Origin of the sequence: Rhizorhabdus dicambivorans, assembly GCF_002355275.1 — a bacterium.
Taxonomy (GTDB): domain Bacteria; phylum Pseudomonadota; class Alphaproteobacteria; order Sphingomonadales; family Sphingomonadaceae; genus Rhizorhabdus; species Rhizorhabdus dicambivorans.
Map to the genome: position 1 here is coordinate 2,778,802 of NZ_CP023449.1, position 56,774 is coordinate 2,835,575.

Consider the following 56,774-nt stretch of genomic DNA (forward strand, 5'->3'; position numbering starts at 1 on the left):
CACTCGGTCCGGCGGTGCGCATGCCCGGTGGCCCGGTCGGAGCCTTCATGGTGCATATCGGCGCTGATACGCCCGTGCGTCTCGGCTGGACCGGCACCTATGTTGATCAGGCCCGGGAGATGGCGGCATGAGCGCGCTGGCCGATCGCCATGCGGCGCAGCTTTATCGTGAGGGCTGGTGTGCCATTGAGGGTGCGCTCGGTGGCGACGTGATCCGGGCGCTGGAAGCGGATCTCGAACCGGCATTCGCGGCGACGCCGCTTTGCCAGGGTGCATTCTATGGCGCCCGGACCCGCCGCTTCGGCGGATTGCTGGCGCGGTCGCCGTATGCGGCGCAACTTGTCATGCATCCGCTGATTCTTGAGGTGGTTGAGCGCATGCTGCTGCCTTGGTGCGAGCGGATCGCCCTCAACCTCACCCAGGCGATCGAGATCCATCACGGCGCATTGCCGCAACTGCCACATCGCGATCAGGATATGTGGCAGGGGCCGAAAGGATCGGTCGAATATCTGGTCAATGTCATGTGGCCGCTGACGGCTTTCACTGACGACAATGGCGGCACCCGCCTCTGGCAGGGCAGCCATCTCGATCAGGATGTCGCACTGCTTCCCGAAGAGGAGGCGATCGTGCCTTCGGTGTCGCCGGGCGACGCGCTGATCTTTCTCGGATCGACGCTGCATGGCGGCGGCGGCAACAGGAGCAGCGCTCCCCGGCGCGGTATCATCATCAGCTACTGCCTCGGCTGGCTGAAGCCGTTCGAACTGCAATGGCTGGTCTATCCGCCCGCCATGGCACGGCACTTCTCGCCGGAACTGGCCAGTCTTGTCGGCTATGCCCAGCACCGGCCCAATCTGGGCAATGTCGAGGGCCAATGCCCGTCGATTCTCCTGCGAGATGATGTTCCGACCTTCATCCCGGCGATCGATGCACTGCGGCCCGACCAGATCGAGGCCGCCGCGGTCTTTGTCAGGGCGCAGATGGGCGAGATGGGCTGAGGCACGGTAGAACGGGCCATTTGCGATGGCGGGTGTCCCGCATCGCATCCGGCCCGACGCCAGTGATTATGAACATCTGGCATCGGTCGATGTGTCCGGTCTGGCATGGGAATGGCTGCGCCGCGATCCGGCCTATTGCCAGATGGAGCCTGCTCGACGCTGGTCCACGCCCGAGGGCGTGACGGTCATCGAAGCAGCACCGCTTGCCGTCGTCGCAAGATGGGGATGCCTTCATATCGGCGATCCCCATCTGCGGTCTTCTGACTGTTCGATGCTTTGGGGTGCGCGGATGGATCCGTCCGTGCTCAGGGTCGATGCCGTTCCATTGCATGCATCCGATGAGGCCACATCATTCGCTCTGCGACGATGGTCATCGCGGGCGACGGTCGTGAAGCAGCCGACAGGCGGGGAGAACCTGTTGCTGCGCGATGGGCTGCATTCTCTCCGTCTGGACATCATGTCAGGCTCATTGCTTGATGGGCCAGTCGCCCTGCGGTTCGATATCCATCGCGCAGATTCAGTCGATCCGATGATCGATACGTTGCGGCGGTTCCTGCATTTTCAGCGTACCGGGGCCATCCCACCGCAACGCCGTTCGCGCGTTCGGCATCATCAGCGCGCGATTCTGGCGCTGCGCGTCCATGACGCGCTGGTGCAAGGGGCCAGTATCCGGGATGTCGGGATCACGCTTTTCGGCATCGGCAGGGTTGAGGCCGAGTGGGAGGCATCCGGCGAATCCCTCAAATCGGCCTGTCGGCGGCTTATTGCCCTAGCCCGATCCATGGTATCAGGGGGCTATTTATCTTTACTTACTCGTCGCTCTGCGATGTTGGCGAGGCCCGAATAGGCTTGGGCGGACGACCTTCTTGAAACAGCGAAGCTGGTCCGACTTCGAGCGCCTTATATAGCCGGTCGAAGGTTCCAAATGTCAGATTTTGACGCCCATTTTCGATTGCGCTGTAATGGGAGTGGCTGACACCCATGCGCGCCGCGACCTCTTCCTGCGTGAGGCCAGCCTCACGGCGTATCCAATAGCAGTTGGTGCCGACAAGCTCGAACAGGTTCATCTGAACCGTAGAGCCTTTCGTCTATTTTGATAGTACGCATTATAATGTACGAAGGATGGCGAGACTGAAATTGGATCTGGTCATGCCGAGCCCTTCAACATTTGCCCCGGTGGATGCTTCCGCCACCGAATATGACCGGGATAATCTCGCACTCTACGCGGCTCTGCTCGATGCGGCGGATGCCGGAAAAGACTGGCAGGTCGCGGCGTCCAGCCTGATGGGCATCGACATCACCGACCCCAGGGCAGAGGCTTGCTGGCGATCCCATCTGGACCGGGCGCGCTGGATCATCAATGAGGGCCTTGGGTCCGCCATATCCACCTTCGGCGTGAAGTGACCATGGCATAAGGCACTGGCGCCTCGCGGCATGCCGCGACCGCGCTCTATGCTCCTGCCTGTCGGCCTTCGCACCCAGCCCCTGCGGGTCTCCGTAGGGTCGACGCGGAACGCCTCTTTCGAGGACGTTCCAGCGCCTCCCCCCGAACCGTGCTTGCACCTTTCAATGCACACGGCTCTCCATTCCGCTGGTCAACCGGCCGCCGTGGAGGTGGACGTGGCATGAGCGACACAGAACGACAGTTACGCGCCGCCGAGCCGATTGTTTCCACGCCGTCATCGGGCCGCGCCGCTTGTCCTTCAGTCTGTTGGGATGATGCGCTTCGAACGGGCCATCAACATCGCCGCAGCTCTCGCATTCGCGGGCGCTGAGGCGTGTGATGATGTCGTTCGTGCTCAACGCAAGGCGTGAGCCGACAGTGGTGTTATCCACGACCGACTGTTGCCAAGGCCGAGCGTTCAAGTGCTTCAACCGCCAGAGCATCTGGACCCGCAGTTCACCCCGTACCATGGTTTTCACGCCATAGTCCGTCCCCAGTTTCAGATTTGCCATGGCTCGCGCCCGCGTTATGCGCTGCCGCGACGCGATGGTCGCCAGTAGGCTCCTGAACATGACGAGTTCAAGGCCGTTGAGCGAGCTTTTCACGCCGTCGGCGATCGCATAATAATTGGCGAGGCCACGTAGCTCTGAGTTGTAGGCAATGACCATTTCCGCGACACTGGAGTCGAGGAACTGCGGACGTACCCGGCCATTCCTCAAGTCGAGGTTGCCGAGTTTCTTACGCCTGCAGAACCCATAGACCCGCGACCTCGGCACCCACAGCTTGATATTGCCCCGCGTTGGTCGGCGACGGACACGACGTGATCCGCCACCGACCTTCGGACGCCCTGCCATTGATCCGGCAGACCGCAACGTGAAGGCGCAAACGTGGAAGCCAAGGAACGGCGATCCCTTCGATGCATCACTGACCCGTGTTTTTTCCGGTGACACCTCAAGGTTGAGCCGATCACGAAGGAACGCTTCGATTTCAGCCCTGATCCTTTTTGCATCAGCCTTGCTGCCGATTACACCGACGAGGAAGTCGTCGGCGTAGCGACAATAGCGCAGGCGCCGGAAGTTGGGGTCCATTGGATCGACAGACGAACATGCCTGCCTTTCCTTCGTGACTGCCTTGATCCGCTTCAACAGATTGCGGACCTCGGCATCGTCCGCGCCACCGGCGCGGAGGGCATCGATCTCGGCACGATAATCGGCGATCTGGCGAGATAGACGCGTATAGGCAGGATTTGCCCTACGCGTTTTTCCCTGATCGAAGCCGACCCGCATTTCCTCCATGAACTCATCAAGCTCATGGAGATATATGTTGGCCAGCAAGGGCGAGATTACGCCGCCCTGAGGGGTGCCGCTATAGGTCCGCTCGAACATCCAGTCGTCCATGACGCCCGCCTTCAACATCCGTTCTATCAGACCGATGAACCGAGGATCATCGATGCGTTTCGAGAGAAGCCTGAGCAGGATGTCATGATCGATGTTGTCGAAGAACCCGCGAACATCCACCTCGATCAGCCATTTCATGCCTGTCCAGGTATTACGGATCTCTTCGAGCGCCGTGTGACACGAGCGTCCCGTGCGGAACCCATGGCTATGTTTTGAGAACACAGGATCATAGATTTGCGCGAGGACGATTCGAGCCGCTTCCTGAACAATGCGATCATCGACCGTAGGGATGCCCAATGGGCGCATTTTGCCATTGCCCTTGGGGATATAGACCCGTCTGACCGGTCGGGGGCGGTATGTGCCATCGGCCACCTGCCGGGCGAGATTGGCTAACCTCTCAAGCGTCATGCCGTCGAAGCTTTGCCCGTCAACGCCCGGTGTCGCGGCACCCCGGTTCCGGGATACTTTGACATAGGCCCGTTCATAGAGATGCGACGATCTCAACAGACGGTGAAGACCATTGACCCGCTTTCCCGCCCGCGACAGGGCCGGAAGAGTTTCGAGCCTTCTCAGGATAATAGCGGTCTGCATCAGCAGTTCCTTTCCATCGATTGGTCGAGTTACGCAGAACTGCCGTCCTTCCCCCGTACCGGGCGAATTTTACGGGCGATCACTCGCCGCTTGTACCGCTGGTCCGTCCACCTCGCGGTGGCTGTCCCGGCCATTACACCGGGCATTTGAGTACTATGACGGCTCCGTCGCCATGCAGGTCCGATACGCTGGCCTGTTTAGGCGATCCCGTAGTTGCACGAGGAGGAGTCGCGATGCGTTTAGGTGCCCCGTTCGTTTCCTTGATCCCCTGACCGGGGCCGCGCCGTGCAGACTGGCGGCGATTCGCTAGGCCGCGCTCCTCGCCCTGCACGAAATGGCGTGTCATCCGCGTTCGCCATCGCTCACCTATTAACCGCTGGAAACTGGGATTCAGACAATCCAGTCTTCACCATGCGCACCTTGCCCGGAGGTCAACCGCCCGACTGCGGAGTCAGGCTTCGATCCCTTCACCGACATGCTATGGTCCCGTTTCCCTTTCGGAATCTCAGCCGGCTCATCACCGGCACCGGTAAGTCGGTCAGGCAGAAACTGTGCCAGTAAGTTTCGTTCGGTAGAACACTCCTTTCTTCTCGCGCCACAACGGCGCACGCCTTACGGTCACGATCACTGGCGCATGTCCCGGACCTGCTGTCCGGAACGCTTATGGTCGCCGCTGTTCGCGGCGGCGCTGGTCTTGCCTCTCCCGGTAAAGCGGGAATGGGCAGCGCTCCCTCCTGGACCCGACGCGGTTGCCAGCAACCCTCTGCGAGGGTGCTCCATTTCATTACGCCCTGACGGTGCAGGCCCCCGCCTGTTCGTGTCCTTCCAGTCGCATCTCGCCGCCCACCCCCGCTTCCGGGGAGGCTTTGTTTTTGGGCGGGATGGAGGATCGATATGTCCTGTAAGACTGACCGTAGTGCCCGTGGAAAGGGTGGTGCAGCCAAAGACGCGCCCGAGCGCGCCAATCTCTATGACGAGGTGACGGCCCGGATCATCAGTGAACTTGAGGGCGGACGCCTGCCATGGGTTCAGCCATGGAGTGCCGCCGCCTGTCCCGTGCCCGGCCTGCCGCGCAATGTCCTGACCGGGCGCTGCTATTCTGGCGTGAATGTCCTGATCCTGTGGATGGAAGTCATCGCGCGCGGCTATGCCTCGCAGGGCTGGCTCACCTTCCGGCAGGCGCAGGAGGCCGGCGGATGCGTCCGTAAGGGCGAGCGGGGAACAACCGTGGTCTATGCCGACCGCTTCACCCCCGAGGCGGAAAAGGCCCGCGCCCGCGAGAGCGGTGAGGATGCCAGGACGGTTCCGTTTTTGAAGCGGTTCACCGTCTTCAATGTCGGCCAGTGCGAGGGGTTGCGTCCCGATCTTGCCCCGGAGCCCGTTGCGCTGCCCGAACGAGAGATCGTGCCCGTCGCCGAGGAAGTGATCGCCGCCAGCGGGGTGGATTTCCGGGTCGGGGGCGACAAGGCCTTCTATGTCCCCAGCCTCGACTATGTGCAGGTGCCGCCGCAGCCCGCCTTTTTCGAGCAGGTCAATTACTACCGGACCTGCCTGCATGAACTGACCCACGCAACCGGGCATCCCTCCCGTCTCAATCGCGACATGACCAATGGCTTTGGCAGCAAGGACTATGCCCGCGAGGAACTGATCGCCTTATCTGGACAGTCTGCGCCGCTCGCAACTTTGCAGTAAGGTCGGCGATGGACGCCCACGGTAGGCAGTAATCAGGCTGGCCGTAGCGCTGACCCAAGAGCTGGCGGAGGCCAGCCTGATTGCTGCCGGGTCATAGTGCGCAACGGTGTGAAGGTCAGCTTCCCGGTGGGGGGGCCGGGGGGAGGGCTTCGCGCCGGTGTCGATCATTACTGTTTGCGAGCGCCGCGAGGCCAGGGGCCTCGATGCGCATGTGCCGCTGATCCTGCGCGGCGACGCGCTCTATGATCCCGATCTGGATCGCTTCTTTCTCGACCTGCCGTTGTCGGGCGTCCGCTCGCGGCACTCGCTTCGCGCCTATGCCTATGATGTCGTTGTCTGGCTTCGCTTTCTCGATGCCTGCGGCAAGACCGTGTGGGCTGCGACCCGCGACGATGTCGACGCCTATCATCGTGAGCGACGCCGCGACGAGGCCGATCACCGGATAACGGCCGCAAGCTGGAACCGCGCCGTCGCCAGTCTCGATCGCCTTTACCGATGGGGTGAGCAGCACGGGCTGATCACCGACGCGCCGTTCAGCCGCCGCGCCGTGTGGCGACCGGCGCATGGTGGCCGTCGCGGCATGATCGCGGCGCGCAATGACGCCTATGAACGTGTTGCCAGGCGATCAGATGTGCGGTTCGTCACGATGGACGACTACCGTATTTTCCGCGAGGTCGGCCTGCGCGGCCTTACCCCTGACGGCACCGAGCGCCCCGGCGCGCGCGACCGGAACGGGCTGCGCAACGCGCTGTTTGCCGATCTTCTCGTCACCACCGGCCTGCGCCTCGAAGAGGCGTCGGGCCTGCTCGCCGCCGAGCTCGCGGCGATCGACCGCGAGGACGGCGATGCCCAACAACTTTGGCTGCCTCTCCCGCCACCGCTGACCAAGGGCGACCGGGGACGCAGCGTCCTGCTCCCGCGTCGGCTGCTTCGTCAGATTGCCGCTTACGTCGCCGTCGAGCGCGCAGCGGGCGTGGCCAAGTTCGCCGCGCGAGACGGCGCGACCAAGCTCGAACGATCGATCCCTGTCACCCGCGCCGGTCTCGACCGCATGCGCGATATCTGCACCCCGGAGGAACGATGCCGCCTGATCCTGTACGACGAGGATGGATCGCCCCGCGAGCCGGCGGCGCTGTGGCTGACCGAGGTAGGGCAGCCTGTTCGGCCCAACTCGTGGGAGGTGATCTTCACCCGCGCCTGCAACCGGTGCGCGGAGAACGGCTTCCCGCTGTCGATCAACCCGCACCAGCTTCGCCACACATTCGCAGTCCATATGCTCGCCTTGCTGATCCAGCAGCGGTTGCGCGAAGCGGCATTGCCGGTCGGACCGCTGGAGAGCTATCGGCTGATCCTCGGCGACCCGCTGCAGCAGGTGCAACGCCTGCTTGGCCACGCCAGCCTCACCACCACCTATATCTACCTCGACCATATCGCGACGCGCGCCGATACGGTGGACGCGGCCGTCGAGGAGCTGCTTGCGCTGCTGCCGGGACCGCAGGGCGCATGAGCGGCCATCCCCGCAAGGGCCGGCCTGTCGCCTTCGCGCCGATCACGCCGGAGCCACAGAAGCCCGATCCGGTGCTCGGCCTCAAGTTCACCATCGAGGCGCGGCATGGCGGAACGGTCCTGGTCGATATGGCCGCACTCGATCCCCGTCCGCTCGCTATCGCCTTCGCCGGCGCGCTGCGTCGATCGGCTGCGCTCGGGGGACCGATTGGTGCGGCCAGCGTCATCAAGCAGTATGTGCAGGTCTATCGTCACTTCTTCGCCTGGCTTGGTGATGGTGCGCCGGGGGTGACCGGCGTCAACGACCTGCGTGCAGTCCATATCGATGGGTTCGCCTCCGCGCTCGAACAGCGCGGGATGGGCGCGATCCACCGGCACATATCGGTCGGCAAGATCGTCAACACATTGCGCGCGATCGAGGCAGACCGGCCCGATCGGATCGCGCCCGACCTGCATGAGCGGCTGCGCTACACGCTGGCCACATCGGCGGGCCGCTCGACCCCACGCGATGCTTATAGCCCCTTCGTCGCCCGCGCGTTGCGCGACGCCGCGAGGACCGACGTCGAAGCGATGTTCCGCCGTCTCGGTGCCGACGACCGCACCGATGAGGGCGACCCGGTCATCGCCAGAGCGCGGGCCGACGTCGAAGCGATCATCGCGCGGCAGGGCTTTATCGTTGCAGACCACCCGGCGCTGAAGAGCCTCTATTTCATGCGCATGCGGCGCGGATTGCCGATCAGCACGCTCATCGATGATCTGCATGGCCGCCATCACCCGCTTGCGCGCGATCTGCCGGCGCTGCTCGTGCTGCTCACGCTCGATACCGGCCTCGAGCCCGAGTGCCTGAAGACGCTGACCACAGATTGTCTCACCAACCCCCATGCCGGCACGGTGGAGCTGCGCTATCTCAAGCGCCGCGCCTGCGGCGCCGAGCACAAGAGCATGCGCGTGCGAGATGGCGGTGGGGGCACGCCTGGTGGTCTGATTCGTCGCCTGATTGAGGTCACGGCGATTGCCCGCAAGCATCTGAACGACGATCGTCTTTGGGTTTATCACAACGCTGGCGGCCTGCGGGTAGGCATCCGCCACCCGACGGAACGGATCGATGCCTGGGTAGCTCAGCACGCTATTGTCGATGACGACGGCGAGCCGCTCCACTTGCTGCTCTCGCGGCTCCGCAAGACCCACAAGGCGCTGTGGTACACCAAGACCGAGGGGCACATGACCCGCTTCGCGGTCGGCCACTCGCGCGAGGTGGCGGCGCGCCACTATGCCGATCTGCCGTCGCTCCGGCCCGTGCACGAGACGGCCGTCGCCGACGCCTTCCGCGCGGCGGTCGCCGCCGCGATGCCGACCGTGCTTCCGCCCACCGCCGAGCAGACGTTGCGCGAAGCACCCGAACAGGCCGCGCCGCTGATGCCGCCCGATACCGTGGGTCCGTTGCTCGACGGCGAACAGGATGTCTGGCTCGCAGCCTGCGCGGGCTTCCACAACAGTCCCTTCGCCGAGGCCGGATCACCCTGCGCGCAGCCCTTCTGGGGCTGCCTTGATTGCCCCAACGCCGTCATCACCGTGCGCAAGCTCCCCGCGATCCTCGCCTTCCTCGCCTTCGTCGAAGAGCAGCGGCTGAGCCTGCCCGCGACCGACTGGGCGGCCAAGTTCGGCCGCGTCCATGCCCGCATCACCGCCCAGGTCCTGCCGGCCTTCTCCGATGCCGTCATCACCGATGCGCGCCGGCAGATGGAGGGCGAACGGCTTTATCTGCCGCCGGAGGTCCGCGCATGACCATGCCCGTTCATGCCCAGGCGCCCGCTTTCGACGATCGCCCCGTGCTGGCGAGCGCGCCACTCAAGGAAGGCCATACCCGCGAGGCGCTATCGCGCGTCGGCGACCCGAGCTGGGATCTCGGTCCCGCCGTCTTCCGCGAGAACGCCCGGCGCTGCCACGTCACCGTGCATTTCCACGTGCTCGAACATGCCGATGTGCAGGCGGCGATGCGCGCCTATCTCTACGCCCGCCTCAACGCCGATCTCCCCGGCTATCGGACGAAGTTACCACCCGCCTGTATCCGCCAGGCATTCAACCGTGCCCGCCGGTTCTTCGCCTTCGCCCGCGAGCGGCTCGGACGGCTCGACGTTTCCCGTATCGATCAGCCATTGCTCGATGCCTATGCCCGTCATCTCCGTGACGATCCTGCCCGACGACCCGTCATCGTCGGCCACCTCCTCGAAGTGGTCTCAGATCTCTATTACTATCGCGACCACCTCGATAGCGGAGGCCTTGCATTCGAGCCTTGGGCCGGACAGGCGCCCGCCCGCGTTGCGGGCTACCGCCATGTCCGGGAGAACCGCACGCCGCGCTTCCCGGAAGAGGTCATCGCCGCGCTACTCGCCTGGTCGTTGCGCTACGTCACCATATTCGCGGACGATATCCTCGCCGCCCGCCGCGAGCTTGCGCGGCTCGAAGTGCGCCGGGATCGCCTTGCCGCCGCCGATGCCGGCCTTCCAGACCCTGATCGCCGGCAACGTCGCCGCACCCGCCTGAAGGCCTATTTCGGCCGCCGACGCCGCGAGGGGCGCGGCGCGCCGATCTGGGGCACCGCTCATAACGGCAAGCTGCGCGTCGACCCCAACACCGGCGCAGTGACCCCACCGATCAACGCACATCTCCTGCATCTCCATGTCGGGATCGACGTGCAGGCCGAGCCTGGCGCGCATCTTCTGCTGACAGGCGGTGAAGCGAGGTTGATCGACGCAGTGGCGGCCGAGCTGGGGGTAGAGGTCGGCGGCATGGACACGCCGATCACGATCGATCCTGACAGCGGTCGGCCGTGGCGCGAGCGCTTCGATGCGAAGACTCTCGCACACGAGGAACGGATGCTTCAAGCCGCTGCCTATATCGTGTGCGCCTACCTGACCGGCATGCGCGACTGCGAGGTGCAGGCGATGCGGCGCGGGTGTCTCTCTATCGCGCGCAGCGAGGACGGCCTGATCGAGCGCCATCGCATCCGGTCGACCATCTACAAGCGCCGGGCGGCGGTGGGCGAGGCGGCGAGCTGGGTGACGATCGAGCCGGTCGCCGCCGCGATCATGGTGCTCGAACGCCTGTCGGCAGGGCCGGCGCGCGCCAGCGGCAGCGATACGCTCTGGCCGGTGCTGCGCGCGAGCGCCGTCTCCAAGACGCATCTGTCGAGCGAGGTGGTCCGCCAGCTCAACACCTTCCGCGACCACCTCAACAGCGCCTTCGGCACCCCCGATGAGCCGGTCATCCCGCCCGGACCCGATGGCAAGCCGTGGCGCATCACGACGCGGCAGTTCCGGCGCACGATCGCGTGGCACATCGCCAACCGTCCGTTCGGCACCATCGCCGGCATGATCCAGTACAAGCACGCCTCGGTCGCCGCGTTCGAAGGCTATGCCGGGACCAGCGCATCAGGGTTTCGCGCCGAGGTCGAGGCGCAGCGTCGGCTCGGTCAGATTGACGATCTGCTGGACTATTTCGACCGGCGTCAGGGCGGCGCATCGCTCGGTGGACCGGCGGGACCGCGCATCGCGCGGACGCTCGACGATGCCGCCGTCAGACAAGGGCCTTTGCCCGCCATGATCGCCGATCGCGCCCGCCTGCGCGTCATGCTCGCCAGCGTCGCGCGCACCTTCCATGTCGGCCCGCTCGCGGATTGCTTCTTCGATCCCGCGACCGCGCTCTGCCTCAAGCGCGTGACGACCCCCGATCCGGCAGGGCCGCTCACTGCCCTGTGCGAGCCGACCCGCTGTCCCAACGCCTGCATCACCGCCCGCCACAGGCCGGCCTGGGAACGCGCGGCGGCCGATGCCAGGGCGCACTTACGCGAACGGCGCATCTCCGATCTCCAGCGTCAGGCTCTCCAGCGCGAGCTGGATCGCCTGAGCGTGGTGATTGCCGGGATCGACCCTCCCGCGCCGTAGACCACCCCGGTTGTTGGCGGAGTCCTGCGCCGGTCGGCGCGCCCGCGCAACGGCTTCGCCGTCCTTCGCTTCGCTGCGGCCCTGACGGGTGCGCGAGCCCCCCTGTGCCCGGCGCGAACGGGCCTCCGCCGCCGGGGATGGTCCCCGGCGCGAGAACGGAGAACAGATCATGTCAGCCTCACAACGCTCAGACGTCTATGCTCGCGTCACGCAAGCGATCGTCGACGCCATCGAAGCCGGCACCGGCACCTGGCGCATGCCATGGCATCATTCCGGCGCCGACGTCACCCGCCCGACCAACGTCGCCAGCGGCAAGCCCTATCGCGGCATAAATACGGTCTCGCTCTGGGCGGCCGCCTATGGCAGCGGCTATGCGAGCGGGGTCTGGGGCACCTATCGCCAGTGGCAGGCGCTCGGCGCGCAGGTCCGCAAGGGTGAGCACGCCAGCCTCGGTGTCCTCTGGAAGGAGTTTCACGCGAAGGGCGACGACGCCAGCGACGATGACGACCATCGACGGCTTTTCGCCAAGGCGTTCGGCCTGTTCAACGCCGATCAGGTCGATGGCTATGCGCCCAAACCGGGGCCGGACCTGCCCGAGAGCGAACGCCTCGCCGCCGCCGAAGCCTTCATCGCCGCCCTCGGCATCGATACTGTCTACGGCTCGGCCAGCGCCTATTATCACATCGCCGAAGACCGCATCCACATGCCGGATTTCAGCGCCTTCCACGACGCTCACGGCTTCTATGCCACCCGTATTCACGAGGCCGCTCATGCCAGTGGCGCAGCCCATCGGCTCGACCGGGATTTCAGCGCCAAGTGGACCAGGCACGCGCTCGCGATGGAGGAAGCGACCGCCGAGCTGACCGCCTCGTTCCTGCTCGCCGATCTCGGGATCGCCCACGAGCCGCGGCCCGACCACGCCGCCTATATCGCTTCCTGGCTCCAACTCCTGAAGGATGAGCCGCGGGCGATCTTCACCGCAGCCAGCAAGGCGCAGGCCGCCGCTGACTGGATGCACGCCCAGCAGCCATGAGCGTCGTGCTCATTGACTCGATGATATTACGGATATACTCGTAGTGTCATCGAGTCGTTATCAGGAGCCATTCCATGAAGCGCATCCATCTGCACGTCAGCGTGCCCGATCTCGGCGCGTCGATCCAGTTCTACGAGACGCTGTTCGGCGCCGCGCCCGTCGTCGTGAAGGACGACTACGCCAAGTGGATGCTCGACGATCCCAAGGTCAACTTCGCGATCTCCGAGCGCGCGCGCGCGGCCGGCATCGACCATATCGGCATCCAGGTCGACAGCGCCGATGAGCTCGGCGCGCTCGCCGGTCGCCTCAAGGCCGCCGGGGCGGAGACGTTCGATCAGGAAGCGACCACCTGCTGCTACGCGCAGTCGGACAAGAGCTGGGTCCGCGATCCCGCCGGCGTGCGCTGGGAGACCTTCTTCACCTTCGGTGAGGCGACCAGCTACGGCGAGGACGAGGTGCTGCCCGAGCCCGCCGCGGCCTGCTGCGGCCCCGCCGATGCGCCCGCGCCAAAGCAGGCGTGCTGCTGATGGACGCGAACGCTGCCGTCGCCTCGCTCTCGGCGCTCGCGCATCCGGGCCGCCTCGAGGTCTTTCGCCTGCTGGTCCGCGCCGGCGCCGAGGGCATGGCCTCGGGCGATATCGCGCGCGCGACGGGCCATGTCCCGCAGACGCTCTCGGGCAACCTCAACATCCTCGGCCACGCCGGGCTCGTGTCGTCGCGGCGCGAGGGCCGGTCGATCATCTACACCGCTGATTATGCCCGCATGACCGACCTGCTCGGCTTCCTGATGGAGGATTGCTGCGGCGGCGCCCCGGAGATCTGTGCTCCGCTCGCCGACGTGGTCACCAGGGCCGCCTGCTGCCAACCCGGAGCCGTTCAATGACCGACCGTGTTTTCAATGTCCTGTTCCTCTGCACGGGTAACTCGGCCCGCTCGATCCTCGCCGAGAGCGCACTGAACAAGCTCGGCGAAGGCCGGTTCCGCGGCTATTCCGCAGGCAGCTTCCCCAAGGGCGCGGTCAACCCCGACGCGCTGAGGCTGCTGGAGCGCATCGGTTACCCGACCGAAGGCCTTCACTCGAAGAGCTGGGAAGAGTTCTCCGTGCCGGACGCGCCGGTGATGGATTTCGTGTTCACCGTTTGCGACGATGCGGCGGGCGAGACGTGTCCGGTCTGGCCCGGCCATCCGATGACCGCCCATTGGGGCATCGAAGATCCGAGCCATGTCGAGGGCAACGACATCGAGCGCGAGCGCGCCTTCGTGACAGCGCTGCGCTATCTCGAGAACCGCATCAAGCTGTTCATGGCGCTGCCGTTCGACCAGCTCGACGTGATGGCATTGAGGGCACATGTCCGCGAGATCGGTCAGGGCGAAGGCGCGAGCAACCGGCGCGGGGACGCCGCGTGAGCGATGCCGCCGCGGCGGCGAAGCCCGCGATCGGCACCTTCGAACGCTATCTCAGCCTCTGGGTCGCGGCCTGCATCGTCGTCGGCATCGCGCTCGGCTATGCGCTGCCCGGCTTGTTCGCGCGCGTCGCCGCGGCCGAGATCGCGAACGTCAACATCGTCGTCGCGGTGCTGATATGGCTGATGATCGTGCCGATGCTGCTCAAGATCGACCTGGGCGCGCTGGGATCAGTCAGGCGGCACTGGAAGGGCGTCGGTGTCACGCTTTTCATCAACTGGGCGGTGAAGCCCTTCTCGATGGCGCTGCTCGGCACCTTCTTCCTCGGCTATCTGTTCCGCCCCTGGCTGCCCGAGGCCGAGATCGGCTCCTATATTGCCGGCCTCATCCTGCTCGCCGCCGCGCCTTGCACGGCGATGGTGTTCGTCTGGTCCAACCTGTGCGAGGGCGAGCCTAATTACACGCTGAGCCAGGTCGCCTTGAACGACGTCATCATGGTGTTCGCCTTCGCGCCGATCGTCGCGCTGCTGCTCGGGGTCGCGTCGATCACGGTGCCGTGGGACACTTTGCTCATCTCGGTGCTGCTCTACATCGTCGTGCCGGTAATCGCCGCGCAGCTTGTCCGTCGCGCGCTGCTGGCCTCTGGCGGACAGCCGGCGCTCGATCGCCTGCTGGCAGCGCTCGGCCCCGTATCGCTGATCGCGCTGCTCACCACGCTGGTGCTGTTGTTCGGTTTCCAGGGCGAGGCGATCATCGCGCATCCGCTGGTCATCGCGCTCATCGCCGTGCCGATCCTCATCCAGGTCTATTTCAATGCCGGGCTCGCTTATTGGCTGAGCCGCCGCTTCGGCGTCGCCTGGTGCGTCGCCGCGCCCGCCGCGCTGATCGGCGCGTCCAACTTCTTCGAACTCGCCGTCGCCGCGGCGATCAGCCTGTTCGGCATCGGATCGGGCGCGGCGCTCGCCACCGTCGTCGGCGTGCTGGTCGAGGTGCCGGTGATGCTCTCGGTCGTCGCGCTCGTGAAGAAGACGCGGCCCTGGTATGAGCGGTCGTTGCCTGCATAATCCTGCGCGGCGCGTTCGCGATCATCAACGATAGAAGACCTGGGCGGCCGCTCTCTCTCGGGATCGGCCGCCCAGTCGCATAGGCGATCGGCACGGGCTTCGCCCGCACCCAGCGGTCGCCGCTGGCGCGGCGGCGCTGTTCGTCGGGCCTCCCTCAAGGCGGGAGTGGTCGGCGCTCCCTTCTAGGCCCGCCACGGCGCGCTGCAAGTCCGGCTGCGCCGGACTGCTCCATTGCATTTCGCCCCTGCGGGTGCAGCCCGCCGCTTCGGCGGGCCTCTCCGGTCGCTCTCGCCGCCCACCCCCGCCTCGGGGGAGGCCATGGGGTTTTGGGCAGTGCTGGAGGCACCGATGGATTTCACCTTCCAACCGCCGTTTTTGGCTGGACTGTCAGGATATGTGGCCGAAATGGCGAGCGCCTTCGTCTGTGCCTTGCTCGGCGTTACGCCGACCGTTCGCCACGCCGATTACCTTGCGAGCTGGATTGAGGTGCTGCGCGCCGACAACCGCGCGATCTTCCGCGCCGCGAGCGCTGCCGCCAAGGCCGCCGACTATCTGCTCGCGTTCCAGACGGGCAGCGACAGTGCCGACGCGCCAGGCTGCGAAGCCGCGCAAGCGACCAGCACCGACGAGCTTCCGCCGATGGGTGGATGACGTAGGCGGCGCGTCCCGCCGCCATCTGAAAGCCGGTCCGCCATCCCCGCGAAAGAACGACGGACCGGCACCTTAGGAAAAGGTGATGATCATGAAACTCGACTTCATCGATCTTGGCAAGCTCAGCGTCAGCAGGGCCAACATGCGCCATCAGAAGCACGCGCCCGACGTGTCCGACATCCTGCCGACCGTCCGCGCACGCGGCGTCCTCGTGCCGCTGATCGTGCGGCCGAGCGCTGGCGCAAGCGGTGCAGCCGGCGCGCCTGCTGACGCGTTCGAGATTGTCGCCGGCAGCCGCCGCTACCATGCCGCGAGGGCCGTCGCGGAGGAACGCGGTGAGGCCGAGCCGCTGCCCTGCGCGATATTGGAGCAAGGCGACGATGCCGCCGCCGTCGAGGCCTCGCTGATCGAAAATATTGCCCGCCTCAGCCCCGACGAGGTTTGCCAGTGGGAGACCTTCGTGCGGCTGGTGAAGGAGGGGCGGACTGTCGAGGGCATCGCCGCGACCTTCGGGCTGGCCGAGCCGGCGGTGCGCCGGGTGCTGGCGCTCGGCAATCTCCTGCCGCGCATCCGGCAGCTCTACCGGGCCGACGAGATCGATGTGGCGACCGTGCGGCACCTGACCATGGCCAGCAAGAGCCAGCAGAAGACATGGCTTGCGCTCCACGATGATCCCGACGCCCGCGCGCCGATGGGTCACCAGCTGAAGGCGTGGCTGCTCGGCGGCCAGTCGATCAACGCCGCGCATGCGCTGTTCGACCTCGCCGGCTATGAGGGCGCAATCGTCTCCGACCTCTTCGGTGAGGAGCGCTATTTCGCAGACGCCGAGAGCTTCTGGGCGGCGCAGAACGCCGCCATTGAGGCGCGCCGCGCCGCTTATCTCGACGCGGGCTGGCGCGAGGTTGTCGTCGTGCCCCCGAGCGAATATCTCCACAGCTGGGAATATGAGAAGGCCCCGAAGCGCAAGGGCGGACGCGTCTATATCGACGTGCGCCCGAGCGGCGAGGTCGTGTTCCATGAGGGCTATGTGACCAGGAAGGAAGCGCGCCGGCAGGAGCGGGGCGAGGCGCTCGATAGCAAGCACAAGCCCGCACGGGCCGAGCTGACCAGCAGCCTCCAGAGCTATGTCGACCTCCACCGCCACGCGGCGGTGCGCGCCGCGCTTCTCGCGCATCCGGCCGTCGCGCTGCGGCTGATGGTGGCGCATGCCATCGTCGGCTCGCCGCTCTGGACGGTGCGGGTCGAGCCGCAGGCGGCACGTGGCGATGCCGTGCGCGAGAGTGTCGAGACGTGCCGGGGCGAGGGCGCATTCGACGCCAAGCGCCGCGCCGTCCTCGACCTGCTCGGCCTGTCGCCCGAGGAGCCGACCGTCGCCGGTGGGAATGGCGACGGCTATCGCTTGGCTGTTCTGTTCCAGAAGCTGCTGAGCCTTTCCGACGAGGCGGTGATGGATGTCGCCGCCGTCGTCATGGGCGAGACGCTCGCCGCCGGCAGCGCCGTCATCGAGCTGCTCGGGCTCCATATCGGCGTCGACATGGCTGCGTGGTGGCAGGCCGACGACGCGTTCTTCGACCTTCTCCGCGACAAGGAGGTGCTGGGGCAGATGCTGGCCGAGGTGGCGGGCGCGCCGGTCGCCAGCGCCAATGCGGGCGAAAAGGCAAAGACACTCAAACGCATCATCCGCGACCATGTGGAGGGCGTGAACGGGCGCGAGAAGATCGAGGGCTGGGTGCCGCGCTGGATGGCGTTCCCGCCGTGTGCCTACACCGCGCGCGGCGGCGTGGGCACGGTCGATACCCATGCACGGATCGCCGGGCTGCTCGTGGAGCAGCCGCCCGCCGCCGATATTCCGGCGCAGGTGGAAGTGGCGACTCTGGAGCCCGACACGCAGCCGCTGACATCCGCAATGGCGGCCTGACCTTCGGCGGGCGGCGCATCCGCGCCGCCCGTATCTCTCCTGAATTTCGGCCGCGCGCCTGTGCCATCAAGGCACAGGCGCGCGGGTCGCTGCCGGGTCCTGCACGCATGGGGGAGCGGGCGTTCCTTCGGCACGTGCAACCCGGACGTTTCTGTTAAGAGCATGTCTGCGCACGAAGCTCGCGGATTGAAGGAATGCCGATCCCATGGGTGAAGATCTGACCATCTGGACCTTGGACTGGGTGCCCGAAGGTCCGCGCGGGTTCGTCCGCGATCTGCGTCTGCGCTGGGCGGCTGAGGAAGCGGGGCTTCGTTACAACGTCGGCGCCGTTGCGTTCGACGATCGGCATGTGAACCACCTCGATCGCCAGCCCTTCGGGCAAGTGCCGTTTCTGACAGATGGCCAGATCAGGATCTTCGAGAGCGGCGCGTGCCTGCTGCACCTGGCCCGCAAGAGCGACATCCTGATGCCAAGGAGCGCGCGCGGCGAGGCTGAGACGGTTCAGTGGGTGATCGCTGCGCTCAACTCGATCGAGATGGTGACCGTGCCCTGGTGGTTCGTGGGGCTCTCGGGCGACACCGAAAATGGCCTGTCCGGCTGGCTGGATAGCCGGCTTCAACACATGGAAGCCGTGCTGAGCGAACGCGAATGGCTGGTGGAAGACCGCTTCACCGTTGCCGATCTGATGATGGCGGATGTTCTGCGCGTTCCCGCAATTCGTGCCCGTGGCAATCGCCCCGCGACCGAGGCCTATGTCGAGCGGCTAGTTGCCAGGCCCGCCTTCAAGAAGGCGCACGCCGATCAGCTGGCGCATTTTGCGGCGGCCGATGAACGTCGAGAGCGCGGTTGACCGATTCCGCCGGCCGCCGAACAGATGTTTGCTTTACCGGGGAAAGCGGCCAGCCGGACGGCTTCGTGGAATGTCGACCTTTCTCGCTGGATCGGGCTCGGCCCGACAGAGGCGCTGGGACAGCAGGCACCCCGCCGTTTTGGGCGAAGATCAGCTTACTGGTATCCGCCTTCCTGTTCGCGTTCCTTCGCAGCTTCTGCCTGCGCCTGCTCCATGCTCTGCTCGGGAGTCTCGGTCGGCTTTTCAGCCTTGGCCGCCGGCGCGTCGTCGGGTTTGCTCTTCTGTTCGGCCATGTCACGGCTCCGCTACGGCGCTGATCCATAGCGCCGACGCCTCAACCGCCCTCGCGTACCCATGTTCCTGTTTGCCCCCTCGCGTCCGGATCGGTGGATTGCACACGTCTGGACGAGCTATTCTAAAAGAGCCTTTGGGGAGAATGACGGCATGGCGAAGCTCGTCTTCGGGATGAACCAGTCGCTCGACGGCTACGTCGATCATATGGCGTTCGGGCCGAGCCCCACGCTCTTCCGCCACTTCATCAAGGAGGCTGAGGCACAGGCGGGCAGTGTCTATGGCCGCCGCATCTATGAGGTCATGCGATACTGGGACGACGATCATCCGGAGTGGGATGCAGACGAACAGGCCTTCGCGGCGGCGTGGCGGAAGCAGCCGAAATGGGTCGTCTCACGCTCGCTGAAATCGGTCGGGCCCAATGCCACGCTCGTTGATGATGATCTTGAGAACACGATCCGTGCGCTGAAGGAGCGCGACGGCGAGATCGAAGTTGCCGGCCCGGACCTGGCGCACAGCCTTACCGAGCTTGGCCTGATCGATGAGTATCGCATCTACCTGCATCCCGTCGTGCTCGGTCGCGGCACGCCCTATTTCGCCGGCCCCCGGCCGCCGCTCCGCCTTGTGGGCCATGACCGGATCGACGGGGACGTGATCAGGCTGACCTACGTTCCAGCCTGATCCTGCGGCACGCGCCAGGGGCCGCGGGGGTGAGCCAAGGTCCGATGGATCGATAACGGAAATGCCGCTGGTGGCTATGGACATCAGCGGACCTTGGCGATCACCTTCCTGGTCTCGCCGCACAGCGCACAGGCATCCAGACGCCGCTCGAATCCGTCCTGGCCGGCGAGCTCGCGCGTCTTGTGATTGGCTTGGCCGGGCACCGAAAGCCCGAGCCGCTCGGTGATACAGTCGTCGCAGACCGGCTCGGGCGACAGCCGCTCGATCAGCGCCCGAACTTGGCTCAGAACCGTCGTCATCTCTCCCCCTTGGATGCCGCTATAGGCAGGTCCGGCGACGCGCGGAAGGCAGCGCCGTGACCCTTGGCTGCGCCTGATCCGGCTCGCTAGGGCGCGATGCGCATCATCGCCACCATCCTTGCCCCGCCGCACCGCGTTCCGGTTCTTGAGGCAGATGCTGGGCCGGCCGCGGCCCCGGCGAAACCATCGCGGACCGGCTGATTTCCCCGCTTGGAGCGGAAGCCCCAAGCTCCTCGCGGCCGCTTCGCTCCAAATCAGCCCGGCCGCTCCGGTCCTCCGCTTGGCGCTCCGGCCGTGCGGTTCGCCGGGCCCTCTGAGGCCGTCCCTGAAGCTCTGCCCATCGCCCGGAAGCGGTTCGGGCGAGCAGATGAAGGAGTGAGACAATGCCCGCAATCGGTCATGTGCAGCGTCAGTCGGACGGCAGCTTCAAGGGTTCGATCCGCACGCTTTCGGTGCGCGCCGACATCGAGATCGTGCCCAACCGCAGCAAGACGGGTGAGCAACCCGACTACCGCATCTTGGCCTCGGGCGTCGAGCTCGGTGGCGGCTGGATTCGCACCGGCGAGGTCTCAGGACGCGAATATATCCGCCTCGCGATGTCGGCACCCGAGCTTGGGAGCCGCACCCTCTACGCCAATCTCGGGCGCGCCGCCGGCCAGGACGATGACGATGTCTTCGCCATCATCTGGAACCCCGGCGAGTGATCCTGGCGTGGCCCCGTACCCGAGCGGTGCGGGGCCAAACGCCTTCGGGTGACCGCCAACCCGGCCGGTCAGCGCCGACAATCCGGGCGCGGAGAAGCTCGGGCCGTCGCGCGAGTCAGGTGCAATCTGCGTCAGGCGGGGAGGGGCTCTGCTCAGCAGGTGCTCATCATCCGAGACGGAGCGGGCCGCCTCAAGGACGACGGGGCCCCACCATTTTTCCGGCGTCTGATCGCTGCGGCGAACGCATCTGCCGGCGTGCCGCGCCGGAAAAATCGTTGCCCCCGTCGCCGCTCGCGCGGTCGCGGGGCCCATGCCCCGCGCTCCTTGACCCGGCCCGCTCCGCCCCGGGCGTCGCCTTGCGTCTTTCGCGAAGAGATGGAGGCGATGATGTGCATCGAGCAACGGATCGAGGAGCTGCGCGCGGAACTGGCGGCATGCACCGACCGTCAGGAAATCAGCCAGATCAGCGCGGAATTGCAGGCCGCATTGGCCGAACGCGCGCGCATCGAGGCCCGGATTGCGACCATGTTTGGGCTGCCGGATTGAGGTTGAAGCAGGCCCGGAGCGGTGCCGCGAAGGCGTGCTCCGGGCCATCTTTCATGTCGAAACTGGTGGCGCGCCGCGCTGCGCTATCCGGCTTTATGGTCGCGCTTTAGGGCGTCCACGATTGCAGTTTGCGGCCCCTGAGCGCTGCTCGAATGAGGCTCGAACAGGCACCGGCTGGCTCTTTCCGGCGGCGCGTCACCAGCGGGGAAGCGGGTGGACTGTGGCAGCGATGGAGACAGATGGAGCGGCCGGGCAGCTGGAATTTGTAAGGCAAGATTGAAAAGCTACGGCACCGCCGCTGACGCCGGCGTGCCGCAAGCAATTGTCTGCACATCATTTTTCCTGTGGGCGTGAACGGTGCCATGAGGGTGGCGACGGTGCCAGTCGCCCAAGAAATGGTTCAGTTATAGGGGCTTGGGTGGCACCGGTTTTCATATGCTCCGCGCCGTCGCATGTTTTCAGCCTTCGTCATACGGAGCCGCAGCATCATGGCGTCACAGGACGAGTTCGAGCCGCATCTTGGCCGCATGCGCGCGAAGCAGGCAAAGCCTCCGCGGAAGTTCCTGCACCGCGTGCTTGCTGCCGCCAATTTGGCGCGCGGTGGGGGACGCTCGGCGGCGAAGACGCGCGGTTTCACCGGCAGCCGGACTGGGCGCGGGGCAGGGGTTGGGCGGGTGCTCTCCGCCCGCGACCGCTTTGCCGCGTTCCGCCGGCGCCGCGTCATCATCAAGTCGCGCATCGTGGGACTCGCGGGCAAGGGGCCGGACGGCGCACGTGCCCATCTCCGCTACGTCCAGCGCGACGGCACGACCCGCGACGGCGAGCGCGGCCAGCTTTATGGCGCCGAGGCCGACAAGGCAGACGGCAAGGCCTACCTCGACCGCTGCCAGGGCGATCGCCATCAGTTCCGCTTCATCGTCTCGCCCGAGGACGGCAGCGAGTATGAAGACCTGAAGCCGCTCACGCGCCGGCTGATGGCACGCATGGAGGAGGATCTCGGCACTAGGCTCGACTGGGTGGCGGTCGACCATTTCAACACCGGGCATCCGCACACCCACATCATCGTGCGTGGCAGGGACGATCAGGGCAGGGATCTGATCATCGCGCGCGACTACATCACGCACGGCATGCGCGAGCGTGCCTGCGAGCTGGTCGATCTCGACTTGGGGCCGCGCAGCGATGCGGCGATCGAGCAGCGCCTGCACGCCGAGGTCGAGCAGGACCGGCTGACCAGCATCGACCGCAGGCTGGTCCGGAGCATAGACGGTGATGGCTTGGTGAGTGGCACCGGACGCGACGCGTTCGAGCAGAGCCTCCGGACCGGACGGCTGAGGAAGCTGGAGCAGCTGGGGCTCGCCGCGCCTGTTGCTCGCATGCAGTGGCGGCTCGCACCCGATCTTGCCGATACGCTACGCCGTCTGGGCGAGCGCGGCGACATCATCCGCACCATGCAGCGCGCCTATGCTGAGCGCGGGACCACGCCACCGCTCGCCGATCTGGCCATCTATGATCCGACCGCAGCCAACGCACGGTCGCTTGTCGGCCGCATCGTGGAGCGGGGCCTGTCGGACGAACTGAACGAGCGCCATTATCTCATTATCGAGGCGACGGATGGGCGCAGCCATTATGTTGATATCGGCAGGGGCGAGCATGTGGACGCTCAGGCTGCCGGTGCGATCGTGCGTACCGCGCCCACGGTGGCCAGTATTCGTGAGGCTGATCGGACGATCGCCAAGGTCGCGGCTGCGAATGGCGGGCGCTACACGATCGACGCGCATCTGCGTCACGACCCGACCGCCGCCGAGGCGTTTGCCGAGACGCACGTGCGCCGGCTCGAGGCGATGCGGCGTCTCATGCGAAGCGTCGCGCGCGAGCCGGATGGCAGCTGGATCATCGCGCCCGATCATCTTGACCGCGTTGCGGCCTATGAGGCAACGCGTGCGAAGGAGCGACCGGTGTCCGTTGATGTCCTGTCCTCCCAACCGCTGGAGAAGCTGATCGACGCCGAGGCCGCGACTTGGCTCGACCGAGAGCTGGCTGCCGGCACTCCCGAGCCGCTACGCGACGCAGGTTTCGGCCATGATGTGCGCAAGGCGCAGGCCCGACGGCGCCAGTGGCTGGTAGTGCAAGGGTTTGCGGAGGAGGTGGGCGGCGAGATTACCGGCCGTCCGGACATGATCGCGGCGCTCCAGCGGCGCGAGCTGCTGCGGATCGGCGCCCAGCTTTCACGCGAGATGGGAATGCCATTCGCCGAACCTGCCTCTGGCGAGCGGGTGGCGGGTGTGTATCGCCGGCCGATCGATGCGATCAGCAGAAGGCTCGCTTTGATTGAAAGGTCTCGCGAATTCACGCTCGTGCCATGGTCACCCGTGCTCGAACGCAATATTGGCAAGAGCGTGTCTGGGATCGTGCGTGAGGGCAGGATTAGCTGGGCCGTCGGGCGTCAGCGGAGCGGGCCCAGCATTTCCTGAGATAGCCGACAGCGGATCAGTCACGTTGTTATATCCACGCCTGGAAGTAGACCCTGGTCACACATGGTGGTTCGACCCGGCCGGCGCACAAGCAGGCGACCGCAGCTTCCGACCTGAAGGGCGCAAGCGCTGGGCGCGAAGTGCCTGCTTGTCCCCAATCTAGCGCTAGAAGCAGACCTTGCTGTGGATTGCGCGCTTGGCACCGGACCCGCTATCCGGTGCGACCGCTAGCCGAGATGGCGGCTCACATTCGGCCAGCGGGGCGTGTCAGGTTCACCGGGCGAAGTCATGCTCCAGCGCGTCTCGGGAAAGGAAACGCCCGAACGCCGCGAGGAGCGAGGCTGCACCAGGATCTCTAATGCGCCCGATTCGCTTTATGGGATAATGGAAGGCGCCGGCCACATAGGAGCCGTGCCCCTTCAAAGCGTTGGACAGACCTACGCGTGGTACTGTGGCTTTAGCAATTAGGTCGGCGACCTCGTCACCGTGCTTCTTGCGCGCGTCCTCGATCTCACCGGCCACTTTGCCAAAGTGTTTAGCAAGCTCAGCGCAACGATCTTCCCATGCGCGCGTCGGAAATCGCTTTGGTTCCTTTTTCAGCTCGGCGGGGGTGATGTCGCAGCGACCATTCTTGTCCAGCACCGTAAGATCCAGCACATTAAGGTTTACGACTGTGCCTCGCTTGAAAAGGACCGCGGCGGTTACGTCGCCCTTGTCACCGAAGTTCGGGATAAAGTGCTTTAGGTGCGGGGGCTCGGCTTCCACTTCCGCAGGATCCAAGGTCAGTGGACAGATCACCGCGACCTTGAAGTTATTCTCCCGCACGCGCTTTCCGCCTGGACGCACCATGATATCGCACGGCTGAGCGATGAGTACGAACAATCCCAAATCGTTGCCTTCGCCGATCTCGAAGACATCGCCGTTGCGGAGCGGATCATTATAACCGTTCACAAGCTCAGGGCCATCATGGAGCTCCTGCGCTCTCAATAGGTTGAGATGGGCCTGTGTCTCGGCCGTGAGCTCTCGCGAGATGTCAGCGACAGCCTTCACGCCTGTCGCGGCGTCTGCGAACTTCAAGAACTCGGCCTCGCGCAGGATCACGCGCTTCGCCTCGTCCTTATGGACGATCGCGTAGAGCCGAAGTAGCGTCTCAAGCTCGGAGACGCCCTCCTCCTCGGAAGAATTGACGATGATGTGCTCGAACGCGAGCGGGTCGATATCGTCGAACCGCTTGAGTGCGGCGTCGAGCGCCTCACGAAGACCGTCCTTCGCGAGAGTCTTCATGGTCTCACAATAGGTGTTGATCAGCGTTCGATAGACCGCGCCGTAGAAGCGATCACCATCGCTAAGTGATTGTTTGGCGATGGGCATGAAGAATTTGAGTGCAATCGCGTTATCTTCGGCGAGCTGGCGCCAGCTCGAGATCTCGTCACCCGAGTTCAGCGTATGCGAGAGCATACCGCAGAACCAGCGCGTGCCGAACCCCACCGGCTCCGATTGCGCTAAGCCCTTGATGATGTCTGCGCCGGTTGCAAAGCCGAGGACCTGCGGATCACCATTTAGCTCTTGATCGAAGAGGAACAGAGTTCGAGCGTCCTCGCGGCATTGCTCGATTATCTCTTGCTGTTGGGCGTGCCATTCGGCTGGCGTGAGAATCTTGAGATCGACTTGCTCGGGAATGTTTCGCCGCAACTGCAAAATGTCTCGCGCGCCTTCCTCCTCGGTGAATTCGCTAAGAATCGTGGTAACTGCCTCAAGCTCGGCGGCGTCCATATCTCCAAGTAGAGCGGTAAGCTGATCGAAGCGCGCCTCGTTATCGTTAGCGAGTACGGCTACGGGGAACAAACTCTCGAGCAGTTGCCGCGCGTCCTCACGCCGCGTCAGAGTGTCGATGACATTCGCGGCATCCGCCACTGGCTCGACCATATCATCGACGAACACGACGCGTTTGATACGCAAGCGCGTGAACAAATCCGTAAGTCCCGGACGCGGCGCTGCAGGCTTGGCCGCCGGCGCGTCGACAGGCACGCCAGCCTCCTGAGGCTCGATCGGCAGTAGCATGGCCTCCCCCTTCAACCGCTCCTTGCCACCCCTGACAGGTCGATCTCGAACACGTGGCGACGTCCATTCGCGTTACGAGCGTGCAGCAAATTGATCGAACTGCCCATGGAGGCGAGGACCTGCGACGTGATGAAGAGCCCGAGCCCGCGCCCGGTCGACTTCGGTTTCAGGGTCACGAACGGCTCAAAGAGGTTGGACTCAACCGAGGGGGCGACGCCCGGCCCGTTATCAGAAACGCGCACAAATGGACGCTCGATTTCGATATGGACACTGGGGCGGCCACGACGTCCATTCTGCCCGGCCTGTTTGAGCCAGTACTCCGAGTTCAGCAAGAGATTGTCGAACACCTGCAGCAGTCGTCCACGATTGGTCTCGACCTCGAAATCGCTGATGATGTCGACTTCGATTTGAATCGCGTCGTGCCGCCAACGTTCCTCGAAATGGACCTTAGTGTCGCGCATGAGATCCGCGACAGGGAAGCGCTCGATGCGGTCACGCTGGAAGCGCAATGCCGGGCCAAGATGCGCGATCTGCCGTCTAAGTGCAGATGCCGTCGAGAGCACCTCGTTCGCGAACCGCGCGAGCTTGGCACCCTGGTTGCCATCTCGCCGTGCCTCGTCACTGGCCGCTCTGGCACGCTGAGTTAGGCGATCAGTCTGGTTGTGGACTTCGTGAGAAAGGGACTCGGCGATCAAGCCAAGCCCAGCCAACTCGGAGAAGTCCTGAAGCTGCGAGTTGACAATCTCAAGCCGAGGCGAGAGCGCCGCGACCACGGACGCCAGCTTCTCGGCGTCAGCGGCGTGTGCCTCTAGCTCCGCGAAAATTGATCGAGACGAGCGTAATGCGTCGTTCGCGGCTTCCAGCAACGAGACGAGGCGCCGCTCGTCAGTAGTCGATAATAGCGGCTCGGCGGTGATCCTCGCGCTCAGTGTCTCGACCTTCCGCTGGACCTCCGCCGCTGCACTGTCGATCGCCTTCGAACGCTCGGCGTAGCTTTTCAACGTCCGCGCCACTTGGCGCGCGGACGTTATCGTGCGCTCGGCGCCCTCGAATGCGACCCCGTTCGCGAGGCGCTCCTCACGATATTTTGTGTAATTGCGCCGAATCCACTCGTAGAACTGACCGATCATCTCGGTCGAGTGTACCATCAGTCGGCGGAAATTCTGCGAGTAGGGGTTGCTGACGAAGCCTTCGCGGTCGGTCTTATCCTTGAGGTGCGGGTTTCTCGCCTCGGAGATCGCAACGAAGCCGAGTACATTGTGTGGGCGTAGCCCGTACCAGGAGCTCGCGCTGGTCTGTTGAGCCCCGAGCCTTAGCCAGTCCTCTCCGTTGATGCCATATGGCTTCACCGCGAAACCATCGCGGAAGACCTTAATCCCTGCGTGCCGTTTCACGACTCGCTGGATTTCGGAGGAAGCAGACAGGCCGCTCAACCGCAGCGCGCTCTCGTCGCTTCGAAGGAGAAACTCGTCGACCTCAGCGTGGAAGGGCCCTGGGTCGGCCGGGATGAGATGCGGCTCCGGTCTCTCGTCTGCAGCTGCCCCATCAGCTTGCGCGTTTGGATTGGCAATGCGCTCAATCGAACCAAGGTTTTCTAGTCCGACAGTATGGTCGAACTCGATGAAATAGGCTGAATCGGCGCTTAGCCGCATGGCGACTGGCGGGTTGCGAGACTTGAGATACTCGTAAAAATCCTTGCCATTGGATGGTACGACTACGTTCTCGAAGAACTCAAGCTCCTCGTCACGTTGGTTCCCACGCAGCTTCGCCAGCCGCATCTTGCCACCAAGGTGAAGATCACCCGCTTTGAAATCAATGACGAACCTGCCAACTGCCGCACGGCGGACGCGCTCCGAAATCTGCCCGAGGTCGATGACCTTCCCATCGATCGTCAACGTGACGAGGAAGGTTCGCGCCTTCTCATAGGGCGAGATTATCTGCGCCAGATCGTTCGCGAGCTGCTCTACCGTCGCCCCCCGCCAGACATCTGGATTGCGCAAACCAGTGATCAGAAGCCGCGTACCTTTCAGCCGTGGCTGATCAGCATTTCGCACCGTCACTGGCACGGCGCTGAGACTCTTATCCTCAGTGAAGGCGTCCCAGCTGAACGCGACGTGGAGGGTGTCGCCTTCGCCCTTGCGCGTGTCCATTTCCAGCCGCGAGCCAAGTTTCTGAGTACTTAATCGTCCTAACCCCTTGTCGCCCAATGGCGTACGGCCCCTGGGGGTCGTTGCCCCCTTCGCCTTCATCTCTCGCTTGCCTGACAGCGAGATCACCAGCCACCCTCTGTCTATGTCATCACGATCCATGCCGACGCCATTGTCTTCGATCGAGATGAAGCCAAGCTCGTCGGGGAAGTCGGATTGACCTGGGGTGTCCGCAGTGTTCACGACCACATGCGCGAAATCGGCGTCAGCGTCGTAGGCGTTCTTCACCAGCTCGACGAGCGCCGTCACCTCGTCCGAAACGAGTTCATCCCCGAGCTGGCGGACGACGGCGGCGCTGATATCGAAGTGCGGAGATGTGACCATGCCTGCTCAGAGCTTCCGCAGTAGCAGGATCTTCTCCTCGCGCATCGTCGCCGAACTCGCGTTCCGATCAGGCATGCGCTTGTGATGAATGCGCCGCGTCAGCATCGTCACCGTGGCGCACTTCGCGTCCTCCATCAGCTCGCTCAACACCGCGTCGGTGGGCACCTGCTTGCCTGCAATACTTCGGTTGCCAACGGTCCAGATCATGTAGCTGTTCTGACGCACTTGCGCGATCATTGTCTCCAAACTGGCCCGAAAGTCACGATAAAAGCGTACTAAGCGGAGGCGGCCATCGATAGGGCGCGCAGGAAGTGCCGCAACGAAATTCTTGAGCGTCGGGCTCCCTGCAAATAACTGCTCCTCCTCCTCTTCCGAGACAGGATCGCGCCCGCCTAGACTACGCCGATCTATCTCCAGGGTGGTCCGTAGCATTTCAGCGTCAACGTTGGGGTCGATGTCCGCGAGGTCGATCCAATTGAGTGGCAGATAGGAATGTTGGCCGTAAGTGACCGTAGTTTGATTGTCGCCATAGGGCGGTGAGGTCATCATGAGGTCGAATGGTGCCACGTCCGCCCAATAGGTCTTGCTCTCCCTGGTGTCGGCGAGCGCAATCTCAGCGGCCCCACGATAGCGCGCGTTGCTTATGGCGCCCGCGTCCCTGAGCTTCTTCCGAAAGAACGCGAAGCTGTCGGCGTTGCGTGATACGAGATCGGCGAATACGTCTATCGGAGAGACGTTCCGCGCCTCGATCTCCTCAACGGGGCGCGCATGCAATTTGTAGGTCGACGTCCGATCGTTGCTGGTGAGGCGGACTGTCTCGGCTAAGGTCACCCAAAGGAAGCGTCTTACCCAGAGATCCTCGCAAGCGCGGATCGAGCGCCGCAATCGAGACAGTTCCGTCAGCACCTCAGGCTTGAACCATTTATCTCGGTTGGAAAGCGTGGTGTCGATCCCGGACCTACGATCAGCACGAGCGCGCTTGACAACGTCGGCGCCGATTGCGCCGATTGTGAACTCGACCTTTCGCGCGGTACGCACACGGCTGATCAGGACCGCCAGCGGGTTGATATCAGTGCCGTAGACGTTGAGCGCGAAATGCATACCGCTAACGAGCGAGGTCCCCGATCCAACAAATGGATCATATAGAGACTTTATGTTCGGCTGAGCCTCGATGACCGCCGCCAGCAGCCGGCGCTGCACCAGCGGTACCATCATCGCTGGGTACTGGAAGACGCAATGTGCGCTGTCGGTACGATCGCGGGTCTTGAGCGACCAAAAGTCGGGATCGTCGCGATGCCGGGCCAACGCTCGAACCAACACGTCGTCGACAGCAGTGAGCGCTGTGCTTGCTTCCGGCGGGGACGATTTGGCGGCCGTTGATCTCATTCTCGCCATCGCTCCCGCACCAACATGTCGGAATGCCCGACGATATGGCGTTGATCAGGAAGCCATTTTCGTCCTCACCCCCCGGCCAAGCCGAGCATAACCTAACAATTGCGCGCGTCGACGGCAACGACCTTTGGATGGTTCCATTTCCGCATGCCAGCGCGCAACCATCCCGCGATGACTGGCGACAGCTACCCTGGCTCACTGCTCGCTGACGGCCGCGATAGGTCATCAAAGCATAGCCAGCGCCGCGGACGCCATAGATCAGCGCGCTACTCACGCAGTAGCGCCACCGCATTGCGGTGACATCGCACGGTCGACAAACGACAGCTTTCGGGCCGCCTTTCCAAAAATTCAGTGATCGACGTTGGCGAGAGGCTGGCAGCAATGCTGCGGCATGATGGCACCCGCCAGCTGGGCGATTAGCCGCCGGCAGTGGCGCGCGATGCAGATCATCTTCCCTGGTGCTGCATATCGGCCGACAGGTAGCCAGCGTCGGCGGGCTGCCGATTAAGCCACGCGCCGTCTGATGCGAGTCTTGGGACCCGGGCAGCTCGCCCGGTTCCGGGAGCCTCGCTGTGACCCCCACCAAGCTGCTGATCGGCCAGATCCTCGTCGTGCTCGCTGTGATGTTCGTCGGCCTGTGGGCGGCGACGCAGTGGTGCGCGGCGATGCTCGCCTATCAGCCGCAGCTCGGCTCGCCCTGGTTCTGGCTGGGCGACTACCCGGTCTACCGCCCCTGGGCGCTGTTCATCTGGTGGTTCCACTATGACGCCTACGCGCCTGAGGTCTTCGACAAGGCTGGCAGCCTGGCTGCCGCCAGCGGCCTTCTCGGCTGCGCCACCGCCATCTTCGGCTCGCTCTGGCGCGCGCGCCAGAGCGGCCAGGTCACCACCTACGGCTCGGCGCGCTGGGCGAGCACGCGCGAGTGTCAACGCCGGGATAAAAACGGGCCAGGCACCGGTTTAAAATGGGGCCAGTTGGTTTGAACAAAAAGCCCCAAGGTTGAGGCTGGGCAGCATCGGCAGCGGGGAAGCGGCTGGAGCGGAGCGGAAGCCGATTTCCCGCTGCCGATGGCCGCCCGTTCTTAGGTCATTTATCCTCCCCCTTGTCCTTCTGGCGCTTGCGGCTGCTGGCGAGACGGAAGCTGTCACCATTCATCTCGAGAATGTGGACGTGGTGTGTCAGCCGGTCGAGCAGGGCGCCGGTCAGGCGTTCGGAGCCGAACACCGATGTCCATTCATCGAAGGGCAGATTGCTGGTGATCAGCGTGCTGCCGCGTTCATAGCGCTGGCTGAGTACCTCGAACAGCAACTCGCCGCCCACGGCGGTGAATGGTACATATCCCAACTCGTCGAGGATCAGCAGCTTTACAGATGCCAGATGCTTTTGCAGGCTGCGCAAGCGACGCTCGTCGCGAGCCTCCATCAGGTCATGGACCAACGCCGCGGCCGTTGTGAAGGCCACGCTGTGCCCTTTCTGGCACGCAGCCAGTCCTAGCGCGAGGGCGGTGTGGGTCTTACCGGTGCCGCTGGGGCCCAGCGCAATGACATTACGCCGCCGCTCGATCCATTCACCGCGCGCCAGTTCCAGAACCAAGGCCTTGTTCAGTGATGGCTGGGCTGCAAAGTCGAAGGTGTCAAAGCTCTTGGTGTGCGGGAAGCGAGCCATGCGGATACGGCGCTCCACCATCCGGCGCTCGCGATCAATCCGTTCAAGTTCGCACAGGCGCAGCAGATAGCGGGGGTAATCGGCCCGATCCTGCGCGGCCTCGAAGGCGACCTTCTCATACTCGCGCACAAAGGTGGGCAGCTTGAGCGCTTTGAGATGGTTGGCCAGTAGTACAGCGGGCGGCACGCTGGTGGGTTCGGCCTCGATGGCTGGCAGCGGCATCATGGGATCACTCATGCTGCCACTCCCGTCGCTGGAGTGCCTGCCTGCGAGAGCAGGCCCATGTAGGTGCGCGGATCGGTACGCCCGACATTCGCGCGCGGCAAATGCGGGTAAAATTGCAGATCGAGGCGCGGCACACGCTGTTCGAGGCGGGCCAGCGCGATCATCTTGATCGCATCGAAGCTGATTGCCCCCATCTCCAGCGCGCGGGCCACTGCCCATTCCACCAGGGACTGCTCGAAGCGTTCGCATAGCCGCAGCACCTGGATGAACTCGCGCCGTCCCTCTTTGCCGCTGCGCGCCTCCATCAGTCGTCGGATGCGATGCATCGGTTCAGCCAGCACCCAGCCATCGAGCGGCGCTGCCTGATCAAGCGCGCGGGGTTTCTGTTCTAACAGCGCCAGATAGTGCAGCGGGTTGGCAATGAAGTCCTCCCGCTCATAGCTGCGCGGATGCACTGCGATCAGCTCCCCGCCACAGATGATCGCAACCCGATCGACATAGCCTTTGATTACGACCTCCTGGTGGGCATAGGCCGTCGGCACCGAATAATCATTGGTACGATAGCGCACCAGCGACATCGACGAGGCCCGCCCCGTCACCATATGGCAGGGATCGAACGGCACCGCCGGTAGCGGCATAAAGGCCGCCAGATCAGCCACCAGCCTGTCACCGATGCTGCGCTCATGCCCGCGCAAGATGGCCTGTCGTCGCTCCATGCATTGTTCGACAAAGCGCGCGTTCAGCGCATCAAAGCTGGGCGCCTCTGGCCTCGGCACCATGAAGTGGCGCCGGGAATAACCGACCAGCCCCTCGACCTTGCCCTTGTCGTTACCCTTGCCGGGGCGCCCGAATTTGTCTTCGAACAGGTAATGGCTCTGGAGGGTCGAGAACATCCGGCTGCGCTCGCGCTTCCCGTCGCCCAGGATCTGCGCCACTGCCAGCTTGGTGTTGTCATACAGGATCGACTGCGGGATGCCGCCGAAGAAGGCAAAGGCCGCCACGTGCCCTTCGCAAAATGCCTCAGCCACCTCGGCAGGATAGGCTTTAACGAACGGCGCATCGCTGTGCGGCAGGTCCATGCAGAAATAGTGGAACCGCACCAACTTGCCGTCGATGATCCCGTCCGCCTCACCAAAATCCACCTGCGCATGCCCCGGCTTGTGGCTCAATGGTATGAACACCTCGCGGCTGCGCAACTTGGCGCCCGCCACATAGTCGCGAACAATGGTGATGCCGCCGGTGAAGCCATGTTCATCGCGCAGACGCTCGAAAATACGCGCGGCAGTGTGTCGCTGTTTGATGTGAACCTTGCGGTCATCCACCAGGATTTGGTCAATGATGTCGGTAAATCCGGACAGCTTGCGGCTGTAGGTTTGCCCGCTCCGGCCGTGCGCTGCTGGCTCTGGAAAGCACAGCATCTTGTCGACGGTCTTGCGATTGATCCCAAAATACCGGGCGGCAGCGCGACGGCTCATCCCGTCAATCAGCACGGCGCGGCGGACCTTCTGATAAAGCTCCACTCTCTTCATCCTCCACCTCCGCCCAAAAACGGAGGTCTAGCAGGACTGGCCCCTTTTTAATCCGGTGAGACTGGCCGATCCGTGGCCCCTTTTATTCCCGGTGTTCTCACCAGCATCGTGTCGACTGCGGGATCGTAGAAGAACGGGATCGGCTCTGCTACCGGCTCGGCCACCACATCCAGCCCCTGCGCGCTGAAATGATAGGGGGCGCTGTGGATGGCGACGCGCGTGGAGATGCGGCGCAGCGTCTTGAGCCCGATGCCGAACCGGCCCTTCTGCTCGGCATCGTCCGACTTGGTGGTGAGGTAGGGCAGCGTCATCGCTAGCACGTGATGACAGCTCACCGGGCTCCCATCGTGGACAATGAGAAGCTGGCGCTCGGCATTCCCGCCACGCAGCGCGATGCGGACATTTGTCGCGTTCAGGTCGTCAGCGTTCTGCAGCACTTCGACGATGCCTTGGAATGCCTCGACATTAAGATCTTCGGCGGCCGCCGCCGCATGGCGCACGACCTTGCGCATGAGCCCCGGCGCTCTCGCCATGGCGAGCGACAGGCCAACCAATACGCCTGACGAAAATTCAGGATCTCGGGGGTCGTCGATGGAAGCGGCTGCTGGATCATCGTTCCAGATAAGCAGGGCGGCTTCGCGGCCCTGCTCATACAAATCCACCTGCGGCTCGTCCAATCCGACTGCTGAAATGCTTGCCACTGTCAAATTGCACCCTTCCGTCAGCCGCAGCCGCGATCGGCCCACCGTGACGGTGGTCATTCAAAGCCGCCGCCATGCTCCCCGATTCACAGCATTAGGTCCAGCGCCAAGCAGCTGAATGAACGGGTTCTCGCTCGCGCGGTCGACACGTGGGAGCGGGGGCTTCATCTTGCTCGCTTTTGAGCTAGTTTGGCCCAATGCCAAGAAGCAGGGGGCGCCGGAAGAAGCCCGGCAAGACGCATCAGATCAGGCGATCCGCCGGGCCGGTTTTCCAACTGCTGCCGGTGCCGACCAATCGCGACATGTTCCGTGAGCGGATGTCGCAGGCGGCTGAGGCTCATGTGGCGCGCCTGCCGAAGATGTTCGCTGCCTTCCAGCAGCTCTTTCGTGACCACGATCCTGCCGGTCTTATCGCCTCTGTCGCGTATTACGGCCTCCAGCGCGGCATACGCGAGGACGGCTCGACAACGCCGATCTCAAGCAAGCTCGAGCAGCACCATGTGGAGCTCCTTCAAGCCGTGCTCCTGACCCTACCGTATGAGGAATGGCCAGCAGCGCCCTCGCTACCGCGCGCGATTGACCGCGTCTTTAACGAGTTACCCGAGCTTTCACTTGCCTTCCTCGCGCAGCGCATCGTCGCCGGCAAGGAAATCGACGACATTCAGACCCGCACCATCGCGGCCCTACAGGAGCGAATTCGGCTTCACACTCATGCGGTGCGCAACTGGGGCTACTTCGGCGATGTCGTTTCGATCACCCGCGAGATCTATTCGCCACTGGATACTGCCTTTCTCGCGCATCACGGCTTTGCCGCGAGCGACGTGATCGAGCTCGCCCGCGCAATGGTGGCTGAAATCGAGCGGCGCTCCAATGCGTGGTTCAGTGCCCTGCGGCCGGTGGCCAACGCCAAGACAATCCCGGAGATGCTGCAGCGTTACTATGCCGGCTTCCCCGACCTCGCCGGCTCAGCAGAGGGACTTGCTGAACGCATCCCGAAAGAAGCACGCCGCGAGCAGGTGCTGGCTATGCTGATGGGGCATGCTGACCTCCGTCATCCCGAGAACGCGACCTTCGATGCAACAAGTCTAGCTGCGCTGACTGGCCTCGATGCCGGGCGAGTTGAGAAGACGTTGCGCGCGATTGCGTTACGGCCCGGATCGCTTGCCGGACAAAAGCTTGAGTTCCTGTTTCTGGCCAACCCGGTCTGGCTCGCCCCCCTCATCGATCTTGGCGGCAGCTTCCTTGCACCCATGCCGCAGATCGTGATGAGCCATATTCACGCTATTCTACGCCGCCTTGCTGACGAGGCGGGCGCGCTTGAACCGCTGGACACGGCACGTAATGCTTATCTCGAGCGGAGAATGGTCGAAGCGCTGAGCGCAGCGCTGCCGATGGCCAGCGTTCGCTCGAGCGTAACCTGGTCGTTTAACGGCCAGCGCTTCGAAACCGACGCCATTGCCCAAACCGACAAGCTGCTCCTGATCGCCGAAGCCAAGGCCAATCATCTGACGCCGCAAGGGCTTCGTGGCGCTCCTGATCGCGTCAAACGCCATGTCCGCGACATGGTCGTCGAGCCATCGCTTCAATCCGCCCGGCTCGAAGCGATTGTGCGGCAAGCTCAGGCCGGATCGTCCGACGCGCTCGCGACACTTGCTGAGGCCGGCATCAACGAGCCCGGCCAAATCGAGCGGATAATCCGCCTATCTGTCTCGCTTGACGATCTTTCGGTGCTCGCGTCCGCTGAGCAGGAGCTTCGCGACGCCGGCTGGGTACCGGCGGATCACGAGCTTGCGCCTATGATGAACATCGCAGACCTGCTTGCGGTCGCCGACATTCTCGATCGGCCGGTGGTCTTCCTCCACTATCTGGCCGAGCGCGGGCCATTCCAGCGGGCCTTCGAACTCTTTGGTGACGAGCTCGATTTTCTCGGCCTCTATCTCCAGACCGGCTTCAACCTGGGCGGCGTGCCGCAGGATATGCGTCTCGTGCCTTCCGGCATGTCCGAGGCGATTGACCGCTATTATGACGCCCGCGACGCTGGAAAGTTAATTTCGAAGCCGCGGCCACGGCTCAGCACCTATTTCCTGTCTATTCTGGACACTTTGGCTCTGCGCCAACCATCAGGATGGACACTCATCGGCATGCACCTTCTCAATGCCGCTGACCAGGACGAGCAGGCGCGGCTCGCTCGTATGCTTGAGCGCGCCCGCAAGAAAGTTAGGCGGAAGACTACGGGCATGGAGGATGGTGCCGTCGTTTCGCTCAAGCCGCCGCTTGAACGCAAGGCGAGCGTGGCCTTCTACATTCATGATCACGCCGATCGTGCCGCCCTCAAGCAGTCAGTCGAAGAAGTTGCATCGAAGGAGTTGGACGCTGTTGCCGAATGCGTCGTCTTTGCTCGCCATATCGATCGTTGGGATGAGCCCTATCAGATCGCAGCTATAGCTAAGGCGCTGTCCTGAGAGCTAGCCGCGGCACCATCGCTTGCGCCTGCGCGAGTGGCATGCCGGGCCAGAGCCCCAGCGCCTGCGGCTCGGCGTCGGCAGCGAAGACGGTCCGCCGGCCAGCCTGGCGGGTACTCAGGACGAGAGGCTGGTCAGACGGCAGCGCTCCGCACTGCCGCCGCAGGCGGTCGGTGGGCCAGGTCGGCAGATAGACGGCGATGGCATGTCTCATCGCAAGCCTCGATAACCCAGGCGGCAGGCTCTGCGCCGCGGCAGCGCTTCGGCACGACATGCCAGCGGGGCTGGGCGAGCGATGGCACGGGAAGCGCCTCGGACGGCAGAGGTATGACCCGCCAGCGGCTGACGCTGTCCGAGGGCTGAATGCGGCCGTTTGGATGAAGGGGTCAATTGGCGAGAATTTACCGACCAGCCCTTCAGGAGATAACCGCAGCAGCAACGGTTCGTCGTCTGCTACAGTGCTTAGCCTATCGCGCTCTCAGCCGAGCTGCGGGATGCTGTACTCAACGCAGCCAAGACACAGGATCTGAAAAGCGGCGGCAATCACCACGCTGGTCGCAGATTCGTGGTGGAGCCTATATGGAGCCTAATTTTCAGAACTAGGCTCCAGCCCTGCGCCGCTCTCTGGAAATTCGTTGGAATTCAAGAGGAAAGTGGTGGACGCACCAGGGCTCGAACCTGGGACCCGCTGATTAAGAGTCAGCTGCTCTACCAACTGAGCTATGCGTCCACTTTCCGGCGGATGGGAGATGGTGCTTCCCGTCGTGGAGGCGCGCCATTAGCCCGCCCCGGGGGCGTTGTAAACAGGCAAAAAGCGATAATTTTCAGATAGGCGCATCGGATGCGCCATGTGGCGCCACGGTGATATCGGCCGGGGCCAGGCCGGCGCTCCAGCGGGCGTGCGCCATGTCATAGGCGGCTTCGATATGGACGGTGAAACGGCCGGTATCGAACAGCGGGCAGGTGAGGCGGCCAAAGGCCAGCCTGTCCCGGATCGCGGCGAGCCTTTCCGGGTTTCGCGCGAGATCGAGGGCCGTCGCGGCATAGGCTTCCCGATCCGGCGCGATCATCTCGGGCAGGCCCACGGCATCGAGCAGGCTGGCCGCGACACGGGCCGCGAATCCCTCGCCGGGCGTCGTCAGCACCGGCAGGCCGGCCCAGAGCGCGTCGCTGGCCGTGGTGTGTGCATTATAGACGAAACAGTCGAGGAACAGGTCGGCGAGCCGCAGCCGGGCGAGATGCTCGGCATTGGGCAGCGGATCGGCGAAGACCAGCCTGTCGGGAGAGATGCCGCGCGTCGCCGCCTCGCGCCGGAGATTGGCTTCGGCCCGGGGCTCGCCGCCTAGCAGCCACAGCACCGAATCCTCGATCTCGGCGAGCAACCGCATCCAGATGTCGAAGGCATCGGGGCCGATCTTGTAGCTGACATTGAAGCAGGCGAAGACGAAGCCCTGCTCGGGCAGGCCCACCGCGCTGCGCGTGGGGGTGGCGGCGATCGGCCGGCGATCGTCGTTCGACTGGTAGCAGTCCGGAAGATGGATGAGCTTCTCGACATAATGGCGGCGCTGGGCATCGGGGATCACCCACCGGTCGACGATCAGGTAATCGAGCAGCGGCGCGCCGAGCGTCCCGGGATAGCCGAGCCATCCGATCTGCACCGGGGCGGCGCCATGGGCGAAAATGCCCGGCCGTCCCTCATGGGTCAGGCCCTTGAGATCGACGGCGATGTCGATCCGCTCCTGGCGGGCGAGCGCGGCGATATCCATGTCGGTGAGCGCACGGACATCCTCGAAGCTATCGACCGCCGCGCGAAGCCGCCTCCGCGCCGCGTCGTTGCGGTCGGGACCGTAGGAGAAGGCGTGGATGGCGAAGCGCGAACGATCATGCCGCTCGAACAGCCCGCCCGCCAGCATCATCGTGGCATGGTCGTGAAAGTCGGCGGAGAAATAGCCGATGCGCAGCCGATCTGGCCGCCCGGCCCGGGGGGTGAAGGCGAAGCGTTCGGTGAGGGGGAAGCGTTCGGCGATGTACCGCCGGGCGCGGATGCAGTGTCGTTCCGGGCTGTCGTCGAGGGCCAGCAGGGTGAAGGGGGAAACCGTGCTGCCCGAAAGCCCGAGTTCGGCCATGCGCGGGGCGTCGGCGGCCATGGCGTTCCAGTCGCATAGATGCGCGAGACGGTGGAGCTTCTGTGCGCGGGAATAATCGTCGTCGGGCCTGATCTCCAGGGCGCGGGCGAAGCATTGCGCCGCTTCGTCGCCCTTGCCGGCATCGATCAGCATATTGCCCAGGTTCCGGTGCGGCTCGAACAGGCCCGGGCGCAGCTCGATCGCGCGCCGATAGCAATCGGCCGCCTCGTCCGCGCGGCCCAGTTCTCGCAGGTCGGTGCCGAGATTGTTGAACGCAGCGGCGTTGTTCGGGTCGATCGCGAGCGCGCGGCGGTGACAGTTGGTAGCCGCATCGATCCGGCCGAGCCGCCGTAGCGCCACGCCCAGATTGTTGACCGTCTCGGCCGATCCCGGATCGATCGCCAGGGCCCGGTCATAGGCGGCGACGGCAAGGTCGAGCTGGCCGAGCGCGCTGTGGGCCACGCCGATCAGGTTGAACAAGGCCGCGTGGTGCGGATAGCGTTCGGCGAGCGCCAGGCTCCGTTCGACCAGTTCGCCATGGCGGCCCGCCCGGTAGAGCGCGACCAGCGCCGCATAGTCCCCGTCGAAGCCCCGGCCGCTCACGGCCGCCGCGCGGTTCGGTCGATCGCCATCAACATTCCCAGGCAGATCAGCACCGTCATCATCGCCGATCCGCCAAAGGACACGAGCGGGAGCGGAATGCCTACCACCGGCGCCATGCCCATAACCATCGCCAGGTTGATCGCCATGTAGAAGAAGATGGTGGTCGACAGGCCTGCGGCGGTGAGCCGGGCGAAACGACCCTTGGCGCGGGCGGCGACACCCATGCCCCAGCGGATGATCAGCATGTAGAGCAGGATCACCGTGAGCCCGCCGACCAGCCCCCATTCCTCCGCCATGGTGGCGAAGACGAAATCGGTGTGGCGTTCGGGCAGATAATCGAGATGGCTCTGGGTGCCGGCGAGGAAGCCCTTGCCGAAGATGCCCCCCGATCCGATCGCGATCTTCGACTGGATGATGTGGTATCCGGTGCCGAGCGGATCGCTTTCGGGATTGAGGAATATCTCGATCCGGTCGCGCTGATAGCCGTGCATCAGCGAAAAGGCGATCGGGAAGGCGGCAGCCAGCACCAGGCCCGCGCCGACGAACAGCCGCAGCGGCAGGCCGGCCAGGAAGGCGACGGTGATCCCGCCCGCGCAGATCATCGTGGCGGTGCCGAGATCGGGCTGGACGAGCACCAGCAGGGCAGGGATGCCGATCAGCAGGGCGGGGGGCCAGATCGCGCTGAACCGCCTGATCTCGCCGGCCGGGAGCATATCGTAGAAGCGCGCGACCGCGAGCACGATCACCGGCTTCATCAGTTCGGAGGGCTGGAGACGGATGAATCCGAGATCGAGCCAGCGGCGGCTGCCGCCCCCGACGAAGCCGAACAGCTCGACCAGCAGCAACATGACCACGATCACCACATAGGTCGGCAGCGCCGCCGCCTTGAGCCGCTGCTCGCCCGCCCAGGAGATGGCGATGGCCAGGCCGATGAACATGGCGAAGCGGATGCCCTGCGACAGCGCCCAGGGGCTCATGCTCCCCCCCGCCGCCGAATACAGTACGACGAGGCCGATGCCGCCGACCGCGACGACCAGCGACAGCAACCGCCAGGGGATGTGCCGCAGGGGCAGGGGGACGATCGAATCGCGGCTCATTCGGGGTCGGCCTCGCCGGTGGGCGGAGGCGCAGGGGATGGCTCGGCTGCGGGCTTGGTCTCGACGGGTTTCGGATCGTTACGATGTGCCCAGGCGTCGGCCTTCCTGGCCATCCGCGCCTCGATCGATCCGCCCCAGCCTTCCTCCAGGAAGGCCAGCCGGTCCTCGGCGCGCTTGCGGTCGTAGAGATAGGTGATCAGGTCCCGCGCGATCGGCGCGCCGGCCGCGCCATGCATACCATGCTCGATCACCACGGACACCGCATAGCGCGGGTCGTGGACCGGTGCGAAGCCGATGAACAGGCCATGGTCGCGATAGCGCCAGGGCACGCCATAGCCGCCGAACTCGCCGCCCGCCGCGCGCATCGCCATGGTGATGCGGCGGACCTGGGCCGTGCCGGTCTTGCCCGCCAGCAACTCGCCACCGGGCAGGTTCAGCCGGCCCGATCCCCCCGTGCCGTAGGGGCCGTTGACGACGCCGCTCATCGCTTCGCGGACGAAGGCCAGATGATCGGGGGCGATCCCCAGCGGCCCGCCCTGCGCCGGATAGCGCTTGTTGACGATCATCCGGGGCACGATCGCGTTTCCGCTCGCGATTCGCGCCGCCATCACCGCCAGCTGCAGCGGATTGGCCAGCGTATAGCCCTGGCCGATCGTCGAATTGAGCGTGTCGGCGGTCGTCCATTTGGCGCCCTTGTAGCGGCGTGCCTTCCATTGGACGTCGGGAACGGTGCCATAACGCTGTGACGGCATCGGCAGATCGAATTCGGCGCCCATGCCCAGCATGCGCGCCGTCGCCGCGATTCGGTCGATGCCGACGAGCCGGGCCATGGTGTAGAAATAGACGTCGCAGCTCGCCGCGATCGCGCGGTGCATGTCGACGCCGCCATGGCCGCCGCGCCGCCAGCAGTGGAAATAGCTGTTGCCGAGCCTGTAACGGCCCGAGCAGCTGACCATCTGGTTGGGATCGACCCCCGCCTCCAGCAGGGCAAGAGCGACCATCGGCTTGACCGTGGATCCGGGCGGATAGAGGCCCTGCATAACCTTGTTGGTCAGGGGGAGATGGTCGTCGTTCGACAACAGGTCCCATTCGGCATGGCTGATGCCGTCGGAAAAGCTGTTCGGGTCGTAGGCGGGCATCGACGCCATGGCGAGGATCCCGCCGGTCCGCGTATCGATCACCACCGCCGATGCGCTTTCGGGGCCGAGCCGCGCGGCCGCATAGCGCTGCAGGCCCGCATCGATGGTGAGCTGAAGCGCGTTGCCGACCACCTCCGGCCGCGTGGTCAATTCACGCACGACCTTGCCATGGGCGGTGACTTCGCTGCGCTTGGCGCCCGGCTTGCCGCGAAGCCAATTTTCCATTGTTCGCTCAAGACCTTCCTTGCCGATCTTGAAGCCGGGTGTAATCAGAAGCGGGTCCCTGGTCTTGTCATAGTCCGCCGCCGAGGCCGGGCCGACATAGCCCACCAGATGCGCCACCGCGGCGCCCCCCGGATAGAAGCGCCCATAGCCGCTTGCCGGCGCGACCCCGGGCAGCGACGGCTGATGGACGCTGACCGCGGCAAAATGCTCATAATCGATATTCTCGGCCACCGGCACGGGCTGGAAGCCGCGCGATTTCTTGATGTCCTCGCGGATCCGATCGAGATCGTCGGCGGTCAGCACGAGCAGCCGGCCGAGCTGGCCCAGCACGGCCTCGGGGTTCTTGAGCTGATCGGGGATGATATCGACGCGGAAGGTCGTCCGGTTGATGGCGATCGGCTTGCCGTTGCGGTCGATGATCCAGCCCCGGCGAGGCGGCACCAGGGTGAGTTGGACCCGGTTGCTTTCGGAAAGATTGGTATAGCGCTCGTTCTGGGCGATCGAGAGCCACGCCATCCGTCCCGCCAGCAGCGTGCCTACCGCCGCTTGCGCACCGCCTACAAAGAAAGCGCGGCGGGTGAAGGTATAGGCTTGGGTCTGCTCGGTGATGAGCCGGGTACGGCTCACCGTTTGAGCCGCCATTTGTCGAGCGCGGCGGTAAGCCGCAATATCGTCGGAAACAGCAGGACCGCGCCGATCGTCTGGGGCAGGACGGTGAGGATCGAGGTGTAGCTGTCGGCGGGTTGGGACAGCGCCCAGGCCCCCGCCTGCAACAGGGGGATAGCTACCGCCGCGATCGCCCATTCGATCCAGCCTTCACGCCACACCAGCAACTGGTCCATCCATTCGAGCACGAGAAAGGCCACCGTCCACAAGATCATACCGGTGCCCAGATAATGGCCGCTCATCAGGTCGTCGGCCAGCCCCAGCGGCAGGGCCATCCAGACCGGCCACATTTCCGGCCTCAGCAACCGCCAGGCGAGCAGGATCATCAGCCCGAAGGGCGGCACGATCGGTTCGGTGGCGATGACCGGCACCAGCGCCGTCGCCGATCCCGCCAAGGTCGACAGGATCGGGATCAGAGTCACCCGCAGGGCCGGGCGCTCCATATAGGGATTGCCCTTGCGCGCGATCATGGCTTGGGCTGCGCGGGCAGATCGGTGATCGGCGCCTGGGCGATCGGATAGACCGCCGCGAAATCCGCGCGCGCCGGATCCGCGAGCGGACGCGCAACGGCGCGATCGCCGCGTACCGCCGTCACCACGGCGACCGGGATGTTCGGCGTATAGACGCCGCCCGTGCCTGAAGTGACCACGAGGTCGCCGCGCCGGAACGGCCGGCCGCCGGCAATGAGCGCGCGGACCTCCATGGTGCCGTCTCCCTGACCGGTGGCGATGGCGGCCAGGCCGCTGCGCGTGATCTTCACCGGCACCGCGGTTTCGCCATCGGTGAGCAGCAGCACGCGCGAGGCGAAGATGCCGCTTTCATAGACACGGCCGACCAGCCCCTCGGGCGAGCGGACCGTCATGCCCGGCCGCACTTTCCCGGCGGTGCCGGCCGAAAGCGTAGCGAAGCGGCGTTGGCCGGTGGGGGTTGAGCCGATCAACCGGGTGCTGAGGATCGGCGCGGGAAGATTCTCGGTCAGCCGGACCAGCTTCTTCAGGCGGGCATTCTCGGCGGCAATCACCTTGGCCGCGATCACCGCGCGACGTTCGTGCGCCAGTTCCTTTCGGAGCTCCCGATTCTGGCTGCCGGCGGCCAGATAGGCATCGATCGCGTCACCCATGCCATGAATGCCCTCGACACCGGCGCGGCCGATGCCGGTGAACAGTGCGCCGGCATCGACGACGACGCCCCGCAAGGTTCCGAAGGCGCGCGGATCGAGGCGTGAAACGAGCAGCAGCGCGACACCGAGCAGGATACCCGCGATCGCGATGACATAGCCCGCGAACAGGCCATATTGGACCCGTCGGGAAAAGCCTCGACGCCGGTGCCGGGGCGCCGCCATCGGCTGGCGGAGCCGGTCAGGCGGTCTGGAGGACGCCGCGGAAGACCGGATCTTCCAGCGCGCGTCCGGTGCCCAGCGCCACGCAGGTCAGCGGGTCGTCGGCGATCGAAACCGGCAGGCCGGTGGCCTCGCGCAGCACCTCGTCGATCCCCTGCAGCAGCGCGCCGCCCCCGGTCAGGACGATGCCCTGATCGACGATGTCGGCGGCCAGCTCCGGCGCGGTGTTCTCCAGCGCGATGCGGACGCCCTCGACGATCGCCGAAACCGGCTCGGTCAGCGCCTCGGCGATCTGCGCCTGGGTGATGGTGATCTCCTTTGGCACGCCGTTGACGAGGTCGCGGCCCTTGATGTGGATCGTCTCGCCCTTGCCGTCGGCCGGCATCTTGGCGACGCCCACTTCCTGCTTGATCCGCTCGGCCGTGGCTTCGCCGATCAGGAGGTTATGATTGCGGCGGACATAGGAGCCGATGGCCTCGTCCATCTTGTCGCCACCGACCCGGACCGAGGTGGTGTAGGCCAGGCCGCGCAGCGAGAGCACGGCGACCTCGGTGGTGCCGCCGCCGATATCGACCACCATGGAGCCGATCGGCTCGGTGACGGGCATGCCGGCGCCGATCGCGGCGGCCATCGGCTCCTCGATCAGCCACACCTGGCTGGCGCCCGCGTTCGACGCGGCATCGCGGATCGCGCGGCGCTCGACCGAGGTGGAGCCCGAGGGGACGCAGATCACGATTTCCGGCCAGCGCATGAAGTTGCGGCGGCCATGCACCTTCTGGATGAAGTGCTTGATCATCTGTTCGGCGACGTCGATGTCGGCGATCACGCCATCGCGCAGGGGGCGGATCGCGTCGATCGTGCCCGGCGTCTTGCCCATCATCAGCTTGGCGTCGTCGCCGACGGCACGGACCCGCTTGACGCCGTTGATCGTCTCGATCGCGACCACCGACGGCTCGTTGAGGACGATGCCGCGGCCGCGCACATAGACGACCGTGTTCGCCGTCCCGAGGTCGATCGCCATATCGTGCGACATGAACTTGAAATATCGCTGGAGAAACATGCTGTGGTCCGTCTCTTAGGCCCGCCCCAGGCCGGATTCTCTGATCGCTAGCATCCCGTGACCGGCGCTGTCATCTCTTGGGGAAATCCGACGCTTATCGAGGGATGCGGAAGCCCGCCGCTTGGGCTAGGACGAGTCCCATGTCAATACGCCGCCTGCCGGAACATCTGGTCAATCGCATCGCTGCCGGTGAAGTGGTCGAAAGGCCAGCCAGTGCGCTGAAGGAACTGGTCGAGAATTCGATCGACGCCGGCGCCAAGAGGATATCGATAAGCCTTTCAGAAGGCGGGCTTTCCTCGATCGACGTGGCCGACGACGGCTGCGGCATGGCGCCGGACGAGATCGCCCTGGCGATGGAGCGGCACGCGACGTCGAAATTACCCGACGACGCCATCGAATCCGTAACGACATTGGGCTTCCGGGGTGAGGCACTGCCCTCGATCGGCAGCGTCGCCGATCTGACGATCGAAAGCCGGGTGCGCGGCGCCGATGGCTGGTATCGCCGGATCGATCATGGCGTGCTGGTTGGGGAAGGGCCGGCGGCGCTGCCGCCCGGCACCCGCATCAAGGTGTCCAACCTGTTCGCCAAGGTGCCGGCGCGGCGCAAATTCCTGCGCTCGGGCCGTTCGGAATATGCGGCCTGCGTCGACGTCATCAAGCGGCTCGCCATGGCGCGGCCCGATATCGGCTTCACGCTGGAGCATGACGGGCGCCGGGCGATCCTGGTCGGGCCCGACGAGCAGCGGCCCGAGCGGGTCGCGGCGCTGACCGACCGCGACCTTGCCGAAAACAGCGTGATCGTCGATTTCCGCCGCGAGGCGGTTTCGCTGACCGGGGTTGCGGGCCTGCCGACCTTCAACCGGGGGGTCGCCGATCATCAATATCTGTTCGTCAACGGCCGGCCGGTGAAGGACCGGCTGCTGATCGGCGCGCTCCGGGCCGCCTATCAGGACATGCTGGCGCGCGACCGGCATCCGCTGGTGGCGCTGTTCATCGAACTGCCCGGCGACCAGGTCGACGTCAACGTCCATCCGGCCAAGACCGAGGTGCGCTTCCGCGATCCCGGGCTGGTGCGCGGGATGATCGTGGGCGGCCTGCGCGCCGCGCTGGACGAGGCGGGGCATCGCAGCGCCCAGCGGCCCTCGGTCGCGGCGCTCGGCAACTGGCAGAGCGGCAGCTTTCCCTCGGCGCCGTCCTCACCCGCGATACCGAACGGCTTCGCCTTCCCCGCGGCGGCGCGCGAGGCGGGGCAGGGCAGCGTCTGGGACCGGGTGACAGACTATACGCCCGCGCCGATGGCCCGGGCCGAGCCGGCCTATGCCGCCCCGCCCGAGCATCGGGCCTTTCCGATGGGGGTGGCGCGCGGGCAGGTGGCCGCCACCTATATCGTCGCCGAGGCCGAGGACGGCCTCGTCATCGTCGACCAGCATGCCGCGCATGAGCGGCTCGTGCTCGAACGGATGCGCCGGGCGATGTCCGACGGTGGGGTCGCCCGCCAGGCGCTGCTGCTGCCCGAGGTGGTCGAACTCGACGAGACGGGTTGCGACCGTCTCGAGGGGCGGATCGCCGAACTGGCCGAGATGGGGCTGGAACTCGAACGCTTCGGCCCCAAGGCGATGCTGGTGCGCGCAACCCCGGCGATGCTGGGGCAGGGCGACGTCCACGGCCTGGTCATCGATCTCGCCGACGAACTGGCCGCCTATGACGAGGCGCTGTCGCTCAAGGAGAAGCTCGATCATGTCGCCGCGACCATGGCCTGCCACGGCTCGGTCCGCGCGGGGCGCACGCTGTCTGTCGCCGAGATGAACGCGCTGCTCCGGGAGATGGAGGTCACCCCGCATTCGGGCCAGTGCAACCATGGCCGCCCGACCTGGATCAAGCTCGGCCATGGCGATATCGAGAAGCTGTTCGGGCGCAAATGACAGGTGACGGCGGATCGCCGGGAGCGTGGCGCCCTAGCGGCAGGCTCCGGACCGTCCCGCTTTGGCCGGCGGCCTCATCGTCATCGATGAGACGCGCATAGCTTGTTGCCGTCCGGATCGCGCAGATAGGCAAGATAGAGCTTCAGCGCGCCCATAACCCGGGACCCGGGAGGATCCTCGATGGCTGTGCCGCCATGCGCGACCCCGGCCGCATGCCAGGTCTCGACTTCGTCCGGGCTGGTCATGGCGAAACCTATCGTGCTGCCATTGGCGTGTGTCGCGGGCTATCCGTCGAGCGGGGACGCCGTACCGCTGGCGCCTCGATATACCAGCTGGTGCGATAATAAGAATTATGTTAAATAACGATGATAGAACCCGCCGATCGGGTGGCAGCGCGCCGCTATCACTTCAACGCCGACTATCCCGTTGCGCGCAGCACCATGATTGCGGCGGTGACCGCCAGGAAGATCACCGCCCAGATGAGGGCCAGCTTCACGATCCGCTGCGCCGGCAGTCCGCGCCGCGCCAGTCCCGGCACGACGAGGACGAGCATCGCCGCGATGGCGACCAGCGCGACGATGCGATCACCGCTCACAGGCGGATATCCTGCCCGTCATAGCCGGGCTCGATCCCGGCCGGCAGCACCGCCGACAGCGAGGCATAATCCATCGACTGGTCCATGTGCGTCAGGATAGCACGCCCCGGACCGCAGCGCGCAATGGCGTCGAGCGTCAGGCCAAGATGCGCGTGTGTCGGATGCGGCCGCTCTCGCAGCGCATCGACCACCCAGATGTCAACAGCTTCGAACAGTTGGCACATATCGTCGGTAAATTCATGAAAATCAGTGGAATAACCTATCGACTTGCCATCATGCTCGAAGCGGAAACCGGCGCTGTAGATGCTGCCGTGCGGCTGTGCGACGGTACGGACGCGAATGTCCCCGATGATTATGTCGGGTGCGAGTTCATAGCGCGCGACAGTCGGCGGATAGCCGTCGCGGCCATGAAAGACATAAGCGAAGCGCTGCTCCAGTTGGGCCATGGTCTCGGCAAAGCCATAGCCCGGCACCGGAGCGCGGCGTGCGTGGAAGATCTGCCGGCAATCGTCGATCCCATGGCAATGATCGGCATGGTCGTGGGTCCACAGGATGGCGTCGATATCGATGATATCGGCGGCGAGCAGCTGCTGGCGCATGTCGGGCGTGGTGTCGATGAGCAGATTGGTAGTGTCGCTCGATACTAGGATCGAGGCGCGGCTGCGCCGGTTGCGCGGCTCGGCGGGGTCGCAATCGCCCCAGTCATTGCCGATCCGCGGCACGCCCGATGAGGTGCCGCATCCGAGGATGCGGAGCTTCACGATCTCGCTTTCGCGAACAGATTGAAGAAGTTGCTGGAGGTTGCTTCCGCCAAATCCTCGATATCCCAGCCCAGCTCGACGGCCAGCATGCGCGCCGTATCGGTAACGAAGGCGGGCTCGCAGGGTTTCCCGCGATGCGGCACCGGCGCCAGGAAGGGGCTGTCGGTTTCGATCAGCAGCCGGTCGCGCGGGATGAGATGCGCGGTGCTGCGCAGATCGCCGGCATTCTTGAAGGTGACGATCCCCGACAGCGAGATCGAGAAGCCGAGATCGAGCATCGCCCGGGCGAGATCGGCGCTGCCGGTGAAGCAGTGGATGACGGCGGTGAAGGCCCCCTTCCCCATCTCCTCGGCCAAAATCGCCTTGGTGTCCCCCTCCGCTTCGCGGGTGTGGACGATCAGCGGCAGGCCGGTTGCGCGCGCGGCGGCGATATGGCGGCGGAAGCTGGCGCGCTGCCGATCCCGGTCCGACTTGTCATAATAGAAATCGAGGCCGGTCTCGCCGATGCCGATGATGCGCGGATGCGCGGCCTTTTCGATCAGCAGCGCGGTCTCGATGTCCTCATGGGTGTCGGCGTCGTGCGGATGGATGCCGACGCTCGCCCAGACATCGGGCTCGCGCTCGGCAGTTTCCAGTACAGCAGCCCATTCGCTCGCGCGGGTCGAGATGTTCAGCATCGTCGAGACGCCCGCCGCCCGCGCCGCCGCCAGAACGTCCTGCTGGCGCTCGGCCAGGCCCGCATAGTTCAGATGGCAATGGCTATCGACGAACATCAGGCGTCCGCTTGCTCAAGCTCAAGGCGCGGGAACAGCGGCACCGGTTGGGCGACCCTGTAGCCTGAACCCCGCAGCGCATCATACCAGCTCTGGTCTTCGATCGCGGCGAAATCGCGCGCATCAGGCGCGATGCCCATCTGATCAAGCAGCTTGCCGGCGCTTTCCGGAATGACGGGCAGGATCGCAATGGCCAGATCGCGGATCACGGCGAACAGCGTGCCCAGCACGGTCTTCATCCGCTCGGGATCGCTCTTGCGCAATGCCCAGGGCGCCTGGGCATCGACATATTGGTTGCAGGCGAATACCGCCTTCATCCACGCCTCGATGCCGATCGAGAAAGCCAGCTGCTCGAAGGCGCGCGGGGTTTCGTCGAGGCAGGCGGCGGCAACGGCGCGGACCAGCGCGGCATCATCCTCGTTGCGGTCGAGCACCGGAAGTTCGCCATCCATGTTCTTGAAGATCATCGACAAAGTGCGCTGCGCCAGATTACCGAAGCTGTTCGCCAGTTCGGCATTGGCGCGGTTGACGATCGCCTCATGGCTGTAGCTGCCGTCCTGGCCGAAACTCACCTCCCGCATCAGGAAATAACGGAGCTGGTCCACGCCATAGCGCTCCGCCATCGTCATCGGATCGACGACATTGCCGACCGACTTCGACATCTTCTCGCCCTTGTTGAGCAGGAATCCGTGGCCGAACACCTGCTGCGGCAACGGCAGCTTCGCGGACATCAGGAAGGCCGGCCAATAGACGGTATGGAAGCGGACGATATCCTTGCCGATCAGGTGGAGATTGGCGGGCCAATAGCGGTCATAGAGATCGCCGCCATCCGGGTAGCCAACGCCGGTCAGGTAGTTGGTCAGCGCGTCGACCCAGACATACATGACATGGCCGGGGCTGCCGGGCACCGGCACGCCCCAGTCAAAGCTGGTGCGCGATACCGACAGGTCGCTCAGACCGCCACTGACGAAGCTCACCACCTCGTTGCGCCGGCTTTCCGGACGGATGAAATCGGGCTGGTCGCGATAGAGCGCGAGCAGCGGCTCCTGATATCTGGACAGCCTGAAGAACCAGCTTTCCTCGACAGTCCATTCGACCGGGGTGCCCTGCGGCGAGAGCTTCACGCCCCCTTCCCCGTCGGTCAGTTCCTTTTCGTCGTAAAAGGCCTCGTCGCGAACCGAATACCAACCCTCATAGCGATCGAGATAGAGATCTCCATTGGCCTCCATGGCCTGCCAGATCGCCTGGCTGGCGGCATAATGGTCGGCGTCGCTGGTCCGGATGAAACGATCATGCGATATGTTGAGAACCCCACACATCTGCTTGAAATAGGCAGACATCTCGTCCGCCAATGCGCGCGGGGTGATGTCGCGGGTGCGCGCCGCCTGGGCCATCTTCAGGCCATGTTCGTCGGTGCCGGTCTGGAAGCGCACGTCGCGTCCCCTGGCCCGCTGGAACCGCGCGATCACATCCGCCGCGATCGCCTCATAGGCATGGCCGATGTGCGGGCGGCCATTGGGATAGCTGATCGCGGTGGTGATGTAGAAGGGGTTCGCCATGGGTTCAGCCATTAGGGACGCGCGGCTGCATCCGCAATGTCCGGATTGATATGAACATCGTCATGCTGGCGGGTTGGTCTATCTTGTAGAAACGGGCGCCAGTTTCGCCAGCATCGTCGCCAGTTCGAAGACGGTGGTCGCTGGATCGAGCGACAGGTGCACCGCGCTCTCGCAGATGCGGCGGGCATCCTCCCACAGCGCGACGGCATCGGCCATGACGCCACCGTTCCGGTGCTGCGCCTCGGCGGCGATGCGCGCGGGCACCCGCTCCAGATAGGCCTCGTAGCGCGCCTGGGCTGCCTTCAGGCCCAATTGCTTGGACAGCGCCGATCGGATCGCGTTGGTCGGATCGCCCTCCCCCACCAGCCTGTCCATCGCGGCGTCGAGCGCGGCGATCTCCAGCCCGGCGAAGCCGAGCGCACGGCCGGGCGAGCCGTTGCCGACCCGGATAAGTGCGTCGATCTCGTCGCTGGGCTCCTCGGGCAGGGCGCGCTGGAGCGCGAGCCGCATCTGCGCCGGATCGAGCGGGGTAAAGCGAAGCTGGCGACAGCGCGACCGGATCGTCGGCAGCAGCCGGCCGGGCGCATGGCTGATCAGGAAGAAGGTCGTGCCGGCGGGCGGCTCCTCCAGATTCTTGAGCAGCGCATTGGCGGCCGGCCGCTCGAGATCGTCGATCGCATCGATGATCACCACCCGGCGCGGCGAGAGGCTGGGCGTGGTCGCGAACAGGCTCTGCAGCGAGCGGACCTGGTCGATCGTGATGGATCGCGCCAGCTCCTCCGACCTGTCCTTGGCCAGCCGCTCCAGGATGCGCAGATCGGGGTGGCTGCCGACGCGGATATAGTTGGCGATCGGATGATCTTCGGGCGTCGCCAGCCCCGGCAGCTGCACGCGCGGGCCCGCCGCATCGGCCAGCAGGCGGGTCGCCGCGGCGCGCGCGAAGCTCGCCTTGCCGATCCCCTCGGCACCGGTCAGCAGCCAGGCATGGTGCAGCCGGCCCGAATCCGCCGCCTCGCGAAAGGCGGCGATCTGCTCGTCATGGCCAAGCAGGGTCATGGCAGCAGATCCGACAAGGCATCCATCAGCCGGGCTGTCACATCCTCGGGCGTGCCTTCGGCGCTGATCACCCGGATGCGTCCGGGCTCGGCACCCGCGATTTCCAGGAAGCTCGCCTTCACGCGATCGTGAAAGGCTCCTTCGCGCTTCTCGAAGCGGTCGCTCTGTCCGATACCCGCAGCAGCCTGGCGGAAGCTGGCATCATCTACCGGCATGTCGAGCAGCAGAGTCCGGTCCGGAAGGAAATTTTCGCTGCCGATCGCGTGGAGATCGCGGATCGCCTTGTCGCCCAAGCCGTCGGCCCCGCCCTGATAGGCGATCGAGCTATCGAGGAAGCGATCACAGACCACCCATTGCCCCGCCTCAACGGCCGGCCGGATCGTTCTGGCGACATGATCGGCACGTGCGGCGGCAAACAGCAGCGCCTCGGCGCGGGCATTCCACCGGTCGGCCCCGCCTTCGAGAAGCAGTCTTCGGATCGCCTCGGCGCCTTCGCTGCCGCCCGGTTCGCGCGTCTGGACGACATCGATCCCGCGCGAGCGCAAGGCCGCGGCCAGCGCCTTGGCCTGGGTCGACTTGCCGACCCCCTCCCCGCCTTCGAGGGTGATGAACCTGCCCGCCATCGCCTGCGGCCTCAGCCGAAGCCGAACAGCCAGCGCAGGCCTGCCATCATCCGGTCGAAGAAGCCGGCGGTGCCGACATCGGCGTCGGCGACCAGCGGCAGCTTCTGCGGCGCCATATCGGGGCCAGTCACGACCAGATCGGCGATATGGTCGCCCTTCTTGAAGGGCGCCTTGATCGGGCCCTGATAGACCACCTTGGTCTTCAGGTCGGATCCCAGCCCGGCCGGTATCGTAACGGTCAGGTCCTTGGGTGCGACGAGACCGACCTCGCTGACATCGCCAAGCTGAACCTCTGCGGTCTGCACCTTGCGGCCCTTCGGCACGATCGGCTTGGCCTGCCAGGCGCGGAATCCCCAGTTCATGAAGGAGACCGACTGCTCGATCCGCTGGTTGAACGAGGTGAGGCCGGATAGGACCATGACGAGGCGGCGGCCGTTCTGCTCAGCCGATCCGGTGAAGCCATAGCCGGCCTCCTCGGTGTGACCCGTCTTCAGGCCGTCGGCGCCGTCGACGCGGCCCAGCAATGGATCGCGGTTGGCCTGGGTGATCGCCTGCCCGCTGCCCATCGTCTTGCCCCAGGTGAAATTGGGGCGGCTGTAGAAGGTCTTGTAGAGCTTGGGATGCTCGGTGATCGTCTTCTCGGCCAGGGTCGTGAGGTCGCGCGCGGTGACATAGGTGACGCCGCCGTCGGGCCAGCCGTTGGAGGTGCCGAAATGGCTGTTGGTCAGCCCCATTTCCTTGGCGCGGCGGTTCATCAGCGCGATAAAGGCCTGCTCCGTGCCCGATATATGCTCGGCCAGCACGACGCAGGCGTCGTTGCCCGAAAGGGTGACAATGCCGAACAGCAGATTGGCGACGCTCACCTGTTCGCCGGGCGACAGGAACATGGTCGATCCGGCGGCGGGGCCATGCCACCGCTTCCAGGTTTCCGGACGGACGGTCGCCATCGCATCAAGCTTGAGCTCGCCCTTCTTGATGAGATCGAAAGCGACATAGACGGTCATCATCTTCGCCATCGATGCCGGTGGCATGCGCACGTCCGGATTCTTGGCGTAGAGGATCGCGCCCGAGGACAGGTCCTTCAGGAAGGCGACTGGTGCCGGCGTGTCGAAGGGCGGCGCGGCAGCCTCGGCGGGAATCGCCAGACCAAGGAGAAGGCCGGAAAACAGGGCGATCTTGCTGCGCTTCATCGGGGTGAACTTCCCTCCAGATTTTGTCCATCGCTGGCGATGCGTACCAGCCTGGCATCCTGATAGCCGTAGGACCGGACCTGCGCCAGCGCGCTCGTCGCCTCGGCCTCGCTCCTGTACGGTCCCATGCGGACCCGCCAAAGAGCTCCCACGGGCTCAACCCGGCCGGCCACGAGCTCGGCGATCTCCTCCGCGCGGACGCGGTTGCCGACGGCGGTCACCTGGATGAACAGGCCGCCGACCGGAACGGCTTCGTCGGGCACGGCGGCCGCAATCCGGGGTGGCGCCGCCCGTTCCGCCGGGCGGGCGGCGAAGCGCCGATCGAGCGCCGCCAGCTCGGCCGGGGTAGCATAGGGCCGTGCCGAGGCGGGCCGTCCCCAGCGCAGCTCGAGCTTGTCGGCCTCGGACGGATAGACCCGTCGGACGCGAACCCGCGCGACGCCGAGCCGCTCGGTCCCGAGAAGCTGCGCCGCCCGCCGCGACAGATCGATGATCCGATTGGTGACGAACGGCCCCCGGTCGTTCACGCGGACGAGGATGGTGCGGCCGGTGTCGAGCGACGTCACCTCGACATAGCTCGGCAGGGGCAGCGTCTTGTGCGCGGCGCCGACATTGGCCATGTCGAATATCTCGCCATTGGCGGTCGGCGCGCCGTGGAACTGATCGCCATACCAGCTGGCCAGCCCCACCTCGTCATAGTCGCGATCGTCGGCTGGATAGTACCAGGCGCCCGCGACCTGATAGGGCTTGCCGATCTTGACCGGCATATCCGACGCCGGCAGCCGGGGCTTGGCCGGGCGAGGCTGTTCGGGGCGCGGCCGCGCGGGGCCCGGTCGTTCGGGCCGAGGAACGCCGCAGCTCGCCAGAAACAGCGTCAGGGCGAGGATGATCCGGCTATTCGACGCCATCCTACTCCACAATCGCATCGCCGAGCAGGCCCACCGACAGCGCGTAGAAATTCGAGCAGTTATAATCGAGGATCGAGCGATAATTGGTGGTGAGGAGGTAGGCGGTATTGCCGCTGCCGTCGGGCTCGATCAGCGTTGCCAGTTCATTCTCCGGCGGTACGCGCCCGCCCAGCATCTGAACGCCCTTGTCGCGCCATTCGGCGATCGTCAGCCAGCGGCTCTGCCGGGCGAAGACGCGCGGGCAGCGCGGCGAACTGAGGGGCGAGCGGATCGCCGCCCGATCGATGCCTTCGGGCAAGCGGACGGCGACGCCCCAGGGTACCCCCTTCTTCCAGCCCGCATCGCGCAGGTAATTGCCGATCGAGGCAAGCGCGTCGGGCTCGCTTCTCCAGATATCGGGCTTGCCGTCGCCATCGGCATCGATGGCGAGCCGCAGATAGACGCTGGGCAGGAATTGCGGATAGCCGGTGGCCCCCGCCCAGCTACCCTTGAGCTGCGCGCGCGGTACGCCCCGGCTCATCAGCACCAGCGTCTTGAGGAACTCCTCGGCGAACAGCTCGCGCCGGCGGCCTTCATAGGCCAGCGTGCCCAGCGCGTTGAGCAGATCGAAATTGCCGGTGAAGGTGCCATAACCGGTCTCATGGCCGTAGATGGCGAGCATGATCTGCTCAGGCACCCCGGTTTCCTGCTCGATCCGGAGCAGCAGCGGCCGAAGATTGCCGTAGCGCGAGCGCCCCATGCCGATCCGCACTCGATCGACATGGCTCGCCAGATAGGGGGCAAAGGGAGGCGACGCGCTATAGGCCGCGCTGGCGCCGGGCTGGGCCCGATCGAGGCGCACGACGCGGGCGTTGAAGTTGATCGTCGGCAGGGTGGCGTCGAACAGGGTGGGCGATACGCCCATCTCGATCGCGCGCGGCCGCAAGGTGGCCAGGAAGGCCCGCATCCGGCTGTCTTCGCTCGGCACCGCGACGGCCGGCGCATCGTTGAGCCGCGCCGCGTCGTCGGGCGCCTGCCCTTCCTCCAGCACGGGCTGGGCCGCCACCGGCAGCGCCCCTGCCCCCGCCGCGACCAAGACAAGGGCGGCGGCCGCCCCACGCAACAGACTTCGCATTCTTTCCCCTTCGATCGGTGGCAGCCTTGCCACAGCTTGAACCGGGGGTGAAATGCTTTGATCGCGCCGCTTGCACGAAAGGCCGCAGGGGAGATATGGGCTGCGCTCCGCATCGCGATGCGCCTGCGGAGAGGTGGCCGAGTGGTTTAAGGCAGCGGTCTTGAAAACCGCCGTGGGTGCAAGCTCACCGTGGGTTCGAATCCCACCCTCTCCGCCAGGCGCCGCCCTTGACATGTTCGCCTTACGTTCCCAGCATTCCGCGAATGCAGATGGGATTCGGCTTTGGTGCCCTTGATGATATCCGATGGGTGCGAAGCCAGCTCGACACCCATTTCGGCAGCCCCGGCGCGATCTACAGGCGCAGCCCCGTCGGACAGCTGGTGAAATCGTCAATCAGCAGCCGCACGCAGGATTCGGTCTCGCTTGCCGCCTATGGTCGCCTCATCGAGACTTTCCCATCCTGGGCCGAGTTGGCGGCGGCATCGGCCGACCAGGTTGAAAGCGCCATCGCCGATGTGACCTTTCCGGACGTGAAAGCCCGTCACCTTCTTGACGCCCTGCGCATGATTGCTGCCGACCATCCGGATTTCGACCTTGGTTTTCTGGCTGACATGAACATAGCACACGCAAAGGCGTGGCTGGAACATCTGCCTGGTGTAGGCCCCAAGGTCGCCGCCTCCGCGCTCAATTTCAGCACATTGGCCATGCCGGCGTTCGTTGTGGATACCCATATTCTGCGGATATTGCGGCGGTACGGCTTCATCCGCGGCAAGGCTGACATAGCCGTGGCCTATGACACGATAATGGAGATGGCACCGTGGGAGGCGGACGATCTGGCCGAATTGCATATGCTGATGAAGCGCCTCGGCCAGACGATCTGCCGGGCTGATCATCCAGATTGCCGCATCTGCCCTCTGCGCCGGAAATGCAAGGTCGCGAGTCAGGTCCGCTCGAGCAAAAGCTCGATATAGGGCGCGAACCAGCCGGGTGCTCGGCTCGCAACGCGGCCGAGCGCAGCATAGGCGCGCACCGGCGGCCCGACATCACCATGGATGGCCCGCCTCGCGGCCAGCCAGCCGCCTGCCCCGCCGACCTCCACGAAGCGGCCCGATAGGCAGCGGGCGAGCCGCCATGGCGGCAGGCCGCGCTGAAGCGGCTTGCCCGCCAGCTGGTCGAGGGCGCGCGGCAGGAAGTTCACCAGCCATCGCCCCGAATGGCGTTCGCGCAGGGCGAGGCGGCTCGCGGTACCGCAGATGAAAAGGTGGCCGCGGGGACGGAGGACGCGGTGCAGTTCGGCGATGCCATGGTCAAGCAGCGACGGCTCGACATATTCGAGCACGCTGTTGGCCAGCACAAGATCGAAGCTCGCATCGGCAAAGGGTAACGGAGCCCCCGCCCCAACCAGCCCGATGTCACCCGGCAGCCCGTGCCGTTCCAGATTGGCGGCGGCGATTGGCGGCATCAGCGGATCGACGTCGACCCCTTTCAGTCGCGCGCCCAGCGCCGCGAGCACCACGGCGGAGCCGCCGACATTGCAACCCAACTCCAGCACGTCCCGCCCGGCCACGCCGATTGCATAGGCGTGTAATGCGGGACGTACATGATTCCATTCATAGGCCGCATAGCCGCCTGCCCAGCGATCATCCGGATCCATGCCGGCGGCGCGGGTAGCATCCTCGAAGCGGTGCTGCGCCGGCCCCGCCAGATCGACCGGAGGTAGCGCGGCGGGGATCATGCCGTGGCGCGACGCGGGCTGCGGCGCTCCAGGGCCAGGGCGGCGGACAGCGCGACGAGGGTCGCGGCGCTGTCGGCCACCCAGTCCCAGATGCTGGCGTCGCGATGGAGGACGGGGATCGCCTGGGTCAGTTCGACCAACGCTCCGAACAGCGACAGGCCCAGTGCGAGCCGCCAGGCCGGATGCGCGCGATAGGCGGCGCGGCCGAGGATCGCCAGCGTCAGGAAGGCGGCGATA

Annotated in this window: 50 protein-coding genes, 2 tRNA genes and 3 pseudogenes (2 of these 55 only partly in view); 25 read left to right on the plus strand and 30 right to left on the minus strand. The window is 65.1% G+C overall.

Annotated elements, in window-relative coordinates; all coding sequences use genetic code 11:
• The 3 genes in view from CMV14_RS13140 to CMV14_RS13150 are tightly spaced (at most 25 nt apart) and all read left to right on the plus strand, a layout consistent with a single transcriptional unit that may run on beyond the window.
• A protein-coding gene (locus CMV14_RS13140; protein WP_066967571.1) for an acyl-homoserine-lactone synthase crosses the window boundary here: on the plus strand, positions 1-131 show its end. 475 nt of this gene lie to the left of the window's left edge; only the last 131 of its 606 coding nucleotides appear in the window; its start codon lies beyond the left edge, outside the window; it ends in the stop codon at positions 129-131.
• Complete coding sequence (locus tag CMV14_RS13145; RefSeq protein ID WP_066967568.1) at positions 128-994, plus strand: phytanoyl-CoA dioxygenase family protein; 867 nt, start codon at positions 128-130, stop codon at positions 992-994. The genes CMV14_RS13140 and CMV14_RS13145 overlap by 4 nt, the downstream gene beginning before the upstream one ends.
• Positions 995-1,019: 25 nt before the next feature.
• Positions 1,020-1,841: a DUF2285 domain-containing protein gene (locus tag CMV14_RS13150; RefSeq protein ID WP_083216048.1), complete on the plus strand. Its 822-nt coding sequence runs from the start codon at positions 1,020-1,022 to the stop codon at positions 1,839-1,841.
• On the opposite strand, the gene relB is transcribed toward CMV14_RS13150, so the two are convergent.
• Positions 1,804-2,061 carry a type II toxin-antitoxin system RelB family anti-toxin gene (relB, locus tag CMV14_RS13155; RefSeq protein ID WP_066967565.1) on the minus strand — a complete coding sequence of 86 codons (258 nt, stop codon included), beginning with the start codon at positions 2,059-2,061 and terminating at the stop codon, positions 1,804-1,806. The genes CMV14_RS13150 and relB overlap by 38 nt on opposite strands.
• Before the next feature lie 70 nt (positions 2,062-2,131).
• Between relB and CMV14_RS13160 the strand changes: the two genes are divergently transcribed.
• A complete protein-coding gene (locus tag CMV14_RS13160; protein ID WP_331251121.1) occupies positions 2,132-2,398 on the plus strand; it encodes a hypothetical protein in 267 nt (88 codons plus the stop codon).
• Positions 2,399-2,560: 162 nt separating this feature from the next.
• Here the strand turns inward: CMV14_RS13160 and ltrA are convergent, their stop codons facing one another.
• The gene (gene ltrA / locus CMV14_RS13165; protein WP_066970370.1) at positions 2,561-4,426 is read right to left on the minus strand and encodes a group II intron reverse transcriptase/maturase; all 1,866 of its coding nucleotides are present in this window, start codon (positions 4,424-4,426) and stop codon (positions 2,561-2,563) included.
• A gap of 894 nt (positions 4,427-5,320) precedes the next feature.
• Between ltrA and CMV14_RS13170 the strand changes: the two are divergent.
• From CMV14_RS13170 to CMV14_RS13225, 12 genes and pseudogenes are all read left to right on the plus strand, one after another.
• A pseudogene (locus CMV14_RS13170) lies at positions 5,321-6,112 on the plus strand (ArdC family protein); the annotation flags it as partial.
• A 163-nt stretch (positions 6,113-6,275) separates the two neighbouring features.
• Positions 6,276-7,625: a tyrosine-type recombinase/integrase gene (locus CMV14_RS13175; protein WP_096367745.1), complete on the plus strand. Its 1,350-nt coding sequence runs from the start codon at positions 6,276-6,278 to the stop codon at positions 7,623-7,625.
• Positions 7,622-9,409: a hypothetical protein gene (locus tag CMV14_RS13180; RefSeq protein ID WP_066970282.1), complete on the plus strand. Its 1,788-nt coding sequence runs from the start codon at positions 7,622-7,624 to the stop codon at positions 9,407-9,409. Before CMV14_RS13175 ends, CMV14_RS13180 begins: the two co-directional genes overlap by 4 nt.
• Positions 9,406-11,568 (plus strand): integrase, encoded by a 2,163-nt coding sequence (locus CMV14_RS13185; RefSeq protein WP_066970285.1) that lies wholly within the window; start codon positions 9,406-9,408, stop codon positions 11,566-11,568. The genes CMV14_RS13180 and CMV14_RS13185 overlap by 4 nt, the downstream gene beginning before the upstream one ends.
• A 169-nt stretch (positions 11,569-11,737) precedes the next feature.
• Complete coding sequence (locus tag CMV14_RS13190; protein WP_066970288.1) at positions 11,738-12,601, plus strand: ArdC family protein; 864 nt, start codon at positions 11,738-11,740, stop codon at positions 12,599-12,601.
• A 74-nt stretch (positions 12,602-12,675) separates the two neighbouring features.
• Entirely contained in the window at positions 12,676-13,128 is a 453-nt protein-coding gene (locus tag CMV14_RS13195; protein ID WP_066970291.1) for an ArsI/CadI family heavy metal resistance metalloenzyme, read from the plus strand.
• Positions 13,128-13,484, plus strand: a complete 357-nt coding sequence (locus CMV14_RS13200; RefSeq protein WP_066970295.1) for an ArsR/SmtB family transcription factor — start codon at positions 13,128-13,130, stop codon at positions 13,482-13,484. The genes CMV14_RS13195 and CMV14_RS13200 overlap by 1 nt, the downstream gene beginning before the upstream one ends.
• Positions 13,481-14,008: an arsenate reductase ArsC gene (locus CMV14_RS13205; RefSeq protein ID WP_096367739.1), complete on the plus strand. Its 528-nt coding sequence runs from the start codon at positions 13,481-13,483 to the stop codon at positions 14,006-14,008. Before CMV14_RS13200 ends, CMV14_RS13205 begins: the two co-directional genes overlap by 4 nt.
• A complete protein-coding gene (gene arsB, locus CMV14_RS13210) occupies positions 14,005-15,069 on the plus strand; it encodes an ACR3 family arsenite efflux transporter (protein WP_066970392.1) in 1,065 nt (354 codons plus the stop codon). Before CMV14_RS13205 ends, arsB begins: the two co-directional genes overlap by 4 nt.
• Before the next feature lie 318 nt (positions 15,070-15,387).
• On the plus strand, positions 15,388-15,720 hold the full coding sequence (locus tag CMV14_RS13215) for a zincin-like metallopeptidase domain-containing protein (protein ID WP_408014328.1): 333 nt from the start codon (positions 15,388-15,390) through the stop codon (positions 15,718-15,720).
• Between the two features lie 91 nt (positions 15,721-15,811).
• Complete coding sequence (locus tag CMV14_RS13220; protein ID WP_066970070.1) at positions 15,812-17,638, plus strand: ParB/RepB/Spo0J family partition protein; 1,827 nt, start codon at positions 15,812-15,814, stop codon at positions 17,636-17,638.
• 241 nt (positions 17,639-17,879) lie between these two features.
• Positions 17,880-18,488, plus strand: coding sequence for a glutathione S-transferase family protein (locus CMV14_RS13225; RefSeq protein ID WP_238147297.1), 609 nt, complete (start codon positions 17,880-17,882; stop codon positions 18,486-18,488).
• Between the two features lie 155 nt (positions 18,489-18,643).
• Here CMV14_RS13225 and CMV14_RS26770 read toward each other — a convergent pair whose 3' ends face one another.
• Positions 18,644-18,781: a hypothetical protein gene (locus CMV14_RS26770; protein WP_176489161.1), complete on the minus strand. Its 138-nt coding sequence runs from the start codon at positions 18,779-18,781 to the stop codon at positions 18,644-18,646.
• Between the two features lie 151 nt (positions 18,782-18,932).
• On the opposite strand from CMV14_RS26770, the gene CMV14_RS13230 reads away from it, so the two are divergent.
• Complete coding sequence (locus CMV14_RS13230; RefSeq protein ID WP_066970053.1) at positions 18,933-19,460, plus strand: dihydrofolate reductase family protein; 528 nt, start codon at positions 18,933-18,935, stop codon at positions 19,458-19,460.
• Positions 19,461-19,543: 83 nt separating this feature from the next.
• Here CMV14_RS13230 and CMV14_RS13235 read toward each other — a convergent pair whose 3' ends face one another.
• A complete protein-coding gene (locus CMV14_RS13235; protein WP_066970051.1) occupies positions 19,544-19,759 on the minus strand; it encodes a hypothetical protein in 216 nt (71 codons plus the stop codon).
• Between the two features lie 383 nt (positions 19,760-20,142).
• Between CMV14_RS13235 and CMV14_RS13240 the strand changes: the two genes are divergently transcribed.
• The 3 genes from CMV14_RS13240 to rlxS all read left to right on the plus strand — a co-directional run bounded on the left by CMV14_RS13240 (position 20,143) and on the right by rlxS (position 23,480).
• A complete protein-coding gene (locus CMV14_RS13240; protein WP_066970050.1) occupies positions 20,143-20,463 on the plus strand; it encodes a DUF736 domain-containing protein in 321 nt (106 codons plus the stop codon).
• Positions 20,464-20,847: 384 nt separating this feature from the next.
• Positions 20,848-21,009: a hypothetical protein gene (locus CMV14_RS26775; RefSeq protein ID WP_176489160.1), complete on the plus strand. Its 162-nt coding sequence runs from the start codon at positions 20,848-20,850 to the stop codon at positions 21,007-21,009.
• A gap of 488 nt (positions 21,010-21,497) precedes the next feature.
• On the plus strand, positions 21,498-23,480 hold the full coding sequence (gene rlxS / locus CMV14_RS13245; protein ID WP_066970064.1) for a relaxase/mobilization nuclease RlxS: 1,983 nt from the start codon (positions 21,498-21,500) through the stop codon (positions 23,478-23,480).
• A gap of 273 nt (positions 23,481-23,753) precedes the next feature.
• Here rlxS and CMV14_RS13250 read toward each other — a convergent pair whose 3' ends face one another.
• The 3 genes from CMV14_RS13250 to CMV14_RS13260 are packed head-to-tail and all read right to left on the minus strand — an operon-like array spanning position 23,754 to position 29,458.
• On the minus strand, positions 23,754-25,541 hold the full coding sequence (locus tag CMV14_RS13250; RefSeq protein WP_139114831.1) for a hypothetical protein: 1,788 nt from the start codon (positions 25,539-25,541) through the stop codon (positions 23,754-23,756).
• Positions 25,542-25,552: 11 nt separating this feature from the next.
• A complete protein-coding gene (locus CMV14_RS13255) occupies positions 25,553-28,072 on the minus strand; it encodes a sensor histidine kinase (protein ID WP_066970048.1) in 2,520 nt (839 codons plus the stop codon).
• 6 nt (positions 28,073-28,078) lie between these two features.
• On the minus strand, positions 28,079-29,458 hold the full coding sequence (locus CMV14_RS13260; protein ID WP_139114830.1) for a TRM11 family methyltransferase: 1,380 nt from the start codon (positions 29,456-29,458) through the stop codon (positions 28,079-28,081).
• Between the two features lie 578 nt (positions 29,459-30,036).
• Between CMV14_RS13260 and CMV14_RS13265 the strand changes: the two are divergent.
• Positions 30,037-30,393, plus strand: a pseudogene (locus CMV14_RS13265) (conjugal transfer protein TraG); the annotation flags it as partial.
• Between the two features lie 157 nt (positions 30,394-30,550).
• Here CMV14_RS13265 and istB read toward each other — a convergent pair.
• From istB to CMV14_RS13280, 3 genes are read right to left on the minus strand one after another with little or no spacing between them, the layout of a single operon-like run.
• On the minus strand, positions 30,551-31,351 hold the full coding sequence (gene istB / locus CMV14_RS13270) for an IS21-like element helper ATPase IstB (protein ID WP_066970386.1): 801 nt from the start codon (positions 31,349-31,351) through the stop codon (positions 30,551-30,553).
• An 11-nt stretch (positions 31,352-31,362) separates the two neighbouring features.
• Entirely contained in the window at positions 31,363-32,883 is a 1,521-nt protein-coding gene (gene istA, locus CMV14_RS13275) for an IS21 family transposase (protein WP_096367681.1), read from the minus strand.
• Between the two features lie 47 nt (positions 32,884-32,930).
• On the minus strand, positions 32,931-33,644 hold the full coding sequence (locus CMV14_RS13280; RefSeq protein ID WP_141396761.1) for a sacsin N-terminal ATP-binding-like domain-containing protein: 714 nt from the start codon (positions 33,642-33,644) through the stop codon (positions 32,931-32,933).
• Between the two features lie 137 nt (positions 33,645-33,781).
• Between CMV14_RS13280 and CMV14_RS13285 the strand changes: the two genes are divergently transcribed.
• A complete protein-coding gene (locus tag CMV14_RS13285) occupies positions 33,782-36,046 on the plus strand; it encodes a hypothetical protein (protein ID WP_066970134.1) in 2,265 nt (754 codons plus the stop codon).
• Here CMV14_RS13285 and CMV14_RS13290 read toward each other — a convergent pair.
• The 8 genes from CMV14_RS13290 to CMV14_RS13325 all read right to left on the minus strand — a co-directional run bounded on the left by CMV14_RS13290 (position 36,030) and on the right by CMV14_RS13325 (position 44,301).
• Entirely contained in the window at positions 36,030-36,260 is a 231-nt protein-coding gene (locus CMV14_RS13290) for a hypothetical protein (protein ID WP_139114835.1), read from the minus strand. The genes CMV14_RS13285 and CMV14_RS13290 overlap by 17 nt on opposite strands.
• A 440-nt stretch (positions 36,261-36,700) precedes the next feature.
• A tRNA-Lys gene (locus CMV14_RS13295) sits at positions 36,701-36,776 on the minus strand.
• 94 nt (positions 36,777-36,870) lie between these two features.
• On the minus strand, positions 36,871-38,775 hold the full coding sequence (locus CMV14_RS13300; protein WP_066970128.1) for an O-linked N-acetylglucosamine transferase, SPINDLY family protein: 1,905 nt from the start codon (positions 38,773-38,775) through the stop codon (positions 36,871-36,873).
• A complete protein-coding gene (rodA, locus tag CMV14_RS13305) occupies positions 38,772-39,872 on the minus strand; it encodes a rod shape-determining protein RodA (RefSeq protein ID WP_066970125.1) in 1,101 nt (366 codons plus the stop codon). Before rodA ends, CMV14_RS13300 begins: the two co-directional genes overlap by 4 nt.
• Positions 39,869-41,863 carry a penicillin-binding protein 2 gene (mrdA, locus tag CMV14_RS13310; protein ID WP_066970137.1) on the minus strand — a complete coding sequence of 665 codons (1,995 nt, stop codon included), beginning with the start codon at positions 41,861-41,863 and terminating at the stop codon, positions 39,869-39,871. The genes rodA and mrdA overlap by 4 nt, the downstream gene beginning before the upstream one ends.
• Positions 41,860-42,372, minus strand: a complete 513-nt coding sequence (mreD, locus tag CMV14_RS13315; protein WP_066970122.1) for a rod shape-determining protein MreD — start codon at positions 42,370-42,372, stop codon at positions 41,860-41,862. Before mreD ends, mrdA begins: the two co-directional genes overlap by 4 nt.
• Positions 42,369-43,244 (minus strand): rod shape-determining protein MreC, encoded by an 876-nt coding sequence (gene mreC / locus CMV14_RS13320; RefSeq protein WP_066970119.1) that lies wholly within the window; start codon positions 43,242-43,244, stop codon positions 42,369-42,371. The genes mreD and mreC overlap by 4 nt, the downstream gene beginning before the upstream one ends.
• A gap of 16 nt (positions 43,245-43,260) precedes the next feature.
• The gene (locus CMV14_RS13325; protein ID WP_066970117.1) at positions 43,261-44,301 is read right to left on the minus strand and encodes a rod shape-determining protein; all 1,041 of its coding nucleotides are present in this window, start codon (positions 44,299-44,301) and stop codon (positions 43,261-43,263) included.
• 140 nt (positions 44,302-44,441) lie between these two features.
• Between CMV14_RS13325 and mutL the strand changes: the two genes are divergently transcribed.
• Positions 44,442-46,223 carry a DNA mismatch repair endonuclease MutL gene (mutL, locus tag CMV14_RS13330; protein ID WP_066970115.1) on the plus strand — a complete coding sequence of 594 codons (1,782 nt, stop codon included), beginning with the start codon at positions 44,442-44,444 and terminating at the stop codon, positions 46,221-46,223.
• An 80-nt stretch (positions 46,224-46,303) separates the two neighbouring features.
• Here mutL and CMV14_RS13335 read toward each other — a convergent pair.
• The 10 genes and pseudogenes from CMV14_RS13335 to CMV14_RS13375 form a co-directional block, all read right to left on the minus strand.
• Positions 46,304-46,507: pseudogene (locus CMV14_RS13335) on the minus strand (VOC family protein); the annotation flags it as partial.
• Between the two features lie 134 nt (positions 46,508-46,641).
• The gene (locus tag CMV14_RS26780; RefSeq protein WP_176489022.1) at positions 46,642-46,818 is read right to left on the minus strand and encodes a hypothetical protein; all 177 of its coding nucleotides are present in this window, start codon (positions 46,816-46,818) and stop codon (positions 46,642-46,644) included.
• On the minus strand, positions 46,815-47,579 hold the full coding sequence (locus CMV14_RS13340) for an MBL fold metallo-hydrolase (protein ID WP_066963519.1): 765 nt from the start codon (positions 47,577-47,579) through the stop codon (positions 46,815-46,817). Before CMV14_RS13340 ends, CMV14_RS26780 begins: the two co-directional genes overlap by 4 nt.
• Complete coding sequence (locus CMV14_RS13345) at positions 47,576-48,352, minus strand: TatD family hydrolase (protein ID WP_066963517.1); 777 nt, start codon at positions 48,350-48,352, stop codon at positions 47,576-47,578. Before CMV14_RS13345 ends, CMV14_RS13340 begins: the two co-directional genes overlap by 4 nt.
• Positions 48,352-49,911 (minus strand): methionine--tRNA ligase, encoded by a 1,560-nt coding sequence (metG, locus tag CMV14_RS13350; protein WP_066963514.1) that lies wholly within the window; start codon positions 49,909-49,911, stop codon positions 48,352-48,354. Before metG ends, CMV14_RS13345 begins: the two co-directional genes overlap by 1 nt.
• Positions 49,912-49,989: 78 nt before the next feature.
• On the minus strand, positions 49,990-50,967 hold the full coding sequence (locus tag CMV14_RS13355) for a DNA polymerase III delta subunit-related protein (RefSeq protein WP_066963512.1): 978 nt from the start codon (positions 50,965-50,967) through the stop codon (positions 49,990-49,992).
• Positions 50,964-51,590: a dTMP kinase gene (tmk, locus tag CMV14_RS13360; protein WP_066963510.1), complete on the minus strand. Its 627-nt coding sequence runs from the start codon at positions 51,588-51,590 to the stop codon at positions 50,964-50,966. Before tmk ends, CMV14_RS13355 begins: the two co-directional genes overlap by 4 nt.
• Before the next feature lie 11 nt (positions 51,591-51,601).
• On the minus strand, positions 51,602-52,780 hold the full coding sequence (locus tag CMV14_RS13365) for a D-alanyl-D-alanine carboxypeptidase family protein (protein WP_066963507.1): 1,179 nt from the start codon (positions 52,778-52,780) through the stop codon (positions 51,602-51,604).
• Positions 52,777-53,688, minus strand: coding sequence for a septal ring lytic transglycosylase RlpA family protein (locus tag CMV14_RS13370; RefSeq protein WP_066963505.1), 912 nt, complete (start codon positions 53,686-53,688; stop codon positions 52,777-52,779). Before CMV14_RS13370 ends, CMV14_RS13365 begins: the two co-directional genes overlap by 4 nt.
• Position 53,689: 1 nt before the next feature.
• Positions 53,690-54,802 carry a lytic murein transglycosylase gene (locus CMV14_RS13375; protein ID WP_066963503.1) on the minus strand — a complete coding sequence of 371 codons (1,113 nt, stop codon included), beginning with the start codon at positions 54,800-54,802 and terminating at the stop codon, positions 53,690-53,692.
• Between the two features lie 127 nt (positions 54,803-54,929).
• On the opposite strand from CMV14_RS13375, the gene CMV14_RS13380 reads away from it, so the two are divergent.
• Both CMV14_RS13380 and CMV14_RS13385 read left to right on the plus strand, forming a co-directional pair.
• Positions 54,930-55,019: transfer RNA gene (locus CMV14_RS13380), tRNA-Ser, on the plus strand.
• Positions 55,020-55,065: 46 nt separating this feature from the next.
• Positions 55,066-55,773 carry an endonuclease III domain-containing protein gene (locus CMV14_RS13385; RefSeq protein WP_066963499.1) on the plus strand — a complete coding sequence of 236 codons (708 nt, stop codon included), beginning with the start codon at positions 55,066-55,068 and terminating at the stop codon, positions 55,771-55,773.
• On the opposite strand, the gene CMV14_RS13390 is transcribed toward CMV14_RS13385, so the two are convergent.
• Together CMV14_RS13390 and CMV14_RS13395 are read right to left on the minus strand one after the other, a co-directional pair.
• The gene (locus tag CMV14_RS13390) at positions 55,743-56,537 is read right to left on the minus strand and encodes a class I SAM-dependent methyltransferase (protein WP_066963496.1); all 795 of its coding nucleotides are present in this window, start codon (positions 56,535-56,537) and stop codon (positions 55,743-55,745) included. The genes CMV14_RS13385 and CMV14_RS13390 overlap by 31 nt on opposite strands.
• Positions 56,534-56,774: the 3' portion of a VanZ family protein gene (locus CMV14_RS13395; protein ID WP_083215852.1), read on the minus strand. The gene runs 122 nt beyond the window's last position; the window shows 241 of its 363 coding nt (coding positions 123-363); its start codon lies off the right edge, out of view — the gene reads right to left on this strand; its stop codon occupies positions 56,534-56,536. Before CMV14_RS13395 ends, CMV14_RS13390 begins: the two co-directional genes overlap by 4 nt.

Bases quoted from the DNA above. Each gene is read 5' to 3' on its own strand.
- CMV14_RS13145 (WP_066967568.1), top strand. From the start codon at position 128: ATGAGCGCGCTGGCCGATCGCCATGCGGCGCAGCTTTATCGTGAGGGC.
- CMV14_RS13150 (WP_083216048.1), top strand. From the start codon at position 1,020: ATGGCGGGTGTCCCGCATCGCATCCGGCCCGACGCCAGTGATTATGAA.
- relB (WP_066967565.1), bottom strand. From the start codon at position 2,061: ATGAACCTGTTCGAGCTTGTCGGCACCAACTGCTATTGGATACGCCGT.
- ltrA (WP_066970370.1), bottom strand. From the start codon at position 4,426: ATGCAGACCGCTATTATCCTGAGAAGGCTCGAAACTCTTCCGGCCCTG.
- CMV14_RS13180 (WP_066970282.1), top strand. From the start codon at position 7,622: ATGAGCGGCCATCCCCGCAAGGGCCGGCCTGTCGCCTTCGCGCCGATC.
- CMV14_RS13185 (WP_066970285.1), top strand. From the start codon at position 9,406: ATGACCATGCCCGTTCATGCCCAGGCGCCCGCTTTCGACGATCGCCCC.
- CMV14_RS13190 (WP_066970288.1), top strand. From the start codon at position 11,738: ATGTCAGCCTCACAACGCTCAGACGTCTATGCTCGCGTCACGCAAGCG.
- CMV14_RS13195 (WP_066970291.1), top strand. From the start codon at position 12,676: ATGAAGCGCATCCATCTGCACGTCAGCGTGCCCGATCTCGGCGCGTCG.
- CMV14_RS13200 (WP_066970295.1), top strand. From the start codon at position 13,128: ATGGACGCGAACGCTGCCGTCGCCTCGCTCTCGGCGCTCGCGCATCCG.
- CMV14_RS13205 (WP_096367739.1), top strand. From the start codon at position 13,481: ATGACCGACCGTGTTTTCAATGTCCTGTTCCTCTGCACGGGTAACTCG.
- CMV14_RS13215 (WP_408014328.1), top strand. From the start codon at position 15,388: ATGGGGTTTTGGGCAGTGCTGGAGGCACCGATGGATTTCACCTTCCAA.
- CMV14_RS13220 (WP_066970070.1), top strand. From the start codon at position 15,812: ATGAAACTCGACTTCATCGATCTTGGCAAGCTCAGCGTCAGCAGGGCC.
- CMV14_RS26770 (WP_176489161.1), bottom strand. From the start codon at position 18,781: ATGGCCGAACAGAAGAGCAAACCCGACGACGCGCCGGCGGCCAAGGCT.
- CMV14_RS13230 (WP_066970053.1), top strand. From the start codon at position 18,933: ATGGCGAAGCTCGTCTTCGGGATGAACCAGTCGCTCGACGGCTACGTC.
- CMV14_RS13235 (WP_066970051.1), bottom strand. From the start codon at position 19,759: ATGACGACGGTTCTGAGCCAAGTTCGGGCGCTGATCGAGCGGCTGTCG.
- CMV14_RS13240 (WP_066970050.1), top strand. From the start codon at position 20,143: ATGCCCGCAATCGGTCATGTGCAGCGTCAGTCGGACGGCAGCTTCAAG.
- CMV14_RS26775 (WP_176489160.1), top strand. From the start codon at position 20,848: ATGATGTGCATCGAGCAACGGATCGAGGAGCTGCGCGCGGAACTGGCG.
- rlxS (WP_066970064.1), top strand. From the start codon at position 21,498: ATGGCGTCACAGGACGAGTTCGAGCCGCATCTTGGCCGCATGCGCGCG.
- CMV14_RS13250 (WP_139114831.1), bottom strand. From the start codon at position 25,541: ATGCTACTGCCGATCGAGCCTCAGGAGGCTGGCGTGCCTGTCGACGCG.
- CMV14_RS13255 (WP_066970048.1), bottom strand. From the start codon at position 28,072: ATGGTCACATCTCCGCACTTCGATATCAGCGCCGCCGTCGTCCGCCAG.
- CMV14_RS13260 (WP_139114830.1), bottom strand. From the start codon at position 29,458: ATGAGATCAACGGCCGCCAAATCGTCCCCGCCGGAAGCAAGCACAGCG.
- istB (WP_066970386.1), bottom strand. From the start codon at position 31,351: ATGCCGCTGCCAGCCATCGAGGCCGAACCCACCAGCGTGCCGCCCGCT.
- istA (WP_096367681.1), bottom strand. From the start codon at position 32,883: ATGAAGAGAGTGGAGCTTTATCAGAAGGTCCGCCGCGCCGTGCTGATT.
- CMV14_RS13280 (WP_141396761.1), bottom strand. From the start codon at position 33,644: ATGACCACCGTCACGGTGGGCCGATCGCGGCTGCGGCTGACGGAAGGG.
- CMV14_RS13285 (WP_066970134.1), top strand. From the start codon at position 33,782: ATGCCAAGAAGCAGGGGGCGCCGGAAGAAGCCCGGCAAGACGCATCAG.
- CMV14_RS13290 (WP_139114835.1), bottom strand. From the start codon at position 36,260: ATGAGACATGCCATCGCCGTCTATCTGCCGACCTGGCCCACCGACCGC.
- rodA (WP_066970125.1), bottom strand. From the start codon at position 39,872: ATGAGCCGCGATTCGATCGTCCCCCTGCCCCTGCGGCACATCCCCTGG.
- mreD (WP_066970122.1), bottom strand. From the start codon at position 42,372: ATGATCGCGCGCAAGGGCAATCCCTATATGGAGCGCCCGGCCCTGCGG.
- mreC (WP_066970119.1), bottom strand. From the start codon at position 43,244: ATGGCGGCGCCCCGGCACCGGCGTCGAGGCTTTTCCCGACGGGTCCAA.
- CMV14_RS13325 (WP_066970117.1), bottom strand. From the start codon at position 44,301: ATGTTTCTCCAGCGATATTTCAAGTTCATGTCGCACGATATGGCGATC.
- mutL (WP_066970115.1), top strand. From the start codon at position 44,442: ATGTCAATACGCCGCCTGCCGGAACATCTGGTCAATCGCATCGCTGCC.
- CMV14_RS13345 (WP_066963517.1), bottom strand. From the start codon at position 48,352: ATGTTCGTCGATAGCCATTGCCATCTGAACTATGCGGGCCTGGCCGAG.
- metG (WP_066963514.1), bottom strand. From the start codon at position 49,911: ATGGCGAACCCCTTCTACATCACCACCGCGATCAGCTATCCCAATGGC.
- CMV14_RS13355 (WP_066963512.1), bottom strand. From the start codon at position 50,967: ATGACCCTGCTTGGCCATGACGAGCAGATCGCCGCCTTTCGCGAGGCG.
- tmk (WP_066963510.1), bottom strand. From the start codon at position 51,590: ATGGCGGGCAGGTTCATCACCCTCGAAGGCGGGGAGGGGGTCGGCAAG.
- CMV14_RS13365 (WP_066963507.1), bottom strand. From the start codon at position 52,780: ATGAAGCGCAGCAAGATCGCCCTGTTTTCCGGCCTTCTCCTTGGTCTG.
- CMV14_RS13370 (WP_066963505.1), bottom strand. From the start codon at position 53,688: ATGGCGTCGAATAGCCGGATCATCCTCGCCCTGACGCTGTTTCTGGCG.
- CMV14_RS13375 (WP_066963503.1), bottom strand. From the start codon at position 54,802: ATGCGAAGTCTGTTGCGTGGGGCGGCCGCCGCCCTTGTCTTGGTCGCG.
- CMV14_RS13385 (WP_066963499.1), top strand. From the start codon at position 55,066: ATGCAGATGGGATTCGGCTTTGGTGCCCTTGATGATATCCGATGGGTG.
- CMV14_RS13390 (WP_066963496.1), bottom strand. From the start codon at position 56,537: ATGATCCCCGCCGCGCTACCTCCGGTCGATCTGGCGGGGCCGGCGCAG.